Source organism: Shewanella sp. M16 (assembly GCF_018224605.1).
In the GTDB taxonomy this organism is placed as follows: Bacteria; Pseudomonadota; Gammaproteobacteria; order Enterobacterales; family Shewanellaceae; genus Shewanella; species Shewanella oncorhynchi.
This window is the reverse complement of record NZ_JAGTUL010000035.1, coordinates 1-42,130: the sequence shown is the minus strand read 5'-3', so window position 1 is coordinate 42,130 and position 42,130 is coordinate 1. Positions and strand designations below refer to the sequence as shown.

Sequence of the window (42,130 nt, the reverse complement as noted above, 5' to 3'; positions counted from 1 at the left end):
CTTAACCATATTTATACGTAGTTATATTACTAATATAGAAAACTATTATTCATTTTTACTTAATTGGATGAAATCAATTCAAGCAAGTACATCCTAGCGTTAAATAGAGCGCATGCTCACTATCAAGATTTTTAATTAAAAATATAAATCAAGGTTTTATTATGCAACCAACGAATAATCAATATTATTCGTCGATTTCTCGTCGACGAAATAAATGGTCTGTGCTTTTCTGCGTGCAGGTGATGCTGGCCAGTTTCTCCTTTGTCGGTCAAGCATTGGCCGTCAATGAATTTGAGCTAGCAACGGATGCACAAGCAGCAAAATGGTCTGGCTATGTTAATGTGGGTTTTACGCGAAACATTTATGACTCGGAAAGTTATTACGCCTATCAAGCCTACAACATCGATAGCCGTATCGATTACAAGGCAAATTGGGGCAATGTGCTGTTTACCCTTGGGGGTGAAAAGCAAACACTACATGGCAAAGAGTCCAGTTTTTATGATCCTTTGCTGGAGTACCGCACGCCACTGTATGCCTTAACCGATACCGTCTCATTGAAAGGTAGTTTAGGTGTGTATCTGCCCGCAGAACGTGAATCAAAACTAGATAAGTTGCAATATGCGCCGCGCATTGCCGCGTACTTATTTTGGAGCCCGCTAGATAACCTAAGTTTTTATTTTTCACCGCGCTATCGCTACAACGCTTACCAATACAAAACCGCTGGTGAACGCGTGTTAGTTGAACAGCAACTCGATGGATTACTCGATGCTTATTGGCAAATAACGGCCAATTGGTATTTGGATATCAGTGGTCGTTATCGGATTTCCAAAAACTATTACGGTCGTCGACTCGATGATCAATTTACCTTTGCCCAAGAACTCGGTTGGTCGTTTAAGCCTGATTGGGTGTTGGCTGTTGGTCACAACAATAGTGGTCGTTTCTATAACCCAGAAGTGGGGACATCTCAGGGATTTGAGATTTATGACAAAAAGAGTTCAACCTTTTATTTGTCAATTACTAAATATCTATAAAAACAGTAGTTAAGAGGAATCTATGAAGAAGTCCATGGTATGTCTGGCGATCACCAGTGCACTGACCCTTGTGGGGTGTGGTGCCGGCGATGAGCCTTATAAAGAACTCCCGAAAGATGAAAAGCAAGTCACCACTGCCGACATCGATAAAGCAACTGAGCGGCAATATCTCTACATTCGCAGCGTGGGTAAGGCTCCGCGTTATGCTGCCGAGGTGCGAGGTTTTACCCAAGGTGATCCTAAGTTGGTGACCTTGCATAAAACTGAGAATGGTATCCAAGTACGTCAAATTGACCGAGATAATATCGGACTAGGCCATGACAGTCGTTATCCTAATGAGTATAACCAAGCGCCAGTGTTAACCATTCCTGGCGAATATATCGACTTTAAATGTACCGAAGATAAATGGCGTGAGTGCGTTAACGTTGAGCAAGTTAATACAGATGCTAATTTAACATGGCAGGATAAGCGCTATTTTGTCCCTGATTTTGCCAAAGCCAAAATTGCCGAGTTGAGCATTAATGACATTTTCACCTTTGGAGAATGCGTTACTGAAACAGAAGCCCCGCGTCTAGTGAATACTCAAGGCCAAAAAGGCTATGAGATGGATTTAGCTAAGGGCGTGGTTAACTTTGAAATTGAGCATACTTATCAAGCTTCACCAAGTTGCTTTAACCAATTTTACGGTGGCAACCTCGACAACCTATCCTTTACGACCACTGAGTTTATTTCGATTGTGGCGGTGGATCAATTAGCCAGTAAAGACTATCAAGCGATTCCCTATGCTGAAAATGAAAAGGGAGCATTTGGTTTCTTTACCTCCTCACATACCTATCGTGATGCGACTGACTCAGAGGGCGTTGACGGGTATGTGCGAACTTACTTAAATCGCTTCAATCCGGCCAAATCGGAACTGACTTATTACCTGAGTAATAATTTCTACGATGCGAAAAATAAACCCTTTTTGGATGCTGCCATTGAGTCTGTTACGGCAATTAACATTCAAAACAAGTTGTATAAAACCGGTTTTCCACAGATAAAGCTTGAGCAAGCAAACGATAAACGCCATGGCGATCTACGTTATAGCAACATTACCTTATTCGATGAGCCGCTAGATAATGGCTTGGCGGGTTATGGTCCATCAGCGGCAAACCCGCTAACAGGTGAAATTGTCAGTGCGCGAGTTAATCAATACAGCTCGAATCTAAAACAAGGCGCAGTTCGTTACTATCGCCAAGTGCGATTAGATTATAACAGAGGCAAATTGGACGCGAATTCAGTGACGTCGTTAACGGGCGAGCCATATGTCGCTCGTTTGGACAAGCCTGATGTCAGCCTAGGTAACGTGCCTGTTGAGGCAGCATTTGAGCAACCCACTCAGCAACTTATCGCTGCACCCAAATCGATGTTATTAACTCCCAAGGATAATAGTTTCGATGCTTTAGCGGATTTTGATGAAAAAACACAAGCGTTTTGGTCTGAAAACTCAATGATGCATGTGGATACCGTGTTTGCTACGGGTGGTAGTGATCGTGAATTACCTCGCGGCATCAAAGGTCATGAAATTGACTGGAAAAAAGCTGAAATGTGGGTTGATGGCAAAGTGGGCGGTAAGTTAGCGGCATTTGAAGATTTGCCTATAAGTTTACAAGACGCCTTAACGACAGCCCTAGCCGCACAAGCATTTGCTGGCACCTTAACCCATGAGTTAGGACATACCTTTGGCTTAAGGCATAACTTTGCTGGGAGTCGCGACCACGACAATACCTTTAACCAAGCGCAACTGACGGAGTTAAAAGCCGCCTTTAGCGATGCAGGTTACCCAGACATTACTGTTAATGCCGAGTTTTCGAGCCAAATGGATTACAACGTGAATCGGTTTGCGACCACGTTTGAACCCTATGACTTAGCTGCGTTACGTTTTGGTTATGCCCGTGAAGTGGAAACGAAAGCCAACGAATTTGTATCGCTCAAAGCAGAAGATGTCAAACGCCGTGACGAACTCGCCAAAGGGGTTGTTAATGGAGATACTCGATTTGGCGTGCTCTATAACATTGAGCAAAACAATAGCCTACGTCTGTATTCTTACTGCACTGATGAACATGTGTCCCTTAACAGCAACTGTAATCGTGGTGATGCAGGTAAAAACTTAGATGATATTAATCAGTTCTATATCGAGAAGTATTTTGATAGCTACGAGACCATGAACCTACGCCATAATCGTCAATCTTTATTTGAAGATCATAGCCTAAGTTACGCCATTAATCGTAAAGCTCAGTTTGATGAAATACGTCAATTCATTGAAGATGTGAGCTTTTTAGAGCAATTATTTGGTCTATCTGAAAACTTTTTCGCTGGTGAATGCGAACGATTGGCGGCGGCAGGTAGCGAGGCTTGGTATTGCACGAATCAGCGGGCGATGAATCAGTCGGCAGATTTCTTCCTTAAGCTGGTGGGAGAAAATGATGCGACCCTCGATGTGACATACAAGCAAGCCGATGGCAGCGTGGCCTTAAGACAACAGTACAATTTTGGCAAAGTACTTGAACAATATCGTTTTAAAAGCGGCGATATGAAGGTGAAGTTTGAACCAGGTGAGGTGATAAGTCAGTTCTCTGATTCTCCAGAAGCCTTGAAAGAGCTGATCATTAAATCGCAAATTAATCCTAAATTTCAGGATTTATTAACGGCGGATGTCAGCTTTTCGGGTCGCTTACTCAACGGTATTAAAACGCCTGCGTCCTCACCTAACCATCCCTATGTGAATGAGCGCGACGTGTTGGGGGTGTGGCCAGATAAATTGTTAGCCGTGAGAGCCTTAGTATCACGAACTACCCCACGTAGTACATCGAGTCTTGGTTATAAAGCATTGGTTGATTTACCTAATGTGGGTCCGGTGTTCAAAGATATGTTGTGTAAGATGACCATGGGCGAAGGCCCAGGGCTGACTCGTGGTAATGCACCCCTCTTTACCGAAAGCTGTGGCGTGAGTGGTAAGCTCGATAGCTATTTGCCTTATTACACTGATTTTGCGCAACAAAGTATTGAGCCATTACCTAATTATGACCGTTCGGTATCACGTTACTTCCAATTCGATACTGTTAACGGGCAGCCAAAAGGTAAGAGTAATTTACTGCAGATGATATTACGCCAAGTGGTGCTTGCATCCGTTGACAGTGATTATCAAGGCGAGCAAAAAGCTAGGGTATGGCGTGAATATGTTGGTATTCGTTTAGCTGGCCCAGCATTGGCTACTCAAGCAGAAGTGACGGTAAATGGCCGAGTGTACGCGGCAACCGCAGAAAACACCTTAGCACTCGCGCTGATTAACCGAATTAAAGAGATGGAAACCTTTAAGGCGCAAGCCGGGGAGGCCACGCTTGCCATCAAGTTAAACAATGGCACAGTAGGGGAGATCATTGATAGCCAGCTAAGTCGAGATCAGTTAGTGCTCAGTTACTTACCTGTGCTTGATTAAGTCACTTGAATCAAGATTAGCCGCACTCGCGGCTTTTTTTTATACATAAACAAAAGGCCGCTCAGTGAGCGGCCTTATTATTCATGCAATCTTGTATGGCTTAAGACTTAGTGCGTTTCATGGCGGTAAAGAACTCTTCGTTAGTCTTGGTCATCGCCAATTTATCGATTAAGAATTCCATTGCGCTGACTTCATCCATAGGATTGAGGATCTTACGCAGGATCCACATTTTTTGCAGTTCTTCTTGAGTCGTGAGTTTTTCTTCGCGACGGGTACCGCTGCGGTTGAAGTCAATGGCTGGGAACACGCGCTTTTCTGCCGCTTTACGTGACAAATGTAGCTCTTGGTTACCTGTACCTTTAAATTCTTCGTAGATCACTTCGTCCATCTTAGAACCCGTATCAACCAAGGCTGTGGCGATAATGGTCAAGCTGCCGCCGTGTTCGATGTTGCGTGCCGCACCGAAGAAGCGTTTTGGACGGTGCAGTGCGTTTGCATCTACACCACCGGTTAACACTTTGCCCGATGATGGGATAACAGTGTTATAAGCACGGGCTAAACGGGTAATCGAATCGAGTAAGATAACGACGTCTTTCTTGTGCTCAACCAAACGTTTTGCTTTTTCAATCACCATTTCGGCAACTTGAACGTGGCGGCTGGCTGGCTCATCGAAGGTTGATGCGATAACTTCGCCTTTAACGAGGCGCTGCATCTCAGTTACTTCTTCTGGGCGTTCGTCGATCAGTAATACCATCAACACCACTTCTGGGTTGTTGTAGCTGATGCTTTGAGCAATACCTTGAAGTAATAGCGTTTTACCGGCTTTTGGTGGTGCAACGATCAAACCACGTTGACCTTTACCAATCGGTGAGCATAAATCCAGAATACGTGCGGTAATATCTTCAGTTGAGCCGTTGCCGCGCTCCATACGCATACGTTCTTCTGCGTGGAGTGGGGTTAAGTTTTCAAAGAGGATTTTATTACGGGAGTTTTCTGGTTTATCGAAGTTAACTTCGTTGACTTTCAATAGGGCAAAATAACGCTCGCCTTCTTTTGGTGGGCGAATTTTACCAAAAATGGTATCACCCGTTCGCATGTTGAAGCGGCGAATTTGGCTTGGTGAGACATAGATGTCATCTGGACCAGCTAAATAAGAACCGTCTGAGCTGCGTAAGAAGCCGAAACCGTCTTGGAGTATTTCTAATACCCCACCACCGAAAATGTCTTCTCCACTTTTTGCGTGGGCTTTAAGGATTGAGAAAATAATGTCCTGCTTGCGAGCGCGGGCCATATTTTCGAGCTTCATATTTTCAGCTAGCGAGACTAGGTCAGAAATCGGCGTGTCTTTTAATTCAGTTAAGTTCATTTTGGGGGTCTTGTGTTACGCGACAAAGCTTACCGCGATCAATCAGTAAGGATGTAATTCAGGATAGTGATTGACGAGCGAGAAGAGGTTATTAGAAAGAATCTGGTTATTAAAGTAGCACTAACAAAGCGGGGCGTCCAGAAATTTAGGGAAATTCCGGCACAATTAATTTATAGCTTGTGCCGGAGGTCACTCATTACGACGTCAAATTAGATTTGAGCGTCGATAAACTCTTTCAATTGCGTTTTTGAGAGTGCGCCAACTTTAGTCGCGGCTAATTCGCCGTTCTTGAATAGCAGTAAAGTTGGGATGCCACGAACGCCATATTTCGCTGGAGAAACATTGTTTTGGTCAACGTTTAATTTAGCGATAGTCAAGCGACCTGCATATTCTTCAGACACATCGTCTAAAATTGGAGCGATCATTTTACAAGGACCACACCACTCGGCCCAGAAGTCTACCAATACTGGCAAATCAGACTTTAATACGTCGTTTTCGAAGCTGTCGTCACTCAGGTATATAATTTTATCGCTCATGATGTTCTCCAGTTTGGGTGCCATTGCTGGTTTGTTAATGGCTTACCATGTATATTGGGGCTGAAAAATAGCTTTTCAAGTTACCTTTTTACAATGTGGCTATTTCAAACGATCGAGTATCTTATTGCAACCTCAACAGGTAAGCTTGCGCTATGAGCGAAACACATCTATCTACCCAAAGGTTTGCCGACCTACCTCTACATCCTGAGGTTAAACAGGCCCTTGCCGAGAACGGCTTCGAATTTTGTACGCCGATCCAGGCGTTATCACTGCCTGTATTACTCCAATCAAAAGATATCGCAGGCCAAGCACAAACGGGCACTGGTAAGACAATGGCCTTTTTGGTCGCCACGTTTAATCATTTATTATCGACTCCCATACCTGAAGGTCGACTGATTAATCAGCCCCGCGCCATCATTATGGCCCCGACTCGCGAACTGGCGATTCAGATTGCCAAAGATGCGATTTTACTCGCTAAGCACACACACTTAAAGGTGGGTATTGTTTATGGCGGTGAAAGTTATGATGTGCAGCGTAAAGTATTAGATCAAGGTGTTGATATCTTGATTGGTACAACGGGTCGAATTATCGACTACGTTCGCCAAGGTATTATTGGCTTGAATTCAATTCAGGCTGTGGTACTTGATGAAGCCGATCGTATGTTTGATCTTGGTTTTATTAAAGATATTCGCTTCTTATTTAGACGTATGCCTGAGGCAAATCAACGTCTTAATATGTTATTTTCGGCAACCTTGTCCATGAAAGTACAAGAGCTGGCTTATGATCATATGAATGAGCCCGTTAAAGTTGAAATCGCCCCCGAAGAAAAAACCTCCAAAAACATCAAAGAAGAAATCTTCTATCCTTCCCAAGAAGAGAAGATGCGTTTGCTGTTGACCTTGATTGAAGAAGATTGGCCAGAAAAAGCCATCGTTTTCTCCAACACTAAGCACAGTTGCGAAACGCTTTGGTCTTGGCTTGAAGGTGACGGACATCGTGTGGGTTTATTAACGGGTGATGTGCCACAGAAAAAGCGTATTCGTATCCTTGAGCAATTTACCAGTGGTCAACTAGATATATTGGTTGCTACCGATGTAGCGGCTCGTGGTTTACATATTTCTGACGTTTCACACGTGTATAACTATGATTTACCTGATGATTGCGAAGACTATGTTCACCGAATCGGTCGTACGGGTCGTGCGGGTAACAAAGGCATGTCGATAAGCTTTGCCTGTGAAGAGTACGCATTGAACTTGCCTGCAATCGAAAGCTACATCAATCATTCGATTCCAGTAAGTAACTACGATAGTGAAGCTTTACTGGCCGATATTCCTACGCCAGCGAAGATCCACCGTAAACACCCTAGCGGCACTCGAAACTTGCGTGATCGTTCAGGGGCAAGCCGCCCAGGTGCTCAACGCAGTGGTGCTCGCCCTCCTCGTCATGATAGGACACGTAGACATTCGTAAATGCCAACACCCGCTTATGCCGCTATAACATTAGGCTCAAATAGTTTTAATATGCTGATCGCCAAAACGCGTGGTGGTCAGCCGCATATTATTGCGAAATATAAACGCAAGGTGAGGCTCGCCGAAGGCATAGGCAACGATGGCAAATTAAGCCCCGATGTCATGCAGCGCGGCCTCGACTGTTTGAGTATGTTTGCCCAGATGTTGGTGCAACATAAGATTGAAGCAAACCATGTTGCTGTGATTGCAACTGCAACTCTTCGCAGTATTAGCAATGCTGATGAGTTTAATCAGCGTGCATTGCCACTCTTAGGTCATCCGATCGAAATTATCTCTGGTATGCGTGAAGCAGAGCTTATCTATCAAGGTATGGTGGCGACCACTTGTGGTCAAGGCCGTCGCTTGGTTATTGATATCGGTGGGGCGAGTACAGAGTTTATCATTGGCGATGGGCATCAAGTGCTGTTCAAAACCAGTTTACCCTTTGGTAGTGTGACTTATAATCGCCAATTTTTCAGCAGTTTGCCGCTGCAGCAGTTAGATTTTGATGATGCTAAGCAGCAAGTGCTAATCGCATTAGCAGAGCATAGACAAACCCTACGTGATCTTGGTTGGCATTGTGTCGTTGGTGCCTCCGGCGCTGTACAGTCTGTGGTAGAAGTGCTACTTCACCGAGGGTTATCTGAAACTATCACACTCGATGTGCTTACTCAGTTGAAGGCTGAGATCCTCGCCCAAGAAGATATTAGCTTAATGGGGATTGCTGGACTTTGCAGTGAGCGAGCACCGACTTTTGCTGCGGGTGTCGCTATTTTATTGGCTTTGTTTGAGTTGCTGGGGATCGAGCATTTAGCCTTATCTGGCGGCGCATTACGTGAAGGTGTTTTAGTGATGTTAGCTCAGCGGATTATTGACGAAGTCAGCTAATGTTTTATTGAAACAGTATAAAAAATAAAGGCCGCGATGCGGCCTTTATTTTTTGTACTGTGTCGATTATTTCAATAAATCGGCGAGATCTTTTTCTAAGGAAACCGTTGGGCGTTCTACGATGCGGCCAACTTCTTTACCTTGCTGCAGTACAATAAAGGTTGGAATGCGGGTAAAGTCGTATTTTGCGGCTAAGCCTTCGGGATCTTTTTTCGTTCGGTCGACACCAATATAGGTCACTTTAATATTGGGATTAGTGACTTCTTCCATAATACGGATAAAGCGCGGCGTTTCCCGGTGACAATCTGGGCACCAAGTACCAATGATCACTACAATTTCTGTAGGTTCAGTGATGCTTTTAAGCGGGGTGATTGCAGTGGTATCGACTTGATAGGTTTTATACCCTTCAGCAAACTCATTGAGATCTGTGACTAAATGTTGTGCTTCTACTATGCCAGTTAAAATCACTTCTTGTTTCTCCTCACTGCAGGTCGCAATTAAACCCTGTTGTTGTTCTTCAAATCCACAGCCACCATTGGCTAGTACCTGACAACTAAAAAATAAGGCGGTAGTGGCTAGGAATGCCTTAACGTTATTGTGCATGATGCGCCCTCGAAATCGAAGAGAAAGAATGAAATTCGATTCAAACATTATTCTGGATACGATTAAAGCGATTAATTGATTTGCTGCAAGCAAGATCACGCATTGCTAATATCTATACCCAAGCTACCTGAAGATACGAGTTTCAGAGCGCCTAGGGTGCTTCAATTCAAGGCGCATCGATGACAAAATGTCGGCCACCTTTTGAATTGATGCAACACGGAAGTGGAGTGCCCTAGGCACTCCATCCCGGCGTGTTTTAACGCACTTTATGCTGTGTTGGTTATTTTTAACTTAGCCCGCTAGGTCTGCAAATAACCGCCTTGCCTAAAGTGCGTTAAATTCCCGCTGAATCCTGCATCTTCAGGTGGTTTGGGTATGTAAGCTTAACGATCACATAATTACATGTTTTTCGGAGTTAAGGCATTGAAAAAGTTCATCCCCGAATTGTGATTCGGGGACAGAACACATTGAGAGGATAAGGTAAATTACTTGATTACTGAGCCAGAATTTTTTCAAGAATAGGCTTATTAGCCTCGGGGAAGTCGTAATTGGTTAAGTCGGTTTTAGTGACCCAAGCGATAAGCTGACCTTCGAGGCCTTGAGCTGTGCCGTTAAATTCTGTGACTGAATGGATATCGAGTAGCACTTGTTTATCGGGATAGTCGAAACTCAACGCCATAAATGGCTGACTATCAGTGACATTGAGCGCGACTTCCTCTTTGAGTTCACGGATCAATGCCTGAGTGACAGTTTCGCCTGTCTCAACTTTACCACCAGGAAATTCCCATTTCCCACCTTGATGTAAATGATCTGGGCGTTTTGCCAACAGAATTTCACCGGCCGAGTTAGTAATAATGCCGACGGCAACATGGATGCGTTTAGTCATAATATTTATCGATTAATGAGTGGGTAAAAGTAAGTGCATTAAAGGCTTGAGCTGAGTTATTCGTGTGCAACCCCAAAATTACTCTTTAAAAAAATCGCCTTCATCGAGATCAAATTCATCAAATGCTTCTGGATCAAACTCGGCTTTGACTGGGATGACGTGTTTTTCTGACGCCCAATCACCGAGGTCGATCAACTTACAGCGCTCGCTGCAAAAAGGTTTAAATGCAGATTGTGGCACCCACTCGACAGGGGCTTTGCAGATAGGGCAGTTAACGGTCAATGGCATAATTGTTCTCTTGGTTAACGGCGATAAAGCGGCCGCCAATACTAATGTATTTCAGGCCATTAGTGTAAAGGCTTCATGCACAGGTAGCCAGTAAGAAATCAATTGAACGGTCGGAGTGGCGTTGTTGTTCAAACTGTACAAAATGGATAGCGAAACGGTTTTTATGGCCGCTAATCGTAGGATAACACCCGTGGGAAGCATCGACTTTAACCCTTACCAAAGCAAGTGCTTGGGCACTGTCACCTTGATAAAAGCCTGCGTGGGCAACGGCATTGTCGTAATGGGACGTGCTACGAGTAAGTTGAAGTAGTAACGTTATCGGGGTAAGTAAAGGTTCGAAATGGGCTATCCAAGAGCGATAATCGTGCTGTTTTTCTTCCCAAGGTTTAGATAGCCAATAATGCAGTTGTGGTAGGTCGAAGTTACAGCAAGCGCCTGGCATGCCGAAGCGTTGTCGTAGTGCGGAAATAAATTTGTCTTGTTTTAATTGGCTGCCGAAGCGTTCAGGCTTTTGTAACGGTTCGCGGGCTTGGGTGAGGGCATTGATATAGATATTGATTTGCTGGTGGTCGACGTGATCTAATTCTTGCCATTTGTTCAGTTGCAGCAAGTGCCGCTCAATATCTTTTAATACTTCATTGCGATAATCGCAGCGTTCAGATAATTCACAGAGGGAAAACAGCGGATAAAAACATCTATGTTGGTGGTCATTGCTTAGGTTACTTTGCAGCTGTTTATCGAGGTATTCGAGCCGCAAGTAGCTGCGAATTTTCTCGTTTAGGGGCTGTTCGTAAACTAATTCAGTCATGGGCGTTATGAGTACCAGATAGTTGTAAATAGCGTTGGTGCAATGCTAGCACCTCTCGTTTTAAGGTTGATATCTCTCCCTGATTATCAATAATGTCGTCGGCTCGGGCGAGTTTTTCGCTGCGGCTCAATTGGCTGTTAATGATGTTATTTACTTGAGATGCATCAACATTGTCCCTTTTTATGGTGCGGCTGATTTGCAACTCAGGCGAAATATCCACCACTAAAGTCCGATTGACTAACCTATCTAACCCGTTCTCAAATAGCAAGGGCACGACCATAATTACATAGGCCGAGGTTGCTTTTTCTACCTGTGCTAGCATTTCTTGGCGGATCATCGGGTGCAATAGCTGGTTTAACCATTCACGTTCTTCAGGGTGGCTAAATATCCGTTGCCGCAGTTTGGCGCGATCGAGTTCACCTTCTGGCGTTAACATCTCAATGCCAAAATGGCTAACGATGGCCTCAAGCCCTTTTGAACCCTGAGCGACAACGTCGCGGGCAACGATATCGGCGTCGACTAAGGTAATGCCTTCTGCGGCGAATAAATTGGCTACAGTCGTTTTACCGCTACCTATGCCACCAGTAAGGCCAACGATAAACTTTGACATAACATACTCCGGATAACTCAGTGCCTAGTTTGCCAGCTTTTACAGTGTTGATAGGTACCAATCAACAATCTGTTGTCCAAATAGCAAGGCTATCCAGCCTGCGGCAGCAATATAAGGCCCAAATGGGATGGGATTACCTTGCTTGAGGCGTTTACTGACAATCATAGTGATGCCGACGACTGCTCCGACTAAGGACGAAAGTAAAATCACCAGCGGCAGCATTTGCCAGCCGAGCCAAGCACCAAAAACGGCGAGCAGTTTAAAGTCCCCATAGCCCATGCCTTCCTTGCCAGTGAGGATCTTAAATAGCCAAAAAATGGACCACAAGCTTAAATAGCCTGCTGCCGCACCGATAATGGCATCGGTTGGGCTCGCAAAGGTATGATTTAGATTGATGATCAAGCCGAGCCAAAGTAACGGTAACGTCATTTGGTCAGGCAGCAGCATCTCATCAAGATCGATACCAGTAAGGGCGACAAGTATAAATGTCAGTATGCTCGCAAAGGCAAATTGCCAGCTTGGACCAAAGTGCCACGCTAAAGTCGCAACAAGTAGCCCCGTGATGAATTCAATTATTGGGTAGCGGGCGGAAATGGGGGCGTGACAAGCAGCGCATTTTCCCTTGAGCATTAACCAGCCGAATACAGGTAAATTATGCCAAGGTTTAATCGCCGTTTTGCACTTAGGGCAAGCAGAGCCCGGCACCACAAGATTATATTTTTCGGGGAAGCTATCTATAGGTGTATTGAGTTTATCAATACCGATTTGTGTGACTATCTCTGAGTGGTATTCCTGTAAATACTGATTACATTCTTGCTGCCATTCCCGTTTCATCATTACAGGAAATCTGTGGATCACTACGTTTAAAAAACTGCCTATGGTGGCGGCAAAGATAAAGCTTAAAACAATAAAGAGCCAAGGACTCTGGTTTAGATACTGGCCCAAAAGGGAGATAAATTCTGACATTTGATGTTCTTATTTATATTTTGAGGATGAGAAATTAAACTAGCCGCTAACAACTTTACCCATCTGGAAGATAGGTAAGTACATAGCAACAATTAACCCGCCAACGACAGTGCCGATTACCACCATCATAATCGGTTCTATCAGACTTGATAAGCCATCGACGGCATCATCGACTTGCATTTCATAGATGGTTGAGACTTTATTGAGCATGTTATCCAGCGAGCCAGATTCTTCGCCTATCATCACCATCTGCACTAACATATCGGGGAAGAGCCCTGTGGTTTGCATCGCGACATTCATCTGCATTCCCGCCATGACTTCTTGACGAATTTTTAAAATAGCTTTGCGATAGACCGCATTACCCGATGCGCCTGCGGCGGACTCTAAGCCATCAATTAACGGCACACCTGCGGCAAAGGTGGTAGCTAAGGTGCGGGCGAAACGAGCCATGGCACCTTTGTGTAAAATCGGTCCAATGGCAGGGATTTTTAGCACGGCTTCATCGACTCTATCTCTCACCATTTGCGAGTTTCGATGTGCGCGTACAAACAAAAATACGCCGCCGACAATGGCGGCTAAAAAGATGTACCAAGAGGATTGTAAGCCGCGGGAAATATGCAGTACCAGTTGCGTAAAGGCGGGTAGCTCTGCACCAAAGCCCTTAAAAATATCTTCAAACTGTGGCACCACAAAAAGAAGTAACAAAACTGTAACCAAAATAGCAACGATTACAACTGCAGCAGGGTAAAACATGGCCTTCTTAATTTTTGATTTGAGTGCTTCTGATTTTTCTCTGTAGGTTGCGACTCGATCGAAAACCAAGTCTAGTGAACCTGAATGCTCACCTGCGGCGACCAAGTCAACATATAGTTCGTCGAAGTAACGTCTATGGGGGCGCATGGCATCGGATAAGGGAATACCCGATTGAATCTCGGTTAAAATAGTACCCAGTAATTCTCGCATTTTAGTTTTTTCATGGCCACGACCGAGTAGTTCAAATGTCGTTACCAAAGGAACGCCAGCAGCAAGCATAGTCGCGACTTGACGGGTCATCATGGCAATATCCATAGGGGTGATGTTGGCTTCACCTAACTTAAATAGTGGAGAGGACTGCTTACGAACACTCTTTGGGGTAACGCCTTGGGATTTTAACTGGCTACGGATTTCGGCTGCGGTTGCACCTTTAAGCTCCCCTGCCGTTTTTTTGCCGTCGCGGTTAACGCCTTTCCATTCGAAGGTATAAATTTGGGGCTGGCTTTTTTGCTCGTTTTTTTTACCGCGAGACTTTCTTACTGTTGTTGCTGTAGCCATAAACAATCTCTATTTGGTTGTAAAAGCAGGGTGCTCTTTACAGTGATCTACGCTTAAAAACTCGTTACGCGATTGACTTCTGCAATGCTGGTAACACCATGAATTACTTTTAATAATCCAGATTGACGTAAATCACGCATCCCTTGCGCTTTAGCTTGGGAGGCGATTTGTAGGGAGTTGCCACCTTCCATAATAGTACGCGCTATTTCATCGGACATCTTCATCACTTCGTAAATACCAACTCTGCCTTTGTAGCCGCCGGAACAATGCTCGCAGCCCACAGGTTTAAAGGTGGTAAAACCCTGTGTAATTTGTGCTTGGGCAAAACCTAAACGTAATAGTTCATGCTCGGGGATGATTTCAGCTTGCTTACATTCGGGGCAAAGTCGACGCGCCAAACGCTGGGCAATAATCAGGTTAACTGAGCTAGCTATGTTATAACCTGGCACGCCCATATTGATTAAACGAGTCAAGGTTTCGGCGGCCGAGTTAGTGTGTAAGGTCGATAATACTAAGTGACCCGTTTGTGCCGCTTTAATGGCTATTTCGGCGGTTTCAAGATCGCGAATTTCACCCACCATCACCACATCGGGGTCTTGGCGCAGGAATGAACGTAAAGCGGAGGCGAAAGTGAGGCCGGCTTTTAAGTTAATGTGGACTTGGTTTACGCCCTCAAGGTTTATTTCTACCGGATCTTCGGCGGTAGAAATATTACGCTCTTCGGTATTAAGAATATTTAACCCTGTATAGAGGGAGACGGTTTTGCCTGAGCCTGTAGGGCCGGTCACTAAAATCATCCCTTGGGGTTTTGCCAACATCTCAAGGTAGAGTTTTTCTTGGTCAGGCTCGTAACCAAGCTTTTCAATGCCCAATTGTGCGGAGGATGAATCCAAAATCCGCATTACAATTTTTTCGCCCCACAGGGTCGGCAAAGTGCTTACCCGAAAGTCGATGGACTTAGTGCGGGAAAGTTTCATCTTGATTCGGCCGTCTTGTGGCACGCGGCGTTCGGCGATATCAAGTTTCGACATTACCTTTAACCGAGCCGATAAACGGCCGGCGAGACTTATCGGCGGTTCAGAGACTTCGTGTAAAATACCGTCGATGCGAAAACGAATGCGGTAGCGCTTCTCATAGGGCTCAAAGTGTAAATCCGAAGCGCCTTTACGAATGGCATCGGTTAGAATTTTATTGATATAGATAACAATAGGCGCATCGTCACTGGCTTCACCTGCCGGTTCATCGCTTCGCTTATCTGTATCTGCTATTTCTATGGCGCTTAGTGCCGCTTCATCCATGCCGCCTAAATCTAGGCCGCTAATATCTACTTCGAGAATTTTCTCCAGTGCTTTAGCCAATTTATCTTCTTCAACTAGAATCGCTTCAGCGTGCAAGCCCGCACTGAATTGAAAGTCCTCAAGAGCGGCGATATTGGTCGGGTCGGATGTGCCTATATATAGGCGATTTCCTCTTTTAAATAGCGGTAAGCAACGGTGTTTCTCAATGAGTTTTTTATTGAGGAAATCCTCAGGAATCGAGGCAAGCTCAAATTCATTGAGATCGAGTAGTGGCGTGCCATATTCCTCATAGCAGAGTTCGGCAATAGCACGTGCTGAAATTAGTTTACTTTGCACTAAAGTGCTGACTAATGCTTGTTTATTCTGACGGGATTTTGTGATGGCATTAGCCATCTGCTCTTCATTTAGCAGGCCCTTACGGATAAATAGGGTGGATAAACCTAAATGAAGGCCAGTAGTAGGCATGCAAGTTCAATCCGAAATTTAAATAGAAATAGAGATGAAAGAGACTAAAATGTATAGCCTCTTTCATTGTGAGAATTTTTTAATTTAAGATTGTCTTATAATCCCGCGCCTTTAGCACACAAGGCTGAATCATCTCCAGAGGCAGCTCCATCGGTGATAGCATATGTTACACCACCAGTTCCTGTAAACGTGGCTGTTAATACGCACTTACTTTCAGTCCATACAAGTGTTACAGCTGTGTTTTCTGCTACAGCACCAGCAGCTAGATCAGTAAATTTAGGATTACTATTTACTTCGGTAACAATTTCAGAACAACCTATATTTGTTTGAATACAAGTTTGAATTTTTTGAGCAAAAGCAGTTATACCTTTCATCGATGCACTGCCTTGGGCTGTCGTTACGTAATCCTTATAAGCTGGCAGTGCAATTGCTGCCAAAATACCAATAATGGCGACAACGATCATCAGTTCGATCAGAGTAAAACCCTGAGCTTTTTTATTTAATGCTTTGTTTAAATTCATGGCCTTCATTTTTCTCTCCAGCTAACTATTTAGTGACTTACTGTGGTTGAATAGAGTGTTTAACCTAACCGCTGTTTTACTCTATAAATTGTGTTATCTCATCAAACTTTATTACTCATTTATGTCAATAAAATCATTTATATGATCTATGTAACATTAACAGTACACCGATGATCTTGAATGACCCATGTGTAATGACTCATGCTGATTTATCCAAGCTAGCTTTGCTAAATTAGCACTAAGTTAATGCTGGGTTAGCGCTTGTTTGAATAAATTGTTTCGGCAACCGCACCTTAGGCTAACGTTTTCAAAAATATGCCTCTCAAAAAACGTGAACTAGGCAATTTTAAAAAGAATCCCAGTGCTGACCTTAGGTGAGGTTGACCAAACGGCCATCTCGCCTTGGTAAAAGTTAGTACAAAGTTAGGTAAAAGGAAACAAAAATTAAGTATAAAGTACTAATAAAGTGTTGTTTTTGTATAAAAGGCTAACTTATCGACATATTAGGTTATAACAACTTTTTGACAATATCTGTTTAGCTGGCGTGTGTCTCTATGTTGTCAAATTGGTGACATGAAATGGTGACGGGGTGGGGGAATCGTGAGGGTGAATGCTGAGTATGATAGTGCTGGCACGATTTCACATTTGGTTTGGAGGAGTCCTACAAAAAAATGCATTTCGCCTTAATATTTTATGAGTGGAATGTGCTTACGGTACTTTGCGAGAACATTCCACTACCAGCTAACATCCAGCGGTTTTAAGCTTTTAATCTGAGTGATAAATCTAAGGCGCGAACATGCTTAGTGAGTGCGCCAACTGAGATATAGTCCACCCCTGTTTTGGCGAATTCGGCTAAGGTACCTAAGGTGACATTACCAGAGACTTCGAGCTTAGCGCCGGCGCCTTTAGCTTTATATTGATTGTTCATTTCAACCGCTTCGACCATCTTAGTGATGTCGAAGTTATCTAACATTATGATATCTGTGCCAGAGTCGAGTGCTAAGGCGAGCTCTTCGAGTGACTCCACTTCGACTTCAACGGGTTTATTCGGGTACAAGCTGCGGGCGGTATCTACGGCTTGGCGAATACCGCCACAGGCCATAATGTGGTTTTCTTTAATCAAAAAAGCATCATATAAACCAATACGATGGTTTTTTCCGCCACCGCAGGTGACGGCATATTTTTGTGCCGTGCGTAGGCCTGGAATTGTCTTGCGAGTATCTAACAAACGAGTGTGAGTCCCCGCCAATTTATCGACATAATGTTTGGTTAAGGTGGCAACACCAGAAAGTGTTTGAATAAAGTTCATTGCCGTGCGTTCGCCAGTGAGAATAGCGCGCGCAGGACCTGATAATTCACATAATAGCTGGTTGGGTAATACTAGATCGCCATCATCCACATGCCAATGCAGTGCGACTTCACCACCGAGTTGGTTAAAAACCTGCTCTGCCCATGCTTTACCACAAAAAACGCCTTCTTCACGGGTGATTAAAGTGGCTTCAGCGTACTTATCGGCGGGGATCAACATTGCTGTGATGTCGCCATAAGCGATGGCTTTGGTTTGATCGTTGATTTCGGTGCCACCTAAGTCTTCACTGAGGGCAGATTTTACTGATTGGCGGATATCGTTTTCTAACATAAGCGGAGTCCTTGCATTACGGCCTACTTGCATTTTAGGTTTAGATTACCACGGCCTTAGGTCTCACGGAACAGGTTGGAAGATTGAGCAAAAGGAGTAAGCTGCAGCCTTATTAAAATTGAGAGTGGATGGTTTGCACCATGATCTCAATGTTAAAAGATAGCTCAGTCAGTAAGTTCCGTGCGCAGGGTTTCTTCTTTGCTTGGAGGAATACTGTTAGAGTAAGCCAGTATATGTGGCATAGAGGATAAGCTCATCATGCGGTTTGATTCGGGTTGGTGTGATAGTGCGAGGCGTTGTGAGTCGCCACATTTTAATCAACGTCCCTTGAATGAGGTGAGTTTGTTAGTGATCCACAATATTAGTCTGCCCGCAGGCTGCTTTGGATTACCTTACATTGATCAATTATTTCAAGGGTGTTTAGATACTAATGCCGATTCCAGCTTTGCACCGTTGCAGGGGTTGCAAGTGTCGGCGCACTTTTTGATCCGCCGCCATGGCGAGCGTGTCCAATATGTAAGCTGTAATGACAGGGCTTGGCATGCTGGGGTGTCTCGTTATGGCGAGAGAGAGAATTGTAATGATTTTTCCATTGGTATTGAACTGGAAGGCACAGATACTGAGCCTTACACTTCTGAGCAATATCAGTCACTCATCGAGTTAACACAAGCCCTATTGGTAGAATATCCATTGCTGAGTATTGAACGGATTGTGGGTCATTGTGATATTGCGCCAATGCGGAAAACGGACCCCGGGCAAAGTTTTGATTGGGAAGGATATTTAGGCAAGTTAAAGGAATATACTCGGGCGTTGCGCTCTTAGTTAATCACTTAACTTTTTGGATTTTAGACGTATTCCATATAAACCTAGACTATTTATGGACAAATTATAGAGGTACAGCCCATGGCATTATTTTCACTCTTGGTCGCCATTTTAGTGGAGCGACTTAAATTTCTTCCTTCATCATGGCAATTTGATCGTTTACTGCAATCCTATCAGACAACATTTTTCGGTGATAAAGCGTCACTGACAAGCGTGATGATGGCGTTGGCGTTAGTGCTACCAGCCTTGTTGGTATATGTTTTATCTTGGTTAGTGGCGGGAATGTTTTGGGGCTTATTAAGTTTAGCACTATGGATTGTTGTGGCCGTGGTTTGTTTTAACCATCAGAAACAGCGTGATATTTTCAAAAAGTATATGCAAGCGGCTTGTCGCTCAGATGTCCAAGCTTGTTACCATTATGCTGCCGAACTCGATTGTAGCGAGTGTTTAGATGCTGTGTCCGAGAAAGACCTAGGTGCCAAAGTGGGTCAAAGTGTTGCTTGGATTAACTATCGTTATTATGGTGCCGTGGCGCTGTTTTTCATTTTTTTAGGTCCAGTCGGTGCTGTACTGTATTGCACGGTACGTTTTTATGCCGAAGAGAATGCTCGTAAATCTCTAGAGCTACCCTTAGTCAACGAAGTGATTACGATACTGGATTGGTTACCGAGCCGGATTTTCGCCTTTGGTTATGCCTTAAGTGGTCAATTTAGTGAAGGTTTAGCGGCGTGGCGCCGTAATGGGTTGACCTTAAATGTGAGCGCTCGCACTGTGGTTGCTGAAACGGCATTAGCGGCACAACCTTTACCTGAGGTCGCAAGTGCACCTATATGTGTACAATCAACCTTAGCATTATTAGTGCTCAGTAAACGTAACTTTACACTTATTGTTGCAATACTTTCATTACTGACCATTTTCGGATTGGTGAGTTAAAAGAAGGATGCTTTGCAGCGAGAATCGAGAACGCTTCGCTGCTAGGGGGCGTCGCTGTGCTCCTTCTAGTCTAGAACCTAGAGCCTAGAATCTATCCGCTGCGCTTTTTGCAGCGCCTAGTAGGGCGAAGCCCGTGCTTTTGTCAAATGGTCTGACCCCATAAACATTTTTTTCCGCTATGCTCTCTCTTCGTGAGTGCTTTTGATCGAGATCGCTTTTAAGGAGTGATCTTCAATCTGGACATCAAAACGCTGATTTGATAAAGTGCGCTCACTCAAAAAAATTGGTAAGACCAATTTACAACGGAGCTGAGCGCCTGATGGCCTATAGTAAAATTAATCAGCCAAAAATTTCTGACGTGATCATGGCGCAATTAGAGCAAATGATTTTAGAGGGTAGTTTACAGCCCGGTCAGAAGTTACCGCCTGAACGCGAACTGGCGATCCAGTTTGAAGTGTCTCGACCTTCTTTGCGTGAAGCTATTCAAAAGCTTGAGGCAAAAGGACTGTTAATGCGCCGCCAAGGCGGTGGTACTTATGTCAAAGAACAACTCTGGCAGACCCTTGCCGATCCTATTGTTGAACTGATGAATTCAGATCCAGAGAGTCAGTACGACTTACTGGAGTTCCGCCATGCCACCGAAGGCATGATGGCCTATTTTGCGGCCCTGCGTGGTACCGACGCCGATATGCAAAATATCAAGCGTATGATCCTCGAGGTGGAAGCCGCCACCGATATCGAACAAAAAGCTGCTGCGATTGTGCGTTTTTATCGTGCTGTGGCGGAAGCGTCACATAACGTGGCTATGTTACACCTCGTTCTTAGTTTAACCCCTGTGCTGCATCAAAATGTGGCGCAAAACCTGGAGCTTTTAAGCCGCCGCGAAGAAGCTTCTACTATGGCTAACGATCACAGACGGGCATTGCTCGCTGCCATCGTTCGTCGTGATCCCGACGCCGCCAGAGAAGCCTCGAATGAACACTTAAGTTACATCGAAGAGGTGATGTTATCTGTGCGGGAAGAAGATAGCCGGTTGCAGCGAAGCTTGCGCCGTTTAAAGAGTGGCGCTTAAGTTCTGTGATTTAGCTGCCAGCTAAATCGGAATATGCCGCAAACACCATTCATTATCATGTATATAGAGAAGGACAGTGTCATGTCTGAAGATATGCTACAAGACGTAGATCCGTTAGAGACTCAGGAATGGGTTGATGCCCTGCAAGCCGTGTTGGAACAGGAAGGCCCAGAGCGCGCGCATTTTTTATTAGAAAAGCTGATCGATAAAGCGCGTCGTAATGGCACTCACTTGCCTTATAACGCCACAACGGCTTACCTGAACACTATCCCTGCGGGTCAAGAGCCGCACATGCCTGGCAACCAAGAGATGGAACGTCGCATTCGCGCCATCATCCGTTGGAACGCTTTAGCTATGGTGCTTCGTGGTTCTAAGAAAGATTTAGAATTAGGCGGCCATATTTCAAGCTTCGCCTCAAGCGCGACTATTTATGACGTATGTTTTAACCACTTCTTCCGCGCACCCAATGAAAAAGACGGTGGCGATTTAGTGTATTTCCAAGGCCATATCGCCCCTGGTATTTATGCGCGTTCATTCTTAGAAGGTCGCTTAAGCGAAGACCAACTGGCTAACTTCCGTCAAGAAGTGGATGGCAAGGGTCTGTCTTCATACCCACATCCAAAACTGATGCCGGATTACTGGCAATTCCCAACAGTTTCTATGGGCTTAGGTCCTATCCAAGCGATTTATCAGGCGCGTTTCCTGAAATATCTGACTGACCGTGGTCTGAAAGATTGTTCAGCACAAACTGTTTACTGTTTCTTAGGTGACGGTGAGTGTGATGAGCCAGAAGCTTTAGGTGCGATTGGTTTAGCGGCCCGTGAAGAATTAGATAACTTAGTCTTCATCGTTAACTGTAACTTACAGCGTCTTGATGGCCCTGTGCGTGGTAACGGTAAGATTATCCAAGAACTTGAAGGCGAATTCCGCGGCGCAGGCTGGGAAGTCGTTAAAGTAATTTGGGGTCGTTACTGGGATCCATTATTAGCCCGTGATACAAGCGGTAAGTTACTGCAGTTAATGGAAGAAACCGTTGACGGTGAATACCAAAACTGTAAAGCCAAAGGTGGCGCTTATACTCGCGAACACTTCTTTGGTAAGTATCCTGAAACGGCCGAAATGGTGGCTAACATGTCAGATGATGACATTTGGCGCTTAAACCGTGGCGGTCATGATCCAGTGAAGGTGTACGCTGCCTTAGATCATGCACAAAAAACCAAAGGTCGCCCAACGGTGATTTTAGCTAAGACTGTAAAAGGTTACGGCTTAGGTGATGCGGGTGAAGGTAAAAACATCGCTCACAACGTGAAGAAAATGGGTATCGAGTCTATCCGTTACTTCCGCGATCGTTTCAATATTCCGATCCCAGATGACCAGTTAGAAGATCTGCCTTTCTATCATCCAGGTCCAGATTCTGAAGAAGTGAAGTACATGATGAGCCGTCGTGAAGCGCTGCATGGTAGCGTGCCACAACGTCGTCAAAAGTTCACCGAAGAGATGGAAGTGCCGTCACTGAAGATTTTCGATTCGATTTTACAGGGCTCTAACGGCCGTGAAATTTCATCGACTATGGCATTCGTTCGTGTTCTGACAGCTCTGCTGAAAGACAAGAAAATTGGCAAAAATATTGTGCCAATTATTCCTGACGAAGCTCGTACTTTCGGTATGGAAGGTTTGTTCCGTCAAGTGGGTATTTATGCTCACGAAGGCCAAAAATATATTCCGCAGGATTCTGACCAAGTTGCTTACTACCGTGAAGATAAAACCGGCCAAGTATTGCAAGAAGGGATTAACGAACTCGGCGCTATGTCTTCATGGGTATCAGCAGCGACGAGCTACTCAGTCAACGATACACCTATGATCCCGTTCTACATCTACTACTCAATGTTCGGTTTCCAACGTATTGGCGACATGGCTTGGGCTGCGGGTGATATGCGTGCTCGTGGTTTCTTAGTCGGTGGCACTTCAGGTCGTACAACGCTTAACGGCGAAGGTTTACAGCATCAAGACGGTCACAGCCACGTATTGGCGAACACTATCCCTAACTGTATTACTTACGATCCAACATACGGCTACGAAATCGCCGTTGTGGTACAAGATGGTATCCGTCGTATGTACGGCGAAAATCAAGAAGATATCTTCTACTACTTGACCACAATGAACGAAAACTATGAGCAACCAGCCATGCCAGAAGGCGCGGAAGTGGGCATAGTGAAAGGTATCTATAAGTTAGAAACGGTTGCGGGCTCAGGTAAAGGCAAAGTGCAGTTAATGAGCTGTGGCACTATCCTTGAACAAACCCGTAAAGCGGCGCAAGCACTGGCGAAAGACTTCGGTATTACTGCCGACGTATTTAGCGTAACTAGCTTCAACGAATTGACTCGCGATGGTCAAGCCGCTGAACGTTGGAACATGCTGCACCCAACCGAAACGCCAAAACAAGCCTATATCAGCCAAGTGATTTCAAGTGATGCACCTGCAATCGTCGCGACTGACTATATGAAGATTTACGGCGAACAGTTACGTGCTTATATTCCTACCGATTACAAAGTGTTAGGTACTGACGGTTTCGGTCGTTCAGACAGCCGCGAGAATCTGCGTCACCACTTCGAAGTGGACGCTAAGTTTATCGTTATTGCGGCACTGAAATCACTGGTTGATCGCAAAGAGCTGCCTGTCGATGTGTTAGCAAAAGCCATTAAAGAATATGGTATCGACGCTGACAAGATCAATCCACAGTACGCGTAAGAGGCAATAAAAATGGCTGAATTAAAAGAAGTTTTTGTTCCTGATATCGGCGGCGATGAAGTGCAAGTGATCGAAATTTGTGTTGCTGTGGGTGATACCCTAGCGGCAGAAGAATCGATTCTTACCGTCGAAAGCGACAAGGCGACTATGGATATTCCAGCGCCTTTCGCCGGTGTTTTAGCCGAATTGAAAGTGGCTGTGGGCGATAAAGTATCTGAAGGTACTTTGATTGCTATGATGCAAGCGGCGGGCGCGGCAGCAGTTGCAGCACCCGCTCAGGCGGCACCAGCATCTGCACCAGTTCAAGCGGCTCCTGCCCCTGTGGCTGCTGCTCCTGCGACGGGCGCAACCAAAGTGGTTGAAGTGACAGTACCAGATATCGGTGGCGACACTGATGTATCGGTTATCGAAGTCCTGGTTGCTGTCGGTGACAAGATTGAAGTTGATAGCGGTTTAATTACCCTAGAAACAGACAAAGCGACGATGGACGTGCCATCACCTTTCGCGGGTGTGGTTAAAGACGTTAAAGTTGCGGTTGGCGATAAAGTGTCGCAAGGCTCTTTAGTCATCATGCTTGAAGTGGGCGGCGCTGCACCTGCTGTGGCTCCAAGCGTTAGCGCGCCAGCTGCAACTGTGGCTCAGGCGGCTCCTGCCGCTACGGTAGCGCCAGTGGCTACTGCACCAGCGGCAAGCGTGGTTGCGGTAAAAGAAATTCAAGTGCCGGATATTGGCGATGCCAGCAATGTCGATGTGATCGAAGTGCTAGTCTCTGTTGGTGATGAAATCACTGCCGACCAAGGTTTGATTACCCTTGAAACTGACAAAGCCACCATGGAAGTGCCTGCGCCATTCGCCGGTAAACTGCTGTCTTTGACTGTTAAAGTGGGTGACAAGGTTTCTCAAGGTAGCGTCATTGCGACGATTGAGACGACTTCTGTTGCAACAGCAAGTGCTCCAGCACCTGCTGCACAAGCGGCGGGTCCTGCTCCAGTGAGCGCGGCGCCCGTTGCTGCACCTGCAAGCCGTCCACCAGTACCCCATCACCCAAGCGCAGGTACACCTGTGTCTACTGGTGCGGTACATGCGTCTCCTGCTGTACGTCGTTTAGCCCGTGAGTTTGGTGTCGACTTGACCCAAGTGACAGGTTCTGGCCGTAAAGGTCGCATCATGAAAGAAGACGTACAGGCGTATGTTAAATACGAACTGTCGCGTCCGAAAGCGACTGCGGCAACTTCTGTTGGTTCAGGTAATGGCGGCGGTCTGCAAGTGATTGCAGCACCTAAAGTTGATTTCAGTAAGTTTGGTGAAGTGGAAGAGATTCCATTAAGCCGTATCCAGAAGATTTCTGGCCCTAACTTACACCGCAACTGGGTAACTATCCCTCACGTGACTCAGTTCGATGAAGCTGATATCACTGAAATGGAAGAGTTCCGCAAGCAGCAAAACGATGTAGCGGCGAAGAAAAAAGCCGATTACAAGATCACGCCTTTAGTGTTTATGCTGAAAGCTGTGGCTAAAACGTTGCAACAGTTCCCTGTGTTCAACTCGAGCTTAAGCTCTGATGGCGAATCACTGATCCAGAAGAAATATTTCCACATCGGTGTGGCGGTGGATACGCCAAACGGTTTGGTTGTGCCAGTCGTGCGTGACGTGGATAAGAAAGGCATTATCGAGTTATCTCGTGAACTGGCTGATATCTCTATCCGTGCCCGTGATGGCAAGCTGAAATCTGCTGATATGCAAGGTAGCTGTTTCACCATTTCAAGTTTAGGTGGTATTGGCGGTACGGCGTTTACGCCTATCGTGAACTACCCAGACGTGGCGATTTTAGGTGTGTCTAAATCTGAAATTAAGCCTAAGTGGAATGGTAAAGAGTTCGAACCTAAATTGATGTTGCCGCTGTCACTGTCATACGATCACCGCGTGATCGATGGTGCCATGGCTGCACGTTTTAGTGTAACGCTGTCAGGAATTCTGTCCGATATTCGTACTTTGGTTCTGTAAGCATATAAGGCTGCTCATCTTGAGCAGCCTTTTGTTTATTGTGATCAGTATCAAACACAGGTTAAAATGCGCCCACCTTACGCGCTGGCGCATTTTCGGTTGGCAGGATAGCTCCTCCAACGGATTGAATGAGAATTAGAGGAAAACATGAGTAACGAAATCAAAACTCAGGTAGTGGTATTAGGTGCAGGTCCTGCAGGTTATTCTGCGGCTTTCCGTGCTGCTGACTTAGGTCTGGAAACCATCATAGTTGAACGTTTTAGCACTTTAGGTGGCGTGTGTCTTAACGTGGGTTGTATCCCATCTAAAGCCTTACTGCACGTTGCTAAAGTTATCGAAGAAGCCAAAGCGGTTGCCGCTCACGGTGTGGTCTTCGGCGAGCCAACTATCGATTTAGATAAGTTACGTGGCTTTAAAGAAAAAGTCATTGGTCAATTAACTGGCGGATTGGGCGGCATGTCCAAAATGCGTAAAGTTAACGTGGTTAACGGTTTTGGTAAATTCACTGGCTCTAACACGCTAGAAGTGACTGCTGAAGATGGCACTGTGACTAAAGTGACTTTCGAGCAAGCGATCATTGCTGCGGGTTCTCGTCCAATCAAACTGCCATTTATTCCGCATGAAGATCCACGTATTTGGGATTCGACTGACGCATTAGAACTGAAAGAAGTTCCAGGCAAGTTGTTAGTGATGGGCGGCGGTATTATCGGTCTAGAAATGGGTACTGTGTACGCTTCTTTAGGCAGCCAAATCGACGTGGTTGAGATGTTCGACCAAGTGATCCCTGCGGCTGATAAAGATGTGGTTCGCGTATTCACTAAGCAAATCAAGAAGAAATTCAACCTGATCCTTGAAACTAAAGTCACAGCGGTCGAAGCCCGTGAAGACGGTATCTATGTTTCTATGGAAGGTAAGAGCGCGCCAACGGAAGCTGTTCGTTACGATGCCGTATTAGTGGCTATTGGCCGAGCACCTAATGGTAAGTCGTTAGATGCTGAAAAAGCAGGTGTTAACGTTGATGAGCGTGGCTTTATCAAGGTTGATAAGCAACTGCGTACTAACGTACCGCACATTTATGCTATCGGCGACATCGTTGGTCAACCCATGTTGGCTCACAAAGGCGTGCACGAAGGCCATGTAGCGGCTGAAGTTATCGCTGGCATGAAGCACTATTTCGATCCAAAAGTCATCCCATCAATTGCTTACACTGACCCTGAAGTCGCTTGGGTTGGTTTGACTGAGAAAGAAGCGAAAGAGCAAGGTATTGCTTACGAAACCGCAACTTTCCCATGGGCTGCAAGTGGTCGTGCTATCGCGTCTGATTGCTCTGAGGGCATGACTAAGCTGATTTTCGACAAAGACACTCACCGCGTGATCGGTGGTGCTATTGTGGGTGTTAACGGCGGCGAGCTGTTAGGCGAAATCGGTCTAGCGATTGAAATGGGTTGTGATGCTGAAGATTTAGCATTAACCATTCACGCTCACCCAACACTGCACGAATCAGTAGGCTTAGCGGCTGAAATGTACGAAGGCTCTATTACTGATTTGCCAAACCCAAAGGCAAAGAAAAAGTAATTTAGCTGTCGATTAAAAAAGCGCTCACTTGAGCGCTTTTTTATTGCCTGTATTTTTTTGTAAATTTTATGTAAACAAGCGGATGAATTGATAGGATTGAGCTGCTACAGTACAGTTATACCCAAGCGACCTCAAAATACGAGTTTCAGAGCGCCCAGGGTGCTTCAATTCAAGGCGCATCAATGAAAAAATGTAGCCACCTTTTGAATTGATGCAACACGGAAGTGGAGTGCCCTGGGTGCTCCGTCCCGGCGGGTTTTAACGCACTTTATGCGGTGTAGGCTATTTTTGACTTAGCCCACTAGGCCTGCAAATAGCCGTCTTGCCTAAAGTGCGTTAAATTCCCGCTGAATTTTGCATTTTGAGGTGGTTTGGGTATATGTATGAAGTAAGTTGTCACATGCAAACAAAAATAATTAGAACAATTCTGACATGTTTCATCCTTTCACTGATTAGCGTCCATTCGGCTTGGGCGGGCGGCTTTGTGCAGCGTGTTTTTACCGATAGAGACGGTTTAGCTGTCACCAGCATCCGAGGTTTAGCCTTAGATGACTACGGTTTTGTATGGGCAGCGACTGAGCAGGGCTTGTATCGGGTCAGTAATTCTAAGGTGCGGCGCATTGATAAAATTGGCACGGAATCACGGCTTGCGGATGACTTTTTAACGACAGTGGTGAACATCGACCGAGACAAGTTATTGGTCAGTACCAATGCCGCGATTTACCTTTACGATATAGTACAAAATCAATTTACCGCGTTTGGCTCTCCCTATCTATTCCCGCAGTTTCCAGGTGGTGCGCTGATATCGGCAGCCCGCAAGAATAGCAAAACATGGCGATTATTAATTGATAATGGTCAGATCTATGAGTTTTCCCCTTCAAAGTCTGAACTGCGCCTTATTACTCAATTAGCTGTTAATCGTGACCTTCCTTGGCGCAAGTTATTGCTTATGCCCAATGGACACATGTTGGTTGCGGGGCAGTTGCAACTAGAGCTCCTCGACAACAAGGGCGAACGGCTGTTTCAATACCCTTGGACCGAATCTATGGGCAGTATTCTCGATATGTTGGAGGATACTCAACATAGGATCTGGATTGCGACAGGGCGTGGTGTTTATCAATTAGATCAAATCGCTCATCAAATTACACCTGTGCTGGAATTACCCGATTGGAGCACAGCGATCATTGAAGATGCTAAAGGGTATTTGTGGTTTGCCAGTCGTATTGGCTTGTTAAAATGGTCGCCTGAGACGCGGTTGATTGAGAATTATCAGCAAGAGTTGAAGGCTGAGGCTAACATGGAAACGCTGAAAGCCATGTTGTTTGATGATGCAGGTTTGATGTGGGTTGGAGGCTCTGGTGATGGATTGGCATTGTTAGCGTCACCGCCTGATTTCATTCTTGATACTTATGCGGCAGATGAACCCTATCAGCTGAGCGATGCTATGACTTGGTCTGTACATGCCAGTGATGAAGGGGTTTGGCTCGGTTCTTCTAGTTTAGATTTTGTTGCTAAGGGCAGTAAAAAAGCGGTTAACATTCCGATTGAGGGGTTTAATCCCCACGAAAGTATTTATGATATTAGTGAGTTTGAGGACCATTATTTACTGATCTCAACAACCAGTGGTCTTTTTGTTATTGATAAAGAGACCTTGCAAGGAAGCAGTTTTTCTAAATGGACTCACGGTCAGGATGACTTTAAAAATAAGCTCATATATAAAACTTATCGGGATCCCAAACTGAAAGGACGTGTCTGGATTGCGACTACCACGGGACTCTATTTTTGGGAAATGGGACTCTATGAGCCCCAGCCATTTGATATTGATAAGTCATCGAACGAATTTGATGGCCCCAAGCGGCCAGTGATCCGCACGATTTATCGTACCTCAGACGGTCGTCTTTGGGTTGGCGGTAAAAAAGTCTTTGGTTACATAGACGGTCAAAACGAGTTTCATGATCAACGGCACTTATTTAATGCTTTTGCGGCACAACCAACGATTAGCCATATTGAAGAAATGTCCCCGGGAATTATCTGGTTTGGTTCCTATGAAAAAGGTTTGTTTGAATATCATCAGCAGGCGGAATCGTTAGTTTCACTGACTTCCGAATGGCAATTAAATTGTAGTTCAGTGTTTTTTATTCAAAAGACCCCTAAGTCAAATCTTGTGGGTTGTGCTGATTCTTTGATTCGTCAGGATATTCAAACAGGCAATATCGCGATGTTTAATCAACTCGATGGTTTGATTTCCGATGAAATGAACGAGGGCGCTTATTTTTATTCGCCAAAAACAGGCTTTTACTTAGGAACACCTGAAGGTGTGATGCGACTCGATGTCAATAGGCTGGTCAATCGTATAACCGATGACCATGTGATGCTTGAATCTGTCTCTGTGTACTATAACAACACGACAGAAGTATCCTTGTTGCCGCGTAACCTGATGACTATCAAACCCGATGCGAATATGGTGAGTTTTCAAATCACTAACTTAGATTATCTCGATGATTCGCCAATTCAATTTAAATACCGATTACGTTATCAGGATGAAGATAGCCATTACGTCTTGTTGCAGGGGGAATCTCAGATCAACCTCGCAGGATTAGCTGCGGGTGGCTATGTGTTAGATATTTTGAGTCAAGTTAATGGGATATGGTCAGATAAGCCGTTCTCTTATCCTTTTTATGTTGAGCAGCATTGGTGGTTATCCCAAGGTTTTAAAGGTATTTTGCTGCTGTTATTTTCAATTATTGCTTTAAGTCTTGCTTGGTATCGACAACGACAGATCAATACCTTTAAGCAGATGAATCTGGCATTAACGGAAAGTGAGGACAGGTTAAGGCAGTCTTTGCGCGGCAGTGACTCAGATCTCTGGGAGTGGCATAAAAATACTCAGGCATTTCACCTTGATAATCGCGGTTCGGTGCTTGGTACACATGCTAATGAGATTGTGGTGAGCTTAGAGGATTTGCCTGTGCATCCGCAGGATAGGGAGAAAGCTCTCGCTCAGTGGGACAACATGATGGCGGGTGAGATTGACCGATTTGAGGCCGAATATCGCTATCAGCGTAAGGACGGTAATTGGGGGTGGCTGAGGGTTAGAGGGCGGCCAGTTGCTCGCAATAAGCACTCAAATGAAATTGAACGGGTCGCGGGTATTTATAGCGATATTACTGTGCAACGCCAGCTAGAAGATGAAATTAATTTATTGGCGAAAGCGTTTGGCAATACCTCTGAAGGTGTGTTGATTTTAGATGTCGAAGGCGGTATTCGCGTTGCGAATTACGCTGCGCAACAAATTATTGGTATAGATTCTGACGACTTAGTTGGGCAACCATTTGCACAATTCGTACAGATGAATGACGGATTAGCATCGGAGATTAAGCAACTTCTCCGTGATAGTCAGTCTTGGACCGGAGAGCGGGAGTTAATCCGCGCCAATCAGCAACTCTGTCCAGTGTGGCTAAACGTGTCTGTGATGCAAAGCATTAACGGGAAAGTAACCCACTATGTGGTGGTATTTTCTGATATTACGGAGCGTAAACGTACTGAAGCCGATTTACGCCGTTTGGCTAATTACGATGTACTTACTGGGTTGCCAAATCGCTCCTTATTTTCTAGCCGTTTATTACAGTCGATTCAAGCTGCGCAACAAACAGGTGAGAAACTGGCGCTACTGTTTTTAGATCTCGATAGATTTAAGCATGTTAATGATTCCTATGGTCATAGCATGGGCGATGCACTGCTGGTCGAAGCATCAAGCCGACTGCAATCTTGTATTTCCAGCGAGCATTTACTCTGTCGTTTTGGTGGCGATGAATTTGTGATTTTACTCCGCAATGCAAACAGCATTGACGATATTAACCATGTCGCCGAGCGCCTGTTGGAGCAAATTGTCGCGCCTTTTAAGTTATATGGTCGGGAATTTTATATTTCGACCAGTATAGGCATCAGTATTTGGCCCGACGATGCGGTGCAGCCAGAGGCTTTTATCAAGAATGCCGATCTTGCTATGTACCATGCCAAAGAAGAAGGGCGAGGCAATTTCCAATATTATTCCTCGGAGCGTAATGCTCAAGCCCTCTATCATTTACGGCTTGAGGCCGATTTACGCAAAGCCATAGAACGGCAAGAGTTCGAGCTTTATTACCAGCCGCAAATTGATATTTTGCGTAATGATAAGCTCATAGGAATGGAAGTATTAATTCGCTGGAAACATCCGCTGGACGGCTTTATTCGTCCCGATATTTTCATCAAAGTCGCCGAGGCCTGCGGTTTAATTGTTGATATTGACCGCTGGGTATTAAGACAAGCCTGTGTGCAGGGAGCCAATTGGACTAAGCGCTATGGCTCGGGCTTTAAGTTGTCGGTTAATATTTCGGCGGTGCATTTTAGGCAGCCAGATTTTATTGAAGATATCCAAAGAATTTTACAAGAAACCCAAATGCCAACAGCATCTTTAGGATTAGAAATCACCGAAGGCGTATTGATGAAGGAGTTGCATGTCGCTAAAGACCATCTTACTCGATTGAAATCTTTGGGGATCGAGGTTGCCATCGATGACTTTGGTACTGGGTATTCTTCACTGGCTTATTTGCGTAATTTTGAAGTCAATACCCTAAAAATTGATCGCTCCTTTTTGATTGATATCGCCACTAATACCGCAGATCAGGCGATTGTGAGCAGTATTATTGAATTAGCCCGTAACCTTAAATTAAATGTAGTTGCTGAAGGGATTGAGACGGTTGAGCAGTTAGAGCAAGTCTTTAGCCGTGGCTGTTATATTATTCAAGGGTATTATTTTGCTAAACCTATGTGCGTTGATGATTTTGAGCGCTATTTAGAGACAGATAACAAAATCGTCTCTATTGATCATTAAGCTAGAAACATAGTCTATTATTGGCTCGCGAATACTTAATATTTGTACAGCTGATGGGCAATCGTCTGCACGATATAAGCCAGTGAGCTTGAGATGTAAACGTTATCGTCTTCAGTGATGATGGATATTTTGTTTAGCAGTTTATTCAATTAAACTTCATCTGTTTGTATAAAGAGTACACAAACTTATCACTAGTCGGTCCAGATAAAATATGACTGACGGTTAAATCGATAAGTTTGTTAATATAACTCGGATTTTTATCCCATAAAAAGTAGCCTCACATGATGCGTCAACTACTCGCTTCTATTATTTTGTGTTTATGTGTTACCCCGTCTTTGGCTGCAGAGCGCCTTAAAATTGGTGTCGTACTCAGTGGTGGTGGTGCTAAAGGCGCCGCTCATGTGGGCGTGCTCAAAATATTAGAAGAACATAACATCCCCGTTGATTACATCGCGGGCACCAGCATAGGCGCCTATGTCGCTGGCATGTATTCACTGGGTTACAGTGCGAGTGAAGTGGAAGCTATCATGATGGGGGTCAACTGGGACAGTGGCTACTCGGACACCATACCGCGCAATATTTTGAGTTACAGGGATAAACAGTTACGCGACCGTTACAATATTCCGTTAAACATTGGCTATAACGAAGGCCAAGTGAGGGCTCCAAGTGGTCTGCTACGTGGACAGACTATGTCACAACTTTTACGTCAGTCGACAGATCTGGTACAGCAATTTGGTCATTTTGATGATTTAGCCATTCCCTACCGAGCGGTTGCAACCGACTTAGAAACTAGCTTACCTGTGGTGATTAGTCATGGCAGTATGGTTAAAGCCATGCAAGCGTCTGCAACTGTACCTGGTGCACTTCAGCCAGCACAAATTGAAGGCAAGTTATTGGTCGATGGTGGTATTGCTAATAACATGCCCGTCGATGTGGTTAAGGCCATGGGAGCCGATATTATTATCGCCGTCGATATTGGCTCGCCTCTGGTCAAAAAAGATAAATTAGACAGTACTATCGCAGTGCTCGATCAGCTCTCTAATTTTTTGACCAATGCCAGCACTGAAAAACAAAAACAATTACTGACAGATAAAGATGTATTGATCCGACCCGCGATTGACGCCCTCAGCACCACTGATTTCACTATTATGCCGCTGGCATTAACCCTTGGAAAAGAAGCCGCTAATGGTCAGCTTTATAAGTTGAGCAGCATGAGCGTGAGCCCTGAGGAATATGCCGCTTACGTCGAGGCTAAAAAAGCCAAAGGTAAATTATTAATGGCGGATGTACGTCATCCCATTAATGAAATCGTATTTGAAAACCAATCTAAGGTGAGTTTGAATCTCTTGACGGAGACCTTGGATATTAAACCTGGGCAAGCTGTATCTAAAGACGAGCTTAATGAGGCGTTAAAGCGTATTTACTCCCTCAATAAATTTGAACGTGTCGATGCTGAATTTGTAGAAGGTGAGGATGGCCGTATACTCACAGTCACCACTAAGGCTAAGTCTTGGGGGCCGAATTATTTCCAACTGGGCTTTAATTGGGAGGATGATTTTAATTCAGAATCTGCCATCAGTTTTGACATGGCTTATACCATGACTGATTTGACCTTTAATGGTGGCGAGTGGCGCAATGAGGTCAAACTCGGCATTGAAAAGTTGTTTGCAACTGAGTTCTATCAGCCTTTAGACAGGGACCAACAGTTCTTTAGCCGTGCCCGCTATCAATACGATACCCGTGATTGGGACTTATACGATAATAACAGTCGTATCTTAACCTTCGACAAGAAAACCCACACTATTGAATTAGGCATAGGTTATAACTACACCTTACAAGGGATGATTGAGTTAGGCTTAGTCGCAGAGAAGGGGTCGATAGTCAATGATGTTTGGCTAACGCAGGACTTAGATTTTAGTTCCTATGGTGCTTACTTTAGGTTCGGTTACGATAGCTTAGATAGCATTAGCTTTCCAACATCAGGTAATCGCGTAACCTTAAACGTTTACGTGCGCAATGAAGATTTCAATGACAGTATCGACGATAATCAAAACCAATTTAGTGTGCAAATAGAGGCCGACTGGAAAGGTGCCTTGAGTGTCGGTAACCACGCTTTTGTTGGTAAGGCATCAATTGCTACCAACAATAATGATGGGGTCAATACGCTGCATTTATCTGAGCTGGGAGGATTCTTAAACCTGTCTGGTTACCATAAAGACTCCATTATGGGCGCACATAAAGTGTTTGGGGCCTTTATTTATCAATATGATCTCGGGCGTGATGCACTAGGTATGACAGATTATCCTCTATACCTAGGTTGGAGCTTAGAGGCGGGGAATGTCTGGGACGAGCGCACTGACGTTACCCTGACCGATCTGATTTATGCATCGAGTCTTTATATCGGTACAGATACTTCCATGGGACCTGCGGCACTTGGTTTTGGGATCACAGATCTTGGCGATAAGTCTTTCTATTTATTTGTGGGTAAAAACTTCTAGTTTGATATTTTTGTAAAGAACTTAAGGGCATGACTGAGGTTGTGCCCTTACTTTTTGGTCGATGGAAAAACTATAAGCGTCATCCCTATGGAAGTTAGCTTGCCGAAATAGCTAAGAGTGTCGCTAAAGTGTCATATCCTTTTACAAAATCTTACTACTGTGAGGCGTGCCAAGATGCTAAGGTTTTGCGGGAAAAATAATAACTCTCAACGGAAGCTGGGGAAAACAATGAAGAAGATAAGCACACTGGCACTGAGTATCGCCTTGAGTTTAGGTTTAGCGGCTTGTAGTACTGAGCCTAAAACTGAAGCCGTCGCGGTGTCTGGCATTGAATTGCAAAACTTTGATGCCTCAGTTCGCCATCAAGATGATTTCTATTACAGCGTTAACGGAAAATGGTTGGCAAATACGCCTATTCCTGCTGACAAATCTAACTATGGCGCGTTTTCTGTGTTGTACGACCAAAGCCAAGATGCATTGAAGAAAATTATCGACGAAGCGGCCGCTAAAAAGAATCCTGCTGCAGGTTCGAATGAGCAGAAAATCGGTGATTTCAATGCCAGCTTCATGAATACCGATTTACTTGAAACCTTAGGTGTTACACCGCTTAAGCCATTGCTGGCCGATATCGCTGCCGCAAAAACGCACGCTGACTTACCCGCTGTTATGGGCAAATTACTGACGACGGGTTCTGGTATTCCTTTTGGTTTTTACGTCAATAATGACGCTAAAAACTCAACCCAGTATGCGGTGTATTTAAGCCAGTCGGGCCTTACGTTGCCTGACCGCGATTATTACCTAAAAGATGATCCTAAGTTTGCCGCTAATCGCCAAGCCATGGCCAAGTATGTGACAGACATACTGACCGAAGCGGGTTACAAGGACGCTAAACGCGCGGCTAAAAACGTCGCCGACATCGAAATGATGATCGCCAAAAGTCAGTGGAGCCGAGTCGAATCCCGTGATGCCAACAAGGCATACAACAAGTTAGATCGTGCTGAACTGCAAAAGTTAACCGGTCAATTCGATTTTAATGCCTTTGCTGCGAGTGCTGGCTTAGGCGATAAAGTGACTGAAGTGATCGTGCGTCAGCCCTCTTATTTTGAAAAACTCGGCGCCAGTTTCGAGACATTCCCAGTATCGGCTTGGCAGGATTATCTGGCGTTCCACTTAGTGGATAGCTACGCCGAGTTACTGAGTAAAAACTTTGTTGATTTGAACTTCGCCTTTAAGAGCAAAACCTTAATGGGTATCGAAGAGCAGCAGCCACGCTGGAAAAAAGCGGTTGATGGCGCCGACCAAGTGATTGGTGAGTTAGTGGGTGAAGAGTACGTTAAGCAATACTTCAAGCCAGAAGCTAAAGCGCGCATGGAAACCATGATCAAAAACTTGATCAAAGGTTTTGAAGTCAGCATTAATGAACTTGAGTGGATGACGCCAGAAACCAAAGTCGCCGCCCAAGAAAAACTGGCTAAATTTACCTACAAAATTGGCTATCCAGATAAATGGAAAGATTACTCAGGTTTAGATATTAAGGCTGACGAGTTAGTGGGTAACTACATGCGTTACGCTCAGTTTGAATATCAAGACATGATCAACAAGCTAGGCAAGCCAATTGATCGGACCGAATGGGGCATGACACCACAAACGGTGAATGCTTATTACAGTCCAGTTAAAAACGAAATTGTGTTCCCTGCTGCGATTCTGCAACCGCCATTCTTTAATATGGATGCCGATGATGCCGTTAACTACGGTGGTATAGGTGCCGTAATCGGCCATGAAATTAGTCATGGTTTTGATGACCAAGGCGCTAAATACGATGGTGATGGCAACCTGCGTGATTGGTGGTCAGATAAAGACAGAGAAGAGTTCCAAAAGCGCGGTAAGCAGTTGTCTGCCCAATACTCAGGTTATGAGGCAATGCCCGGCAAGTTTGTTAATGGTGATTTGACTTTAGGGGAAAACATTGGCGACTTAGGTGGTTTAACTGTAGCGGCACGTTCGTATTTGATGAGCCTTAACGGCAAACCTGCACCTGTGCTCGATGGTTTAACGGGCGAGCAACGCTTCTTTGTGGGTTGGTCGCAAGTATGGCGCCGTAATTACCGTGATGAAGAACTGAGCCGTCGTTTGCTGACAGATCCGCATTCACCGAGCCATTATCGTGCCATGGGTACGCCACGTAACGTGGAAGCCTTCTATAAGGCCTTCGATATGAAAGAAGGCGATAAAATGTATTTAACACCAGATGAGCGTGTGAAAATTTGGTAATACATTCAGTAGATTGAAATAAGAAAAGCCAGACAATGTCTGGCTTTTTTATTGATGACAATAATCAATGATGCTGCAGATTAATGTCCATAACCTAAGGATTCAATTTTTGTGACTTTATTATCAGTGGCATACAGGCGACGCATTAAGCGTGTTGGTCCAAAGTCATAGGTCCATTCTTGATACTCAGTTGGCAACTTGCTGGGATCGATCACCCTGTCTCCGTTAGCGTTGAGATAAGTCGCGGGCAGACTGTATTCTCGAATATCACTGGGCGAGCCGCATTTATCCTGCACAGTCGTTAAAGTATCGCCCGTATTGATCACTTGTTGTTTACAGTGCATGGTCTCACCTGCGCTAGCGGGTAAACAGGTGGACATGAGCATTAAGCCCATGGGCAGTATTAAGAACTGGTACTTCACATTGAATTCCTTCTGGTGCATACACCATTCTGTCATTTATCCGTAGGGCAAAGACTAAGCTTATCCGCCCTGCAGAAACTCGGTGTGTTGTGACGTTATTTTGCCAAAATTGTTGTTAATGCCAACAAACTCTCGGCCTGATGATGGGCGATAATCCACTTAGCATCGCCTCTTTGTTCTGGCGCAGGGATCGCGACCGTTTGCATGTTGGCTGCTCTGGCGGCAATTAAGCCGTTAAAGGAATCTTCGATGGCAAGACAACAACGGGGATCAACATCTAACGCTTTAGCGCAATTCAAATAAACTTCTGGGTGGGGTTTGCCATAGGTGAGTCCCTCCGCCGATTGTACTGCCATAAATTTATCACTGAGTCCTAGCTTAGAAAGAACCGCCTCAATAATAGTGTAGAACGACGAGGTCGCTAAGCCGATTTTAAGGCCAAGCGCTTGGCAGTGATCAATCGCTTCGTGGACGCCCAGCATAGCTTCGCCGCTAACCAGAATTTCATTTGCAACTTTATCAACAATCGTTTGGCTGACCTTGGCATTATCATAGTGTGGCCAAGGTGCCTTGTGGTACCAATAATCGACGCATTGATCGATGCGTAAGCCCGTGGTTTGTTGAATCGTTTCTATCGTCACTGGCACGCCGAGTGCGGATAACACTTCATACTCGACTCGTTGCCATAGGGGTTCTGAATCGATTAAAACACCATCCATATCAAAAATAACGGCTTGAATGCTAAGGGATGTCATTGGTACTCCGATGGACTAAGGAAATAACTGAGATATGCAGTAAATTAAGCCTGAGTGTAAGTTCTCGCACTGCATCTTAAAAGCCAAAATGCAGCAAGATGAGAAAAATTTATACCTATTTGCTCTCTGACACGGAAAATTGCTTGTTCGATTTAAAATTAATGAAACATTGTTAACTATTTGTAGTGTATGGTTTTTTGTCTGTTTTCAAACTATTGTCTAATTTCACTTGTTTTAATCTTCCCGTAAGTTGGCATTCGCCGCCGGATTTAGTCCTTATTTCGCTTTTTGCCGAGTGTGACCTGATTCATACTTTTGCAAAGCTGTAGTATACTGCAGGCCGGAAATACGGGTCGATCATGTCGGACTGTCAGCTTCAATTAAGAAGACGTGCAGTTTCGTTGTTAGAGCGCCAAACAAAGAGGAATGTTGCCGTGCTAGAAGCATATCGTAAACACGTCGCAGAACGTGCTGCAGAGGGCGTAGTCCCTAAGCCATTAGATGCACATCAAGTGGCTGAACTGGTTAAGTTAGTTCAAAATCCACCCGCAGGTGAAGAGGCTTTCGTTCTCGACCTGCTTGAAAATCGAATTCCCCCAGGTGTTGATGAAGCTGCTTATGTTAAAGCTGCTTTTTTAGATGCGGTTGCCAAAGGCACTGAAAAATCACCGATTCTGTCTGCTGAGCGTGCTACTGAGTTATTAGGCACAATGCAAGGCGGCTACAACATCGAACCTCTGATCGCGCAGCTGGATAATCCAGCGTTAGCACCTTTAGCCGTTAAAGCGCTATCTCACACTCTGCTGATGTTTGATTCTTTCCACGATGTGGTTGAGAAGATGGAAGCGGGCAATGAGTTTGCGAAGCAAGTGGTTGAAGCGTGGGCGAATGCAGATTGGTATTTAAGCCGTCCAAAACTGGCCGACAAAGTCACTCTGACAGTATTTAAAGTTTCTGGTGAAACCAACACCGATGACTTGTCACCTGCACCAGATGCATGGTCACGTCCTGATATCCCATTGCACGCGTTAGCTATGCTGAAAAACGCCCGTGATGGTATCGAGCCTGATGTTGCTGGTGCCGTTGGCCCAGTGAAAAAAATCGAAGCATTAAAAGCACAAGGTCATCCATTAGTATATGTGGGTGACGTTGTGGGTACGGGTTCATCACGTAAATCTGCGACTAACTCAGTACTGTGGTTTATGGGCGATGATATTCCATTCGTACCTAACAAGCGTGCTGGCGGTTTCTGCCTTGGCGGTAAAATTGCACCGATTTTCTTCAACACTATGGAAGATGCGGGCGCACTGCCAATCGAGCTTGATGTGAACAAGATGGAAATGGGCGATGTGATTGACATCTACCCATACGCCGGTGTGGTTAAGCGTCACGATAGCGACGAAGTGATTTCAGAATTCAGCTTAAAAACGGAAGTCTTGTTAGACGAAGTTCGTGCTGGTGGTCGTATTCCATTGATCATCGGTCGTGGTTTAACTGACAAAGCCCGTGACGTATTAGGCTTAGGGTTATCTGACGTCTTTGTACGTTCTCAAGATGTCGCTGATACCGGTAAAGGTTATACGCTTGCGCAGAAGATGGTCGGTAAAGCTTGTGGCGTAGCGGGTGTGCGTCCTGGTCAATACTGCGAACCTAAGATGACGTCTGTCGGTTCACAAGATACCACTGGTCCTATGACCCGTGATGAGCTGAAAGATTTAGCTTGTTTAGGTTTTAGTGCTGATTTGACTATGCAGTCATTCTGTCACACTGCGGCTTATCCAAAGCCAGTTGATGTGAACACACATCATACTCTGCCAGATTTCATCATGAATCGCGGCGGTGTATCACTGCGTCCAGGTGATGGTGTTATCCACTCATGGTTAAACCGTATGCTGCTGCCAGATACCGTTGGTACGGGTGGTGACTCACATACGCGTTTCCCAATTGGTATTTCATTCCCAGCGGGTTCTGGCTTAGTAGCGTTTGCTGCTGCGACTGGCGTTATGCCACTCGACATGCCTGAATCCGTATTAGTGCGCTTCAAGGGCAAAATGCAACCGGGTATCACACTGCGTGATCTGGTTCATGCTATCCCATTAAAAGCCATTGAACTGGGCATGCTGACCGTTGAGAAGAAAGGTAAAGTAAACATCTTCTCTGGTCGCGTACTGGAAATCGAAGGCTTAGAATCACTGAAAGTTGAACAAGCTTTCGAACTGTCTGATGCTTCAGCTGAGCGCTCTGCTGCCGGTTGTACCATCAAGTTAGACAAAGAACCTATCATTGAATACCTGAACTCAAACATCATCATGCTCAAGTGGATGATTGCTGAAGGTTATGGCGATCGTCGTACGATTGAACGTCGTATCAAAGGTATGCAAGAGTGGTTAGCCAATCCTGAGCTGATGAGCGCCGATAAAGATGCTGAGTACGCTGCAGTAATCGAAATCGACCTAAATGACATCAAAGAGCCAATCCTGTGTGCGCCAAACGATCCTGATGATGCCGTTTTACTGTCATCTGTTGCGCAAACTAAGATTGATGAAGTGTTCGTAGGTTCTTGTATGACCAACATCGGTCACTTCCGCGCAACCGGTAAGATGCTAGACAAGTTTGCTAAAACCCTGCCAACACGTCTGTGGATTGCACCACCGACTAAGATGGATAGAGATCAGCTGACTGAAGAAGGCTACTACGCGATTTTTGGTCGTGTAGGCGCGCGCATCGAGATCCCAGGTTGTTCACTGTGTATGGGTAACCAAGCACGTGTAGCTGAAGGTTCAACTGTGGTATCGACTTCTACCCGTAACTTCCCTAACCGTTTAGGTACAGGTGCTAACGTTTACTTAGCCTCTGCTGAGCTGGCAGCGGTTGCTGCACTGTTAGGTCGTCTGCCGTCACCTGAAGAATATCAAGAATACGCTAAAGAGTTAGACGCAACTGCAGCTGACACATACCGTTACTTGAACTTCGATCAAATCGAGTCTTACACAAAAAAAGCATCGGAAGTGATCTTCCAGACAGCAGTGTAATCGATTGCCGTTAAGGTAACTTGATGTAAAAAGCCAGCGTAAGCTGGCTTTTTTGTGGGTTTGTTTTATTTCTACATCTATTATGCACCAATGAACCCTATCATAGTCATGCTTTAGGCCTTACATCACAAACTCGCTACTTACTAATGGTCACGCGTTGTCGCCATTAAAACAAATCCATTTAAGCCGATCCGTAGGTCAATCTCACGCTTAGCACCGTTTAATCTTCATTTTAAAAGACGAAAGTCTTCTATTTTCATAACTATCAACAAATCATCTGATGGCTTTTGGCTATGCATAATGCGAAACAAGGGCGTAGTCTTGACTGAATTGTGGGTAACTTTGGGGGTAAGTGGTGGATATGGTGTGGCTAGATTAGGTAATTGGAATTAACTGCAAATTTCCTTAAAATAGGGGTTGCACAAAATCTCCTGCTCCCTATAATGCGCATCCACTGACACGGCAGACAGCGTTAAGCAGCCTGATATGACAGTTCATCGATGAGTTTACTGATTGATGAGCGAAAAGAAAGTTTGCAAAAACTCCTTGACGCGAAACGGGAAATGCGTAGAATACGCAGCCCTAGCCAACTGGAAGCGTTCGACGCTCAGTGTGGTACTCAAGTTCTCTTACGAATACTGAGTTGCTCTTTAACAAGATAAAACAAGAAATCTGTGTGGACACTCACAGGTGTTGAGTTAATCGAAACTGCTTAGCCTTCGGGTTGGCAGTCAAAAATTTAAATCAATGTAACAATGAGTGTTCATAGTAATATGTACAGTTTGTTTCTGCTTTAAAGTGGGAACAAAAAATCAGAATTCATTGAGCCGCTGAAGTCGCAAGACGGAAGCAACAAAACTTTAATTGAAGAGTTTGATCATGGCTCAGATTGAACGCTGGCGGCAGGCCTAACACATGCAAGT

The 42,130-nt window shown here is 44.9% G+C and carries 28 protein-coding genes and 1 rRNA gene; 15 read left to right on the top strand and 14 right to left on the bottom strand.

Features of this window, described 5'->3' with window-relative positions:
• Positions 1-161 precede the first annotated feature (161 nt).
• Complete coding sequence (locus KFE26_RS18895) at positions 162-1,031, top strand: hypothetical protein (protein ID WP_212601345.1); 870 nt, start codon at positions 162-164, stop codon at positions 1,029-1,031.
• A 22-nt stretch (positions 1,032-1,053) separates the two neighbouring features.
• The gene (locus tag KFE26_RS18890; RefSeq protein WP_212601344.1) at positions 1,054-4,509 is read left to right on the top strand and encodes a zinc-dependent metalloprotease; all 3,456 of its coding nucleotides are present in this window, start codon (positions 1,054-1,056) and stop codon (positions 4,507-4,509) included.
• A 100-nt stretch (positions 4,510-4,609) separates the two neighbouring features.
• Here the strand turns inward: KFE26_RS18890 and rho are convergent, their stop codons facing one another.
• Both rho and trxA read right to left on the bottom strand, forming a co-directional pair.
• Positions 4,610-5,875 carry a transcription termination factor Rho gene (gene rho, locus KFE26_RS18885; RefSeq protein WP_011787892.1) on the bottom strand — a complete coding sequence of 422 codons (1,266 nt, stop codon included), beginning with the start codon at positions 5,873-5,875 and terminating at the stop codon, positions 4,610-4,612.
• A 209-nt stretch (positions 5,876-6,084) separates the two neighbouring features.
• The gene (trxA, locus tag KFE26_RS18880) at positions 6,085-6,411 is read right to left on the bottom strand and encodes a thioredoxin TrxA (RefSeq protein WP_105250415.1); all 327 of its coding nucleotides are present in this window, start codon (positions 6,409-6,411) and stop codon (positions 6,085-6,087) included.
• A gap of 152 nt (positions 6,412-6,563) precedes the next feature.
• On the opposite strand from trxA, the gene rhlB reads away from it, so the two are divergent.
• Positions 6,564-7,880 carry an ATP-dependent RNA helicase RhlB gene (gene rhlB / locus KFE26_RS18875; protein WP_063884693.1) on the top strand — a complete coding sequence of 439 codons (1,317 nt, stop codon included), beginning with the start codon at positions 6,564-6,566 and terminating at the stop codon, positions 7,878-7,880.
• On the top strand, positions 7,881-8,807 hold the full coding sequence (locus KFE26_RS18870; protein WP_212601343.1) for an exopolyphosphatase: 927 nt from the start codon (positions 7,881-7,883) through the stop codon (positions 8,805-8,807).
• A gap of 66 nt (positions 8,808-8,873) precedes the next feature.
• On the opposite strand, the gene KFE26_RS18865 is transcribed toward KFE26_RS18870, so the two are convergent.
• From KFE26_RS18865 to nadC, 10 genes are all read right to left on the bottom strand, one after another.
• Positions 8,874-9,410, bottom strand: coding sequence for a thioredoxin family protein (locus KFE26_RS18865; RefSeq protein ID WP_106649212.1), 537 nt, complete (start codon positions 9,408-9,410; stop codon positions 8,874-8,876).
• A gap of 493 nt (positions 9,411-9,903) precedes the next feature.
• Complete coding sequence (gene mutT / locus KFE26_RS18860; protein WP_131523409.1) at positions 9,904-10,296, bottom strand: 8-oxo-dGTP diphosphatase MutT; 393 nt, start codon at positions 10,294-10,296, stop codon at positions 9,904-9,906.
• Positions 10,297-10,374: 78 nt separating this feature from the next.
• Positions 10,375-10,584, bottom strand: coding sequence for a DNA gyrase inhibitor YacG (yacG, locus tag KFE26_RS18855; protein WP_006083355.1), 210 nt, complete (start codon positions 10,582-10,584; stop codon positions 10,375-10,377).
• A 73-nt stretch (positions 10,585-10,657) separates the two neighbouring features.
• Entirely contained in the window at positions 10,658-11,392 is a 735-nt protein-coding gene (zapD, locus tag KFE26_RS18850) for a cell division protein ZapD (protein ID WP_212601342.1), read from the bottom strand.
• On the bottom strand, positions 11,385-12,002 hold the full coding sequence (coaE, locus tag KFE26_RS18845; protein ID WP_212601341.1) for a dephospho-CoA kinase: 618 nt from the start codon (positions 12,000-12,002) through the stop codon (positions 11,385-11,387). Before coaE ends, zapD begins: the two co-directional genes overlap by 8 nt.
• A 39-nt stretch (positions 12,003-12,041) precedes the next feature.
• Positions 12,042-12,968 carry an A24 family peptidase gene (locus tag KFE26_RS18840; RefSeq protein ID WP_131523412.1) on the bottom strand — a complete coding sequence of 309 codons (927 nt, stop codon included), beginning with the start codon at positions 12,966-12,968 and terminating at the stop codon, positions 12,042-12,044.
• A 39-nt stretch (positions 12,969-13,007) separates the two neighbouring features.
• Positions 13,008-14,279, bottom strand: a complete 1,272-nt coding sequence (locus KFE26_RS18835) for a type II secretion system F family protein (protein ID WP_131523413.1) — start codon at positions 14,277-14,279, stop codon at positions 13,008-13,010.
• Between the two features lie 53 nt (positions 14,280-14,332).
• The gene (pilB, locus tag KFE26_RS18830; RefSeq protein ID WP_131523414.1) at positions 14,333-16,042 is read right to left on the bottom strand and encodes a type IV-A pilus assembly ATPase PilB; all 1,710 of its coding nucleotides are present in this window, start codon (positions 16,040-16,042) and stop codon (positions 14,333-14,335) included.
• 95 nt (positions 16,043-16,137) lie between these two features.
• Entirely contained in the window at positions 16,138-16,572 is a 435-nt protein-coding gene (locus tag KFE26_RS18825) for a prepilin-type N-terminal cleavage/methylation domain-containing protein (RefSeq protein ID WP_131523415.1), read from the bottom strand.
• A 748-nt stretch (positions 16,573-17,320) separates the two neighbouring features.
• Positions 17,321-18,202, bottom strand: a complete 882-nt coding sequence (gene nadC / locus KFE26_RS18820; protein ID WP_131523416.1) for a carboxylating nicotinate-nucleotide diphosphorylase — start codon at positions 18,200-18,202, stop codon at positions 17,321-17,323.
• 258 nt (positions 18,203-18,460) lie between these two features.
• Between nadC and ampD the strand changes: the two genes are divergently transcribed.
• The 9 genes from ampD to KFE26_RS18775 all read left to right on the top strand — a co-directional run bounded on the left by ampD (position 18,461) and on the right by KFE26_RS18775 (position 36,998).
• Positions 18,461-19,024, top strand: a complete 564-nt coding sequence (gene ampD, locus KFE26_RS18815) for a 1,6-anhydro-N-acetylmuramyl-L-alanine amidase AmpD (protein WP_131523417.1) — start codon at positions 18,461-18,463, stop codon at positions 19,022-19,024.
• Positions 19,025-19,105: 81 nt separating this feature from the next.
• Entirely contained in the window at positions 19,106-19,957 is an 852-nt protein-coding gene (gene ampE / locus KFE26_RS18810) for a beta-lactamase regulator AmpE (RefSeq protein WP_173496212.1), read from the top strand.
• Between the two features lie 319 nt (positions 19,958-20,276).
• A complete protein-coding gene (pdhR, locus tag KFE26_RS18805) occupies positions 20,277-21,029 on the top strand; it encodes a pyruvate dehydrogenase complex transcriptional repressor PdhR (RefSeq protein WP_105250401.1) in 753 nt (250 codons plus the stop codon).
• An 81-nt stretch (positions 21,030-21,110) separates the two neighbouring features.
• Positions 21,111-23,777 carry a pyruvate dehydrogenase (acetyl-transferring), homodimeric type gene (aceE, locus tag KFE26_RS18800; protein ID WP_105250400.1) on the top strand — a complete coding sequence of 889 codons (2,667 nt, stop codon included), beginning with the start codon at positions 21,111-21,113 and terminating at the stop codon, positions 23,775-23,777.
• A 12-nt stretch (positions 23,778-23,789) separates the two neighbouring features.
• Positions 23,790-25,781, top strand: a complete 1,992-nt coding sequence (gene aceF, locus KFE26_RS18795; RefSeq protein WP_212601340.1) for a dihydrolipoyllysine-residue acetyltransferase — start codon at positions 23,790-23,792, stop codon at positions 25,779-25,781.
• Positions 25,782-25,928: 147 nt separating this feature from the next.
• Positions 25,929-27,356 carry a dihydrolipoyl dehydrogenase gene (lpdA, locus tag KFE26_RS18790; protein ID WP_212601339.1) on the top strand — a complete coding sequence of 476 codons (1,428 nt, stop codon included), beginning with the start codon at positions 25,929-25,931 and terminating at the stop codon, positions 27,354-27,356.
• A gap of 379 nt (positions 27,357-27,735) precedes the next feature.
• A complete protein-coding gene (locus tag KFE26_RS18785) occupies positions 27,736-32,229 on the top strand; it encodes an EAL domain-containing protein (RefSeq protein WP_212601338.1) in 4,494 nt (1,497 codons plus the stop codon).
• Positions 32,230-32,510: 281 nt separating this feature from the next.
• A complete protein-coding gene (locus KFE26_RS18780) occupies positions 32,511-34,727 on the top strand; it encodes a patatin-like phospholipase family protein (protein ID WP_173496216.1) in 2,217 nt (738 codons plus the stop codon).
• Between the two features lie 228 nt (positions 34,728-34,955).
• Positions 34,956-36,998, top strand: a complete 2,043-nt coding sequence (locus tag KFE26_RS18775) for a M13 family metallopeptidase (RefSeq protein ID WP_212601337.1) — start codon at positions 34,956-34,958, stop codon at positions 36,996-36,998.
• 80 nt (positions 36,999-37,078) lie between these two features.
• On the opposite strand, the gene KFE26_RS18770 is transcribed toward KFE26_RS18775, so the two are convergent.
• A complete protein-coding gene (locus KFE26_RS18770) occupies positions 37,079-37,441 on the bottom strand; it encodes a DUF2845 domain-containing protein (protein WP_212601336.1) in 363 nt (120 codons plus the stop codon).
• A gap of 74 nt (positions 37,442-37,515) precedes the next feature.
• Positions 37,516-38,175: a hexitol phosphatase HxpB gene (gene hxpB / locus KFE26_RS18765; RefSeq protein WP_113940780.1), complete on the bottom strand. Its 660-nt coding sequence runs from the start codon at positions 38,173-38,175 to the stop codon at positions 37,516-37,518.
• 434 nt (positions 38,176-38,609) lie between these two features.
• Between hxpB and acnB the strand changes: the two genes are divergently transcribed.
• Together acnB and KFE26_RS18755 are read left to right on the top strand one after the other, a co-directional pair.
• Positions 38,610-41,207, top strand: a complete 2,598-nt coding sequence (acnB, locus tag KFE26_RS18760; protein ID WP_173247838.1) for a bifunctional aconitate hydratase 2/2-methylisocitrate dehydratase — start codon at positions 38,610-38,612, stop codon at positions 41,205-41,207.
• An 861-nt stretch (positions 41,208-42,068) separates the two neighbouring features.
• Positions 42,069-42,130: ribosomal RNA gene (locus KFE26_RS18755) — 16S ribosomal RNA — on the top strand; the annotation flags it as partial.

Coding starts and splice junctions, on each gene's coding strand:
- KFE26_RS18890 (WP_212601344.1), top strand. CDS start 1,054: ATGAAGAAGTCCATGGTATGTCTGGCGATCACCAGTGCACTGACCCTT.
- KFE26_RS18770 (WP_212601336.1), bottom strand. CDS start 37,441: ATGCACCAGAAGGAATTCAATGTGAAGTACCAGTTCTTAATACTGCCC.
- ampE (WP_173496212.1), top strand. CDS start 19,106: ATGGCATTATTTTCACTCTTGGTCGCCATTTTAGTGGAGCGACTTAAA.
- KFE26_RS18840 (WP_131523412.1), bottom strand. CDS start 12,968: ATGTCAGAATTTATCTCCCTTTTGGGCCAGTATCTAAACCAGAGTCCT.
- KFE26_RS18835 (WP_131523413.1), bottom strand. CDS start 14,279: ATGGCTACAGCAACAACAGTAAGAAAGTCTCGCGGTAAAAAAAACGAG.
- KFE26_RS18895 (WP_212601345.1), top strand. CDS start 162: ATGCAACCAACGAATAATCAATATTATTCGTCGATTTCTCGTCGACGA.
- aceF (WP_212601340.1), top strand. CDS start 23,790: ATGGCTGAATTAAAAGAAGTTTTTGTTCCTGATATCGGCGGCGATGAA.
- nadC (WP_131523416.1), bottom strand. CDS start 18,202: ATGTTAGAAAACGATATCCGCCAATCAGTAAAATCTGCCCTCAGTGAA.
- KFE26_RS18865 (WP_106649212.1), bottom strand. CDS start 9,410: ATGCACAATAACGTTAAGGCATTCCTAGCCACTACCGCCTTATTTTTT.
- zapD (WP_212601342.1), bottom strand. CDS start 11,392: ATGACTGAATTAGTTTACGAACAGCCCCTAAACGAGAAAATTCGCAGC.
- ampD (WP_131523417.1), top strand. CDS start 18,461: ATGCGGTTTGATTCGGGTTGGTGTGATAGTGCGAGGCGTTGTGAGTCG.
- KFE26_RS18780 (WP_173496216.1), top strand. CDS start 32,511: ATGATGCGTCAACTACTCGCTTCTATTATTTTGTGTTTATGTGTTACC.
- KFE26_RS18825 (WP_131523415.1), bottom strand. CDS start 16,572: ATGAAGGCCATGAATTTAAACAAAGCATTAAATAAAAAAGCTCAGGGT.
- yacG (WP_006083355.1), bottom strand. CDS start 10,584: ATGCCATTGACCGTTAACTGCCCTATCTGCAAAGCCCCTGTCGAGTGG.
- KFE26_RS18785 (WP_212601338.1), top strand. CDS start 27,736: ATGTATGAAGTAAGTTGTCACATGCAAACAAAAATAATTAGAACAATT.
- lpdA (WP_212601339.1), top strand. CDS start 25,929: ATGAGTAACGAAATCAAAACTCAGGTAGTGGTATTAGGTGCAGGTCCT.
- pdhR (WP_105250401.1), top strand. CDS start 20,277: ATGGCCTATAGTAAAATTAATCAGCCAAAAATTTCTGACGTGATCATG.
- pilB (WP_131523414.1), bottom strand. CDS start 16,042: ATGCCTACTACTGGCCTTCATTTAGGTTTATCCACCCTATTTATCCGT.
- hxpB (WP_113940780.1), bottom strand. CDS start 38,175: ATGACATCCCTTAGCATTCAAGCCGTTATTTTTGATATGGATGGTGTT.
- aceE (WP_105250400.1), top strand. CDS start 21,111: ATGTCTGAAGATATGCTACAAGACGTAGATCCGTTAGAGACTCAGGAA.
- KFE26_RS18870 (WP_212601343.1), top strand. CDS start 7,881: ATGCCAACACCCGCTTATGCCGCTATAACATTAGGCTCAAATAGTTTT.
- rhlB (WP_063884693.1), top strand. CDS start 6,564: ATGAGCGAAACACATCTATCTACCCAAAGGTTTGCCGACCTACCTCTA.
- coaE (WP_212601341.1), bottom strand. CDS start 12,002: ATGTCAAAGTTTATCGTTGGCCTTACTGGTGGCATAGGTAGCGGTAAA.
- KFE26_RS18775 (WP_212601337.1), top strand. CDS start 34,956: ATGAAGAAGATAAGCACACTGGCACTGAGTATCGCCTTGAGTTTAGGT.
- trxA (WP_105250415.1), bottom strand. CDS start 6,411: ATGAGCGATAAAATTATATACCTGAGTGACGACAGCTTCGAAAACGAC.
- rho (WP_011787892.1), bottom strand. CDS start 5,875: ATGAACTTAACTGAATTAAAAGACACGCCGATTTCTGACCTAGTCTCG.
- mutT (WP_131523409.1), bottom strand. CDS start 10,296: ATGACTAAACGCATCCATGTTGCCGTCGGCATTATTACTAACTCGGCC.